At 66.5% G+C, this 56,805-nt stretch carries 45 protein-coding genes and 1 tRNA gene (1 of these 46 only partly in view); 26 read left to right on the top strand and 20 right to left on the bottom strand.

Annotated elements, in window-relative coordinates:
• The 5 genes in view from Q0Q02_RS06470 to Q0Q02_RS06450 are tightly spaced (at most 40 nt apart) and all read right to left on the bottom strand, a layout consistent with a single transcriptional unit that may run on beyond the window.
• Positions 1-514: the 5' portion of an amino acid ABC transporter permease/ATP-binding protein gene (locus Q0Q02_RS06470; RefSeq protein WP_293807884.1), read on the bottom strand. 1,289 nt of this gene lie to the left of the window's left edge; the window shows 514 of its 1,803 coding nt (coding positions 1-514); the start codon lies at positions 512-514; its stop codon lies off the left edge, out of view.
• Between the two features lie 40 nt (positions 515-554).
• Positions 555-1,091, bottom strand: coding sequence for a GNAT family N-acetyltransferase (locus tag Q0Q02_RS06465; RefSeq protein ID WP_293807882.1), 537 nt, complete (start codon positions 1,089-1,091; stop codon positions 555-557).
• Positions 1,092-1,131: 40 nt separating this feature from the next.
• Complete coding sequence (locus Q0Q02_RS06460) at positions 1,132-2,475, bottom strand: LLM class flavin-dependent oxidoreductase (RefSeq protein WP_293807881.1); 1,344 nt, start codon at positions 2,473-2,475, stop codon at positions 1,132-1,134.
• 26 nt (positions 2,476-2,501) lie between these two features.
• Complete coding sequence (locus Q0Q02_RS06455; protein WP_293807879.1) at positions 2,502-3,506, bottom strand: MsnO8 family LLM class oxidoreductase; 1,005 nt, start codon at positions 3,504-3,506, stop codon at positions 2,502-2,504.
• A 23-nt stretch (positions 3,507-3,529) separates the two neighbouring features.
• Positions 3,530-4,126: a flavin reductase family protein gene (locus tag Q0Q02_RS06450; RefSeq protein WP_293807877.1), complete on the bottom strand. Its 597-nt coding sequence runs from the start codon at positions 4,124-4,126 to the stop codon at positions 3,530-3,532.
• A gap of 610 nt (positions 4,127-4,736) precedes the next feature.
• Here Q0Q02_RS06450 and Q0Q02_RS06445 point away from each other — a divergent pair.
• Positions 4,737-5,039, top strand: a complete 303-nt coding sequence (locus Q0Q02_RS06445; protein WP_293807875.1) for a DUF6522 family protein — start codon at positions 4,737-4,739, stop codon at positions 5,037-5,039.
• Between the two features lie 190 nt (positions 5,040-5,229).
• On the top strand, positions 5,230-5,481 hold the full coding sequence (locus tag Q0Q02_RS06440) for a hypothetical protein (RefSeq protein ID WP_293807873.1): 252 nt from the start codon (positions 5,230-5,232) through the stop codon (positions 5,479-5,481).
• A 52-nt stretch (positions 5,482-5,533) separates the two neighbouring features.
• On the opposite strand, the gene Q0Q02_RS06435 is transcribed toward Q0Q02_RS06440, so the two are convergent.
• Positions 5,534-5,851: a hypothetical protein gene (locus Q0Q02_RS06435; RefSeq protein WP_293807871.1), complete on the bottom strand. Its 318-nt coding sequence runs from the start codon at positions 5,849-5,851 to the stop codon at positions 5,534-5,536.
• A 527-nt stretch (positions 5,852-6,378) separates the two neighbouring features.
• On the opposite strand from Q0Q02_RS06435, the gene Q0Q02_RS06430 reads away from it, so the two are divergent.
• Together Q0Q02_RS06430 and Q0Q02_RS06425 are read left to right on the top strand one after the other, a co-directional pair.
• Positions 6,379-7,479 carry a TRAP transporter substrate-binding protein gene (locus tag Q0Q02_RS06430; protein ID WP_293807870.1) on the top strand — a complete coding sequence of 367 codons (1,101 nt, stop codon included), beginning with the start codon at positions 6,379-6,381 and terminating at the stop codon, positions 7,477-7,479.
• Positions 7,476-10,199, top strand: a complete 2,724-nt coding sequence (locus Q0Q02_RS06425; RefSeq protein WP_293807868.1) for an EAL domain-containing protein — start codon at positions 7,476-7,478, stop codon at positions 10,197-10,199. Before Q0Q02_RS06430 ends, Q0Q02_RS06425 begins: the two co-directional genes overlap by 4 nt.
• A gap of 45 nt (positions 10,200-10,244) precedes the next feature.
• Here the strand turns inward: Q0Q02_RS06425 and Q0Q02_RS06420 are convergent, their stop codons facing one another.
• Together Q0Q02_RS06420 and Q0Q02_RS06415 are read right to left on the bottom strand one after the other, a co-directional pair.
• Positions 10,245-10,652, bottom strand: coding sequence for an SgcJ/EcaC family oxidoreductase (locus Q0Q02_RS06420; protein WP_293807866.1), 408 nt, complete (start codon positions 10,650-10,652; stop codon positions 10,245-10,247).
• 14 nt (positions 10,653-10,666) lie between these two features.
• Entirely contained in the window at positions 10,667-11,359 is a 693-nt protein-coding gene (locus tag Q0Q02_RS06415) for a GntR family transcriptional regulator (RefSeq protein ID WP_293807864.1), read from the bottom strand.
• A gap of 224 nt (positions 11,360-11,583) precedes the next feature.
• On the opposite strand from Q0Q02_RS06415, the gene Q0Q02_RS06410 reads away from it, so the two are divergent.
• The 4 genes from Q0Q02_RS06410 to Q0Q02_RS06395 all read left to right on the top strand — a co-directional run bounded on the left by Q0Q02_RS06410 (position 11,584) and on the right by Q0Q02_RS06395 (position 16,975).
• Entirely contained in the window at positions 11,584-13,413 is a 1,830-nt protein-coding gene (locus Q0Q02_RS06410) for a gamma-glutamyltransferase family protein (RefSeq protein WP_293807863.1), read from the top strand.
• Between the two features lie 40 nt (positions 13,414-13,453).
• A complete protein-coding gene (locus Q0Q02_RS06405) occupies positions 13,454-14,974 on the top strand; it encodes an ABC transporter substrate-binding protein (RefSeq protein WP_293807862.1) in 1,521 nt (506 codons plus the stop codon).
• A gap of 174 nt (positions 14,975-15,148) precedes the next feature.
• The gene (locus Q0Q02_RS06400; RefSeq protein ID WP_293807860.1) at positions 15,149-16,090 is read left to right on the top strand and encodes an ABC transporter permease; all 942 of its coding nucleotides are present in this window, start codon (positions 15,149-15,151) and stop codon (positions 16,088-16,090) included.
• A gap of 12 nt (positions 16,091-16,102) precedes the next feature.
• Positions 16,103-16,975 carry an ABC transporter permease gene (locus Q0Q02_RS06395; RefSeq protein WP_293808056.1) on the top strand — a complete coding sequence of 291 codons (873 nt, stop codon included), beginning with the start codon at positions 16,103-16,105 and terminating at the stop codon, positions 16,973-16,975.
• 186 nt (positions 16,976-17,161) lie between these two features.
• Here Q0Q02_RS06395 and Q0Q02_RS06390 read toward each other — a convergent pair.
• Positions 17,162-17,235: transfer RNA gene (locus Q0Q02_RS06390), tRNA-Gly, on the bottom strand.
• Positions 17,236-17,465: 230 nt separating this feature from the next.
• On the opposite strand from Q0Q02_RS06390, the gene Q0Q02_RS06385 reads away from it, so the two are divergent.
• The 3 genes from Q0Q02_RS06385 to Q0Q02_RS06375 all read left to right on the top strand — a co-directional run bounded on the left by Q0Q02_RS06385 (position 17,466) and on the right by Q0Q02_RS06375 (position 21,224).
• Entirely contained in the window at positions 17,466-19,019 is a 1,554-nt protein-coding gene (locus tag Q0Q02_RS06385; protein ID WP_293807858.1) for a class I SAM-dependent methyltransferase, read from the top strand.
• A gap of 66 nt (positions 19,020-19,085) precedes the next feature.
• On the top strand, positions 19,086-20,876 hold the full coding sequence (locus tag Q0Q02_RS06380) for a transglycosylase SLT domain-containing protein (RefSeq protein WP_293807856.1): 1,791 nt from the start codon (positions 19,086-19,088) through the stop codon (positions 20,874-20,876).
• Positions 20,877-20,945: 69 nt separating this feature from the next.
• Positions 20,946-21,224, top strand: a complete 279-nt coding sequence (locus Q0Q02_RS06375; RefSeq protein ID WP_293807854.1) for a hypothetical protein — start codon at positions 20,946-20,948, stop codon at positions 21,222-21,224.
• Positions 21,225-21,500: 276 nt separating this feature from the next.
• On the opposite strand, the gene Q0Q02_RS06370 is transcribed toward Q0Q02_RS06375, so the two are convergent.
• From Q0Q02_RS06370 to tssK, 6 genes are read right to left on the bottom strand one after another with little or no spacing between them, the layout of a single operon-like run.
• Positions 21,501-23,651 carry a serine/threonine-protein kinase gene (locus Q0Q02_RS06370; RefSeq protein ID WP_293807852.1) on the bottom strand — a complete coding sequence of 717 codons (2,151 nt, stop codon included), beginning with the start codon at positions 23,649-23,651 and terminating at the stop codon, positions 21,501-21,503.
• Entirely contained in the window at positions 23,648-24,457 is an 810-nt protein-coding gene (locus Q0Q02_RS06365; RefSeq protein WP_293807850.1) for a protein phosphatase 2C domain-containing protein, read from the bottom strand. Before Q0Q02_RS06365 ends, Q0Q02_RS06370 begins: the two co-directional genes overlap by 4 nt.
• Before the next feature lie 10 nt (positions 24,458-24,467).
• On the bottom strand, positions 24,468-25,175 hold the full coding sequence (gene tagF / locus Q0Q02_RS06360) for a type VI secretion system-associated protein TagF (protein WP_293807848.1): 708 nt from the start codon (positions 25,173-25,175) through the stop codon (positions 24,468-24,470).
• A gap of 3 nt (positions 25,176-25,178) precedes the next feature.
• Entirely contained in the window at positions 25,179-28,808 is a 3,630-nt protein-coding gene (gene tssM / locus Q0Q02_RS06355) for a type VI secretion system membrane subunit TssM (protein ID WP_293807846.1), read from the bottom strand.
• Between the two features lie 11 nt (positions 28,809-28,819).
• Positions 28,820-30,268 (bottom strand): type VI secretion system protein TssL, long form, encoded by a 1,449-nt coding sequence (tssL, locus tag Q0Q02_RS06350; RefSeq protein ID WP_293807844.1) that lies wholly within the window; start codon positions 30,266-30,268, stop codon positions 28,820-28,822.
• Complete coding sequence (gene tssK / locus Q0Q02_RS06345) at positions 30,265-31,602, bottom strand: type VI secretion system baseplate subunit TssK (RefSeq protein ID WP_293807842.1); 1,338 nt, start codon at positions 31,600-31,602, stop codon at positions 30,265-30,267. Before tssK ends, tssL begins: the two co-directional genes overlap by 4 nt.
• A gap of 112 nt (positions 31,603-31,714) precedes the next feature.
• Between tssK and Q0Q02_RS06340 the strand changes: the two genes are divergently transcribed.
• The 3 genes from Q0Q02_RS06340 to Q0Q02_RS06330 all read left to right on the top strand — a co-directional run bounded on the left by Q0Q02_RS06340 (position 31,715) and on the right by Q0Q02_RS06330 (position 33,544).
• Complete coding sequence (locus Q0Q02_RS06340) at positions 31,715-32,281, top strand: PAAR domain-containing protein (RefSeq protein ID WP_293807840.1); 567 nt, start codon at positions 31,715-31,717, stop codon at positions 32,279-32,281.
• A 67-nt stretch (positions 32,282-32,348) separates the two neighbouring features.
• Entirely contained in the window at positions 32,349-33,131 is a 783-nt protein-coding gene (locus Q0Q02_RS06335; protein WP_293807838.1) for a hypothetical protein, read from the top strand.
• A 59-nt stretch (positions 33,132-33,190) separates the two neighbouring features.
• A complete protein-coding gene (locus Q0Q02_RS06330; protein ID WP_293807836.1) occupies positions 33,191-33,544 on the top strand; it encodes a RidA family protein in 354 nt (117 codons plus the stop codon).
• Positions 33,545-33,695: 151 nt separating this feature from the next.
• Here the strand turns inward: Q0Q02_RS06330 and tagH are convergent, their stop codons facing one another.
• From tagH to Q0Q02_RS06315, 3 genes are read right to left on the bottom strand one after another with little or no spacing between them, the layout of a single operon-like run.
• Positions 33,696-35,078 (bottom strand): type VI secretion system-associated FHA domain protein TagH, encoded by a 1,383-nt coding sequence (gene tagH / locus Q0Q02_RS06325; protein ID WP_293807834.1) that lies wholly within the window; start codon positions 35,076-35,078, stop codon positions 33,696-33,698.
• Positions 35,079-35,111: 33 nt separating this feature from the next.
• Positions 35,112-35,660 (bottom strand): hypothetical protein, encoded by a 549-nt coding sequence (locus tag Q0Q02_RS06320; protein ID WP_293807832.1) that lies wholly within the window; start codon positions 35,658-35,660, stop codon positions 35,112-35,114.
• 38 nt (positions 35,661-35,698) lie between these two features.
• A complete protein-coding gene (locus Q0Q02_RS06315; protein ID WP_293807830.1) occupies positions 35,699-37,558 on the bottom strand; it encodes a type VI secretion system tip protein TssI/VgrG in 1,860 nt (619 codons plus the stop codon).
• 118 nt (positions 37,559-37,676) lie between these two features.
• On the opposite strand from Q0Q02_RS06315, the gene Q0Q02_RS06310 reads away from it, so the two are divergent.
• The 9 genes from Q0Q02_RS06310 (at position 37,677) to tssH (ending at position 49,187) form a co-directional block, all read left to right on the top strand.
• Positions 37,677-38,234 carry an OmpA family protein gene (locus Q0Q02_RS06310; RefSeq protein WP_293807828.1) on the top strand — a complete coding sequence of 186 codons (558 nt, stop codon included), beginning with the start codon at positions 37,677-37,679 and terminating at the stop codon, positions 38,232-38,234.
• Positions 38,235-38,406: 172 nt separating this feature from the next.
• The gene (locus tag Q0Q02_RS06305; protein ID WP_293807826.1) at positions 38,407-39,873 is read left to right on the top strand and encodes a type VI secretion system ImpA family N-terminal domain-containing protein; all 1,467 of its coding nucleotides are present in this window, start codon (positions 38,407-38,409) and stop codon (positions 39,871-39,873) included.
• Between the two features lie 122 nt (positions 39,874-39,995).
• The gene (gene tssB / locus Q0Q02_RS06300; RefSeq protein ID WP_293807824.1) at positions 39,996-40,526 is read left to right on the top strand and encodes a type VI secretion system contractile sheath small subunit; all 531 of its coding nucleotides are present in this window, start codon (positions 39,996-39,998) and stop codon (positions 40,524-40,526) included.
• A gap of 142 nt (positions 40,527-40,668) precedes the next feature.
• A complete protein-coding gene (gene tssC, locus Q0Q02_RS06295; RefSeq protein WP_293807822.1) occupies positions 40,669-42,174 on the top strand; it encodes a type VI secretion system contractile sheath large subunit in 1,506 nt (501 codons plus the stop codon).
• A 137-nt stretch (positions 42,175-42,311) separates the two neighbouring features.
• On the top strand, positions 42,312-42,794 hold the full coding sequence (locus Q0Q02_RS06290) for a type VI secretion system tube protein Hcp (RefSeq protein WP_293807820.1): 483 nt from the start codon (positions 42,312-42,314) through the stop codon (positions 42,792-42,794).
• 114 nt (positions 42,795-42,908) lie between these two features.
• Positions 42,909-43,415: a type VI secretion system baseplate subunit TssE gene (locus Q0Q02_RS06285; protein WP_293807819.1), complete on the top strand. Its 507-nt coding sequence runs from the start codon at positions 42,909-42,911 to the stop codon at positions 43,413-43,415.
• A 2-nt stretch (positions 43,416-43,417) separates the two neighbouring features.
• Positions 43,418-45,379 carry a type VI secretion system baseplate subunit TssF gene (gene tssF / locus Q0Q02_RS06280; protein ID WP_293808054.1) on the top strand — a complete coding sequence of 654 codons (1,962 nt, stop codon included), beginning with the start codon at positions 43,418-43,420 and terminating at the stop codon, positions 45,377-45,379.
• Positions 45,376-46,440 carry a type VI secretion system baseplate subunit TssG gene (tssG, locus tag Q0Q02_RS06275; RefSeq protein WP_293807817.1) on the top strand — a complete coding sequence of 355 codons (1,065 nt, stop codon included), beginning with the start codon at positions 45,376-45,378 and terminating at the stop codon, positions 46,438-46,440. The genes tssF and tssG overlap by 4 nt, the downstream gene beginning before the upstream one ends.
• A gap of 11 nt (positions 46,441-46,451) precedes the next feature.
• Positions 46,452-49,187 (top strand): type VI secretion system ATPase TssH, encoded by a 2,736-nt coding sequence (tssH, locus tag Q0Q02_RS06270; RefSeq protein ID WP_293807816.1) that lies wholly within the window; start codon positions 46,452-46,454, stop codon positions 49,185-49,187.
• A gap of 155 nt (positions 49,188-49,342) precedes the next feature.
• Here tssH and glpD read toward each other — a convergent pair whose 3' ends face one another.
• Entirely contained in the window at positions 49,343-50,890 is a 1,548-nt protein-coding gene (glpD, locus tag Q0Q02_RS06265) for a glycerol-3-phosphate dehydrogenase (protein ID WP_293807814.1), read from the bottom strand.
• Positions 50,891-51,218: 328 nt separating this feature from the next.
• Between glpD and Q0Q02_RS06260 the strand changes: the two genes are divergently transcribed.
• Both Q0Q02_RS06260 and pncB read left to right on the top strand, forming a co-directional pair.
• Positions 51,219-53,060 (top strand): TRAP transporter large permease subunit, encoded by a 1,842-nt coding sequence (locus Q0Q02_RS06260; RefSeq protein WP_293807812.1) that lies wholly within the window; start codon positions 51,219-51,221, stop codon positions 53,058-53,060.
• A 69-nt stretch (positions 53,061-53,129) separates the two neighbouring features.
• On the top strand, positions 53,130-54,401 hold the full coding sequence (gene pncB, locus Q0Q02_RS06255; RefSeq protein WP_293807810.1) for a nicotinate phosphoribosyltransferase: 1,272 nt from the start codon (positions 53,130-53,132) through the stop codon (positions 54,399-54,401).
• Positions 54,402-54,419: 18 nt separating this feature from the next.
• Here pncB and Q0Q02_RS06250 read toward each other — a convergent pair whose 3' ends face one another.
• Positions 54,420-55,445, bottom strand: coding sequence for a linear amide C-N hydrolase (locus Q0Q02_RS06250; RefSeq protein ID WP_293808052.1), 1,026 nt, complete (start codon positions 55,443-55,445; stop codon positions 54,420-54,422).
• A gap of 195 nt (positions 55,446-55,640) precedes the next feature.
• Here Q0Q02_RS06250 and tuf point away from each other — a divergent pair.
• Positions 55,641-56,805 (top strand): elongation factor Tu (gene tuf, locus Q0Q02_RS06245; protein WP_293807808.1); only part of this gene is annotated, 1,165 nt, incomplete at its 3' end.

Here is a 56,805-nt window from a genome sequence, read left to right as displayed (position 1 = left end):
CCAGCACGGCCGCAAAGAAGGGCGTGATGAGCTGCGTGGTCGACCAGTTGCCGAAGCCGATATCGGTGAAGGGAATGCCGAGCCAGATCGTGCTGTAGAGATAGCCGAGATTGTTCAGGATCAGCAGCAGCACGATCAGCGGGATCGAGCGGAACAGCCAGACATAGCCCCAGGACAGCGAGGCGAGCAGCGGCGAGCCGGAGACCCGCGCCAGCGCCAGCAAGGTTCCGAACAGGAAGCCGAAGACTGTGCCGAGTAGCGTCAGGAACAGCGTGCGGCCGAGCCCGACCAGCACGGGTTCGGCAAAGAACCACTCGGCGAAGACGTCCCAGCCCCAGCGCGGATTGGAGAGCACCGAGTTCACGATCGCGAAGATCACGACGGCTGCAAAGACCGTGCCGATGGTCCGCCCGGGATAGCGCGCAGGGACGATGCGATAGCGGCTGAAATCGCGGTGCGGCGCTGGATTCTGGGCGTGCGAGGGCAAGCCCGCGAAGTCGCTGGCGAGGGTCATGGTTGGCTCTTCTTGTTATGGGAAAGGGAGAAGCGGCCCGTCAGGCGGCGCTGCGCGCGGCGTGACCGTCAGGCGGCCGGACCGCAGAAGCTGGGATGGCGACCAGCTCCTTCTCGAAGGGCAGCTTCCGGTAGAACGCGGGATCGGCCGAGACGTCGAAGAGCGGGGTGTAGCCGGTCTCCAGATAGAGCCCCTTGGCCTCGGGCTGGCGGAAGCCGGTGGTCAGGTAGATCTTGCCGTAACCCTGCCGGATGGCTTGCGCTTCGACCTCGGCAACGATGCGCCGGGCCAGACCCTGACGGCGGAAATCGCTATGGGTCCAGATCCGCTTCATCTCGGCCGTGCGTTCGTCGTAGCGCTTGAAGGCGCCGCCCGCGATGGGCCGGCCGTCGCGCAGCAGCAGTACGAAATTGCCGTCCGGCGGAGCGAAGAGCTCGGCCGGATAGCGGCTCATCTCGGCGCCGGGCGGCTCGCCGAACTGGCTGCCGTAACGCGTGGCATATTCCCAGGTGAGCTGCTCGACCAGGGGCTGGGCGAGCGGATGGAGCGGGGTGGTGTAGAAGAATTCATCGGCCATGGGATCGAGCCTTTCCGTATCGGGATGGCGGGGCGCGGGCTCAGCTCGCGCGGCGGGCCGGGGCGGTGTCCGGTGTGGTCGCGTAGCGGCTCTCGCGGCGGGGCAGGCCGAGATGGTCGCGCAAGGTCTGGCCGGGCAGGGTGCGGTCGTAGACGCCGCGCTCCTCCAGCACCGGGATCACCAGCTCGACGAAATCGTCGAGACCCTGGCCGATCACCGGGAAGCCGAGCACGAAGCCGTCGGCGGCCTGCGCCTCGACGCGCTCGATCAGCCTGCCGGCGATCTCCTCGGCCGAGCCGACCAGGTCGGTGCGCGGCGTCGCGGCCTCGAGTGCCGCTTCGCGAAGGGTCTGGCGCTTCAGGACGGCGTTGCGCTTGATGCGGTCGGTCGTCGAGCGGAAGCTGTTCTTGCCGATCTCGCCGAGCTCCGGGAAGGGCGCGTCCAGCGGATAGGCGGTGAAGTCGTGATGGTCGAAATAGCGGCCGATATAGGCGAGCGCATCCTCGATCGAGACGAGATTGCGGATCGCCTGATACTTCTCCTCCGCTTCGGCGGCGGTGCGGCCGACAATCGGCCCGGCACCGGGGAAGAGTTTTACGTCGTCTGCGCTGCGGCCATGGGCGACGGCGCTGGTCTTGATCGCGCGGTAGAGCGCCTGCGCCTCCTCCAGCGGGACATGGTTGGCGAAGACCGCGTCGGCATGGCGGCCGGCGAGCCCGATGCCGGATTCCGAGGCGCCGGCCTGGAACAGCACCGGCTGGCCCTGCGGCGAACGCTGGATGTTGAGCGGTCCCTCGACCTGGAAGAAGCGGCCCTTGTGGTTCAGCGTGTGCAGCTTGTCGCGGTCGAAGAAGCGGCTGGCCTCGCGGTCGCGGATAAAGGCATCGTCATCCCAGGAATCCCAGAGGCCCTTGGCGACGTCGAGATATTCCTGCGCGATCTCGTAGCGCAGGGAATGCTCCGGATGCGGGCGGCTGTAGTTGCGGCCGGAGCCCTCCAGCGGCGAGGTCACCGCGTTCCAGCCCGCGCGGCCGCCGCTGATCAGGTCGAGCGAAGCGAATTGCCGGGCGATCGTGTAGGGATCGCTATAGGAGGTCGAGACCGTGCCGACGAGGCCGAGCTTCGTCGTCACCGTTGCCAGAGCCGAGAGGATGGTCAGCGGCTCGAAGCGGTTGAGGAAATGCGGGATCGACTTCTCGTTGATGTAGAGCCCGTCGGCCACGAAGGCGAAGGCGATGCCGTTCTCCTCGGCCTTGCGGGCGTTGCGGATGAAGAAGTCGAGATTGACGCTGGCATCGGCCGGGTTGCTCGGGTGGCGCCAGGCGTTCATGTGGCTGCCGGCGCCCTGGAGCATAAGGCCGAAGGTGAGGCGGGTGCGGGACATGGGATCAGTCCTTTCGACGGAGAGGATCAGGCCGCCAGCGCCGGCCTTTCGCCGGCGAGCAGCGTGAGGGAAGCGAGGCGCCGGCTGGTCAAGGCCGTCGGCGTGTCGATGACGAATTCGGCGATGCCGAAGCGGGCATGCAGGGCGTCAAGCTCGCGCCGGACCTGCTCGGGCGTGCCGGCGAGGATATGCGGCTTGCGGATCTCGGTGCTGTAGGAGGCGGCGCCGGCCTGGCGGGCATATTCGGCGGCCTGTTCCTCGCTGCCGAGATTGAGGTTCTGGCCGTTGTCGAGGGTGAGGCGGACGACGCGATGGTTTTCCGTCAGGTTCAGCGCCTCTTCGGTCGTCTCAGCGGCAAAGGCTGCGACGGCGAGCAGGAGCGGGGCGGTTCCGCCGGCCTTGGCATACGCTTCAAGACTGACCTCGATCGCCTTGGGATCGCCGTTGTGGTGGCCGGCGAAGACGAAGTGCCAGCCGCGCTCGCCGGCCTGCCGGGCGCTGTCCGGGCTCGCGCCGAGCAGGAAGCGCTCCGGCGTCACGGGCGGAACCGGGAGCGCGCGAGCCTTGTCCTGCGGACCGACTGTGGCGACAGGCGGAGCGAGGAAGCCGTCGAGCTCGTCCAGCAGGGCCTCGAACGATGGAGCGCGCGCGGGATCGTGCAGCACGCGCAGGGCCTTGGTCGAGAGCGGCAGGCCGCCTGGTGCCTTGCCGATGCCGAGATCGACGCGGCCGGGCGCGAGCGATGCCAGCAGGTTGAAGGTCTCCGCGACCTTGTAGGGGCTGTAATGCGGCAGCAGGACACCGCCGGAGCCGATGCGGATGCGCTGCGTGCACGCCAGCAGATAGGCGGCGAACACCTCCGGCGCCGGGCTGACGAGGCCGGGGAAGTCATGGTGCTCGGCCAGCCAGAAGCGGTGATAGCCGAGGCGCTCGGCTGCCTGGGCGAGGCTCACCGTGCGCTGGAGCGCCGCGCCGGCGGTTTCGCCCTCGATGAGCGGGGTCTTGTCGAGAAGGCTCAGTGCGTAGGTCATGGGTTCCGCTGCCGTTGGAGATTTCAGGCGGAGCGGAGGCCGAGGGCGGTCGCTGCCTCCTCGGCCATCCAGCCGAGCCGCTCGTAATCGCCGCGCCAGTAGAGGAGGGCGGCGTCGCTGCCGCCGAGCCGGATCTCGCGCACCCGACCGATGACGATGGCGTGCGAGTGGCGCTCGATCAGCTCCTCCAGTTCGCAATCGAGTGCGGCGAGCGCGCCTTGCAGTAGCGGTGCTCCGCTCGGTCCCTCGCGCCACTCCGCCTCGGCATAGCGGGCCGGGCCCTTCTCGCCGCCGCGCCCGGCGAAGCGGTCCGCGACCTGCTTCTGCGAGGCAGTGAGGAAGTTCACGCCGAAGCTGCGATGGCGCGCGAGGACGGGGTAGGTCGAGGAGGAGAGGTTGAGGCCGAACATCACGGCCGGCGGCTCGGCCGAGAGCGAGGAGAGCGAGGTCACGGTCAGGCCGGTGCGATCCTCGCCGCGCCCGGTCGTGATCACGGAAACGCCACCCGCGAGATGACGCAACGCCGTGCGGAAATCGCCGTTCGTCGTCGGGATTGCGTGCGGGGCCGGGCCGGTCGGGGCGCGGGTCGGAAGCGAGGGGGCAAGAGACAGGATCGCCATGGAAACCTCTGGAGCAGGCCGTTCGGATTCGTGAGGGGCGGCAGGCCGCTCGATGGCGATGCCGGCGGTGAACGCGGGATAAGCGCCCTCCACCGCCGGCAGGGCCGGCGTCGTGGCAGCGTTGCAATGAAAAGAATTCAGACGCTCAGGGCGCCCGACATCCTGTCAGGAACATCGGCGCCCAAGCGTCTGGACAGGATTGGATGAAGTCGTGCATGTCGTCACCGACGTGTCTCCGTGTCGCGGAGCCCACGATTTCGTCGTGGTGCTTTTAGCATTGTTGACGCGGTGCAAGCTGCTCCAGCAAATCCCGCGAAAGAGTGATGCGAACACCGCTCGATACTGCTTATTCTTTCCGCCGGACGTCTCCCGGTCAATGAAACAGCCTTTCAAAGTTCGCGGTTACGGTAGGCAGATGCGCCATCGCGCTCCCTTCTTTCGGGAGAAACCCATTCGCGAGGCTCCGCAGCATCTATCCAGCCGATGAAGAGGAGATTCCGCCGAGCTGAGCCGAGGGCGCCTGCGCCGGTTCGGGCAGGCGGTGCACGGCTGCTGTTGACTCCGCGCGTCAAAAGGAGTCGGAACGTACCATCTGTGAAAGGGACGCATCATGAGCGCCGATGCCGTTTCGCCGGAGCCTCCGTTCGTCCGGGATGCCGATGGTTCCTTCACGCTCGATGCCGCGCGGTTGGCCGGTCGCTTCGGCTGGTCGGAGCACGAGTTGCGCGATCTGATGCGCCGCGGGCTGGTGACGAGCCGGGTCGAGCGTGGTGAGGGCGAAGATGCAGGGCGCTGGCGCCTTTCCGTCCGCTGCGGCAATCGCTGCTGGCAGGCCATCGTCCTGGCCGATGGGACGATGGCCGAGGAACAGCTCGAATTCGTGCCCGCGCAGGGCCGCCGCGGCTGCACCTGAAGAAACGGCCCGTTCGGTTCGGGGCCGGAGACGGCCGCGGTCGCCGCGGCCTGCCAGTCGCGCGGGATCGCCGACCGACGGTCCGGTGTACATTTGCCCGCGCGATCTCGATAATGATGACCCAGCGGGGTGAAACGCATCGGCGGTGCCGGTCTTCGCTTTCCTCCTGCGCTTTCTCGACGAGGAAACGATGCGTCTTCTCCACCTTGCCCCGGCCACGATCTTCCTCGCGGCGCTGGGCGGCTGCGTCTCCAGCGAGCCCGCCACGTACGCGGACGCGCCGGTGGTCCAGACCATGCCGATCCAGCCGCAGCAGCGCAGCTATCTCGATGCCGGCCCGGCTCCGGCACGGTTGAGCGGACCGAGCTATCGGCGCGACAGCGGAACGAGCTTCGCCGGGCGCTCCGACAGCTTCGGCAGCGGCGTGCTGCCTTTTTTCTAAGGCGACGGACCGCCGGATACGCGCCGCGGCCGGATTTGACCCGTGCCCGGCGCTATTCGGGTAGCCGAAGCCCGGCGAGGAAGGTGACGACTGTCAGCGTCTTGGCCGGCTGTGCCCGGCATTGCCGTTCGACGGCTTCGAGAATCTCGCCATCGCCGTATTTGGACAATCGCGAGGGGGAACTCTGGCGCATGGCGTCGACCACCCAGCGGCCGATCAGTCCATGCATCTCCGAATCCGCGGCCTCGCGCTTCATCCAGGCTTCGCAGGTGATGTAATCCTGCAGGAACTCGCCCTTGCGCAGGACCTCGCTCGTCGCAGCCGCCGGGCATGCCAGAACCCACAGCGCCGCCACCGTTCCCAGACGCATCTTCCGCCCCCCACTCGTCTCGCTTGCGCCGTTCCTCTGCTTGCTCCCGACCTTCACGTTTCGCTGGCTCTGGCCGATAGGCCCATCTCGCTTCGTCTCGTGCGTTGTCGCCAGACACGCGCGATGAAAGGAGCCCCGATGCCGGGCGGTACATTTTGGAACAGGAGCGGTAGATCATCGAGCATAGCGAGCTTCGCTTGCGCGGCAACCGCGGAATTGTTCGGTGCGCATTGTTGCGAACAGTTCCAAGCTTATTTCGCTTCTGCAATATAGCCTCGGCCGCTTCCGAAGAAATATTCGGAAGGACCTTGAAAAGCCTTGCTCGGACACCGCCCGCCGCGAGCGGCGCCGCTGTCCGGAGACCGGCACCGGGGAGGCCGGGCGTGCACTGGCCGCGTTTCTGCCGGGCGCTTTGAAAACTGGGGAAAGAAGCGCCACGGGGACAAGGTTGAGCTTCCGATTTAACCGCGGTTAACCGCGGCGGTCGAATATCGCCCCGATCGGACAGGGCTCGCACCGAGGGGAAGATGGCAAAGGCCTGCGACAATGCCATCACGAAACGTCCGCGCCGGTACGTGCAGCCTGTGATTGCAGCTGTCGCCGCAATGCTCGCCTCCGCAAGCTGCGATGCTCTTGCCCAGCCCCGTTCCGAAGAGCCGATCAATCTGCAGATCATCGGCGGGCTCGCTGGCGTCACCCAATATACCAAGATCGAGCAGCCCTTCTGGCAATCCGAGATCAGGGAGCTGTCGAAGGGCCGCATCGGCGCGACGATCCGGCCGCTCGATGCGGGAGGCCTGCGCAACCAGGAAATGCTCCAGCTGATGCGGCTCGGTGTGGTGTCGTTCGGAACGGCCCTGCTGAGCGTCGTCGCGGGCGACGAGCCGGAACTGGGCGCCGTCGACCTGCCCGTGTTGAATCCCGATGTCGCGACGCTGCGCCGAACGGTCGCGGCATTTCGCGAGCATCTGCGCAATGTGCTGCGCGAGCGCTACGACATCGAGCTTCTCGGGGTCTATGCCTATCCGGCCCAGGTGCTGTTCTGCGCAAAGCCCTTCAAGGGGCTCGATGATCTCGCCGGCCGGAAGGTGCGCACCTCCTCGGTCGCTCAGTCCGAGCTGATGGCGGCGATGGGCGCCGTGCCGGTGATCCTGCCTTTCGCCGAGATCGTCGCGGCTCTCCGCGACGGGGTCGCCGATTGCGCGATCACGGGCACGCTCAGCGGCTACGAGATCGGGCTGCCGCGCGTGGCGGTTGCCGTCCATGCCTTCGCGCTCAGCTGGGGCGTTTCGATCTTCGGCGCCAACGGAGCCTATTGGGACGCGCTCCCGGCGGATGCGCGCGACATCATCCGGCAGGGGGTCGGGCGGCTCGAGGGCCGGATCTGGTCGCAGGCGGAAGTCGACACGCAGCGCGGACTCGCCTGCAATGCCGGGACCGAGCCCTGCGCCGGCAAGCCCGAGCGGCCGATGACCGTGGTGCCGGCCCGGCCTGCGGACGAAACGCGCCGGCGCCTCCTCGCCGAAGTTGTGCTGCCGCGCTGGTTCGAGCGCTGCGGCCAGGACTGCGTGTCGACCTGGAACACCTATCTCAAGCCGCTTCACGCCATCGAGCCCCGGATACCGTGATCAATCGCCTGAAATTCATGGTCGCAGCAGGGACGGTGGTCATCCTGGCGGTGGCGGCCATCGGTGCCTCCAATCTGGTCCGAAAACGGGAGGATGCTGCCTGGCGGGCTGCCGAGCAGCAGCTGGAGAGTTCAGCTGTGGCCGTCGGGAACGCGCTCGACCGGCAGCTGCTGCAGGTCGACGGCGCGCTGGCGAGCTTTGCGAACCTGTTCGAGGTCGCGCAGATCGGGCCGGGGCAGAGAGACGCCGCCAGCCGCCTGCTCCGCGGCCTCAACTTCCAGACGATGGCGTTTCGGGATCTGTTGCTCGTCGGGCCTGACGGCGGCGTCGTCGCCTCGGCAAAGCCGAGCGGCGCCCGTCATGCATTGCCGCCGGATGTTGCCAAGGTCGGGCAGGCGCCGACGAATCTGATCGGCCCGCTTCGCAACGCGGTCACGGGCGACTGGTCGCTCTATGTCGCGCGCCGGATTCCGGCCTGGAACGGCATCGTTCCGGTTGCCGAGGTGCCCCTGCACACGCTGATGAAGCTCCTGGCCGAGGCCGGTGTCAGTCCGGACACGCAGATCTCGCTGGAACGCGCCAATGGTCAGGTCGTCGCGACGCTGCCGCATGACGAATTGCTGATCGGCAAGTCGCGGGCGTCCGCGCTACCCACGCAGCCGGCGCACGGCAAAGCCTTCCTGATCGGGAACAGGAGCAGCGACAACGCCACGCTGAACGTGGTCAGGAGTTCGCTCTACGGCGATCTCCGCGTCGTGCTCAGCGTGGAAGGGCGGGAGGTGCTCGCCGAGTGGCGTCAGGATCGCGACCGGACGGTGACCGGCGCCATCATCGCCGTGTTGCTCCTCTCGGCCTTCGCCGGGGCTATCCTGCTCGCCATCCACCAGCGCGAGCGGGCGGATGCCGAGCGGGCGCGGGCCTCTGCGGTTCTCGACAACGCGATCGAGGCGATGTCGGACGGCTTCGTGATGTGGGACGAGAACGACCGGCTGGTGACCTGCAATCAGCGCTACCGCGAGCTCTACTCCCTGAGCGCGCCCTTCATGACCCCCGGAACGCATTTCGAGGACATCATCCGCGGCGGTGCGAGGCTCGGCCAATATCCCCAGGCGACCGGCGATATCGAGGACTTCGTCCGGGAGGTGTCCTTCTGGCATCGGCAGGGCACCGGCTCGATCGAGCGGCTGCTGCCGGATGGCCGCTGGCTCCTCATCACGGAAAGGCGGATGAGGGATGGCGGCACGGTCGGTACCCGCACCGACATTACGGTGCTCAAGGCCGCGCTCGCCGAGCTGGCTGTCGCCAACATGCGCGCGAACGAGGCGGCGGAAGAGGCACGGCAACAGCATGCCGCTCTCGTCGAGCAGGAAAGCCGCATCCGCTTCCTGGCCCATCATGACGACCTGACGAGCCTGCAGAACCGTTTCGCCTTCCGCAGTCAGATCGCGAGATCGCTGCGGCGGGCAGGGGAGGAGGCGGGGGCCGTCGCCCTGCTGTTCCTCGATCTCGATCGCTTCAAGGACGTCAACGACACGCTGGGGCACCCTGTGGGCGACCTTTTGCTTCTGTCGGTCGCCGAGCGCCTGGCGACCTGCGTACGGGACAGCGATTGCGTCGCCCGTCTGGGCGGCGACGAGTTCGCGGTCCTGAGCCTCGACCGGGACCAGCCGAAACAGGCGGAGGCGCTGGGTGCGCGCATCATCGAGGTTCTCAGCCGGCCCTATCTCATCCAGGACCGGACGATCTCGATTTCCGCAAGCGTCGGCATCGCCGTGGCCGAGGGACCGGATTTCGACGCGGACCTTCTGCTGAAGCAGGCCGATCTCGCTCTCTATCAGGCCAAGGCGCTGGGGCGCGGCGTCCATTGCGTCTTCACCGCCGAGATGGACGAACAGCTGCGCGCGCGCCTCGCCCTGGAAGCGGATCTGCGCGAGGCCATCGATGAGCGGCAGTTCGAATTGTCCTACCAGCCGATCTTCGATCTGCGATCCAGCAAGCTCTGCGGTTTCGAGGCCCTTCTGCGCTGGCACCATCCGGAGCGCGGGCTGGTCGCGCCGGCGGAGTTCGTGCCGCTGGCGGAAGAAACCCGCCTGATCGTCGATCTCGGCGAATGGGTCATCCGGCAGGCCTGCGCAGACGCCGCCCAATTGCCGGGAGACCTTCGCATCTCCGTCAACCTGTCGCCGGTACAGCTGATCTTCGGCGACGCGGTCGCGACCGTTCGCGATATCCTCGACGAGACAGGGCTCGACCCGGAACGGCTGGAGCTCGAGATCACCGAGACGGCGCTGCTCGCCAACGACAACCGCAATCTCGGGACGCTGAAGAGCCTGAAGGAGCTCGGCGTCCGCATCGTGCTCGACGATTTCGGGACCGGCTATTCCAGCCTGAGCCATCTCAGGCTGTTCCCGCTGGACAAGGTCAAGATCGACCGTTCCTTCGTGCGCGACATGACCGCCCATTCCGACAGCGTCGCCATCGTCACCGCGATCGCGGCGCTCGCAACTGAGCTTGGCATGACGACCACGGCGGAGGGAATCGAGACGCAGGACCAGCTCGACGCGGTTGACCGGGCGGGCTGCACGGAAGCGCAAGGCTATCTGCTGGGCAAGCCGGAGCCGATCCTCCATGCGGTCCACACGACCTTGTTCAGGCGATCCTCCCGAAGTCGAGGCGGGCGGCGGGGCGGCCGCGGCCGCGATTCGTCCGATACGCTGTAGTCCGTTCGGCGGCCCGCTCGCCGAGCGATCAAGCCGGGGGCGCCGTCATGTCTTGTCGGCGACGCGATCGTCTTCTGTCTGGGAGACGTGGTTGAGCGCGATGACCCATCCGTTGTCGCGCTTGCGCATCAGGCGTGTGTTGACGCCGACCTGATTGCCGGCCGCGCGCTCCAGCCTGAAGTCGCTGATCAGCTGGGCCGCGTCCGGCGCCAGCATCTCGATGCGGATATTCGAGAAGGCGAGCTGTCCTTGCGAGCCGGGCGCGCCGCCATAGTCGGCGATGTAATGGTCCAGAGTCGCCTGCCAATCCTTCTGGATGCGTCCCCTCGAGACGAAGACCACATCGGGATTGGCGAACCCCGCCATGTAGCCGTGGAAATCGCCGCGGTTCCAGGCCGCCTGCATGGTGGCGATCACCGCGCGGATGGCGTCGGCCTCAATCGCATCGGACATTTTTGATTAGCCTTTCAGGGTGTGTTCTTGGCAACGGCATCGTCTTCCTGACGTTGCCGCTTGAGCAGGACCTCCTGCGCAGCCGAGACGAGGTGGCGGCGCAACGCGCTTTCCGCTGCCTTGGCGTCCTGGTCCAGGATCGCATCGACGATCTGTTGGTGTTCACGGCAGGACCGCTTGATCCGCCCCTTGTCCTTGAGCTGAAACTTGCGGAACGGCGCCAGCTTCAGGCGCAGGGTCTGGGCGGCGGCGATCAGGTCGCTGTTGTGGCTGCCCTGGAAAAGGAGGTTGTGGAACCGGGTATTGAGGTCGTTGTAACCATCATTGTCCCCCTCTTCGGCGAGCACGTTCATCTGGCGGTGCAGGCTTTCGAGCTCGCCGCGCTCGCTCATCGTCATCCGATGCGAGGCCAGCCGGCCGCATGTCGCCTCGAGCTCGGCCATCGCCTCGAACATCTCGTCGATGCGCTCGGCGGAAATCTGTGTGACGACCACGCCCTTGAAGGGTTCGCGCTCAGCCCACCCCCGCCCGCACAGGATATGCAATGCTTCGCGGACAGGTGTGCGCGAGACGCCGAACTGCAGGGCGATCGAAGCCTCGTCGAGCCTCGATCCGGCCGGAAACGCGCCGTTGATGACAGCCTCTTCCAGCTGTTCAGCGATGAAATCGCTGCGATTTTTCCGCGTGGAAGCAGATATCTCCGACATCGATCGCCTCTCTGCTCGTATGTCAGCCATTCCAGAGACCACCGTCGCGATCGAGCCTGAAGATTACACAATCTTATTGCATTGTGGACAAACAATATACAAAAAGGTGCCGCCGCACACGTCCTGCAGCGCGGCTTTCTGAGGCCTGCCTAAACTCTCTCGCGCGATATCCGGCCTTTTCGGCGCCTTCTCGGGGGGCAAACGGCTGGAGCTGAGGAACTGCCATGACATTCACGACGCGACCGGAACTCAGGGGCACATTCGGGGCGGTTTCCTCGACGCACTGGCTCGCCTCGACCGTCGGCATGTCCATCCTGGAGAAGGGGCACACCGCCTTCGACGCCGCGGTCGCCACCGGCTTCGTCCTGCAGATCGTCGAGCCGCATCTCAACGGCCCTGCCGGCGAGGTGCCGATCATCGTCACGCCGGCTGGCGCCGACGCGCCCATCGTGATCTCCGGCCAGGGTCCGTCCCCGTCGAAGGCGACCGTCGCCTATTTCAAGGGGCTGGGCCTCGACATCATTCCGGGCACCGGCCTGCTGGCCGCCTGCATCCCCGGTGCCTTCGGTGCCTGGCTGACGCTGCTGCGCGATTACGGCACCGCCGAGCTTGAGGACGTGCTGGCGCCGGCGATCTATTATGCCCGCACGGGCCATCCGCTGGTGCCGCGCATCGCCCGGACGATTGGGGAAATGCGGGGGCTGTTCGAGACCCATTGGCCGAGCTCGGCTGAGCTCTACCTGCCGGGCGGGGTCGCGCCCCAGTCGGGCAAGCTGTTCCGCAATCCGCAGATCGCCGCGCTCTACCAGCAGATCCTCGACCACGCGAAATCCGGCAAGAACCGGGAAGCGCGCATCGATGCGGCGCTCGATTTCTGGTATCGCGGGCCGGTCGCCGAGCGGATCGAGCAGTTCTGCGCGACGCAGGAAGTCTGGGACGTCTCGGGCCGCCACCACAAGGGCCTGATCACGGCGCACGACATGGCCGATTATCAGCCGCTGATCGAGAAGCCGGTCTCGGTGACCTATGGCGACTACGAGGTCTTCAAATGCGGACCGTGGTCGCAGGGGCCGGTCCTGCTGCAGATGCTGCAGATCCTCAAGGGCACTGATATCGCCGATCTCGACCCGATGAGCGCCGATTTCGTGCATCTCGTCGTCGAGACGGCCAAGCTTGCGATGGCCGACCGCGATTCCTGGTATGGCGACAGTTCTGACGTGCCGATCAAGGCGCTGCTGTCCTCCGGCTATGCCGATATCCGGCGGGCGCTGATCACGGGGACGGCGTCGATGGAGGTGCTTCCCGGCACGCCAGACGGCCGCAATCCCAATCTGCCGCCGCTGCGCAAGGTCGGCACGATCGCGCAGCCCGGTCTCGGCGGCGGCGAGCCGACCGTCCGCGAAGCCAAGCTACCGAACGACAAGCAGGGTGAGCCGGCGCTGACCCGCGAAGGCGCGCAGCGCGGCGACACGGTGCAGGTGAGCGCCGTCGATCGCTGGGGCAACATGGTCTCCGCGACGCCGTCCGGCGGCTGGTTCCAGTCGAGTCCGGTCATCCCCGGTCTCGGCTTCAGCCTGACCACGCGCGCGCAGATGTTCTGGCTCGAAGAGGGGCTGAACTCGACCCTGGCGCCGTCGAAGCGGCCACGCACGACATTGACGCCTTCGACGGTCTACCGCGACGGCCAGCCCTATATGGCCTTCGGCACGCCCGGCGGTGACCAGCAGGATCAGTGGCAGCTGATCATGCTGCTGCGCCATCTCCACAAGGGCATGAATCTGCAGGAAGCGATCGATGCCCCGTCCTTCCACACGGACCATCTCGCCTCATCCTTCTGGCCGCGCGAGATCAGCCATGGCGCCGTGACGCTCGAATCCCGCTTCCCTGAAGCGGTTCGCGAGGATCTGGCGGCGAGGGGGCACAAGATCACGGTTGGAGACGCCTGGTCCGAAGGGCGCCTGTCAGCGGTCGCGCGCGAGATGGACGGCGACGTGCAGTTGATCAAGGCCGGCGCCAATCCGCGCGGCGTCCAGGGTTATGCGGTCGCCCGCTGAGCGCGCGGCCGGCACAGGACAACAGAAGAGGGGACTATCGATGAAACCGGCTTTTCTTGCGCTCGCCGCCGGCCTGGCGTTTGGCGCCCTGGCCACAACGGCGGTTCCCGCCACGGCCCAGTCCGTCCTGAAGATCGGCCTGCAGGACGATCCGGATACGCTGGACCCGGTTTCCAACTGGAGCTTCGTCGGTCGTCACGTCCTGCAATCGCTCTGCGACAAGATCGTCGATATCGACACGACCGGCAAAATCATCCCGATGCTGGCGCAAAGCTGGGAATGGAGCCTGGACAGCACCGTACTGACCTTGAAGCTGCGCAAGGACGCGGTCTTCCATGACGGGACGGCTGTGGACGCGGCCGCGATCAAGTACAATCTGGAGCGGGCGCTCACCTCCGGCATCTCGCGCCGCAAGGCCGAGATCAGTGCGATCAAGAGCGTCGAGGCCGTCGATGCGACGACCGTCAAGATCAGCCTCAAGGAGCCTTCGGTTCCGTTGCTCGCCGCGCTCAGCGATCGTGCCGGCATGATCATCAGCCCGGCCGCCGGCGCCAAGCTCGGCGACAAGTTCACCGATGCGCCGGTCTGCTCGGGCCCCTACAAGTTCCTGGAGCGCGTCGTCCAGGACCGCATCGTCCTCGAGAAGTTCCCGCAATATTACGATGCGGCGAAATATCATTTCGACCGCCTGATCTATCGCGGCATGCCGGATTCCAATGTCCGCCTGCTGAACCTGCGCTCCCGCCAGCTCGACCTGATCGAGCGTCTCGCGGCGACGGATGTCGAAGCAGTCAAGAAGGACAAGGCGCTCGCCGTCGATCCCGTGGTCGGGCTCGGCTATTACGGCATCACTTTCAGCATCGGTGGCGAAGGCGCCAATCTCGATGCCGGCAAGAAGGCGGCGATCCGCGAAGCCTTCAGCCTCGCGATCGATCGCCAGGCGATCAGCAATGTCGTGTTCGACGGCCAGGCCAGCACCGGCAACCAGCCGTTCCCGCCGTCCAGCCCCTTCTACGACAAGAAGTTCCCGGTTCCGGCCCGTGACCTGGACGCTGCCAAGAAGAAGATGGCCGAGGCCGGCGTGAAGTCGGTCGATCTCGAACTGCTCGTCCCCACCGACGCCGAGCGCCAGCAGGTTGCCCAGCTCATCCAGGCGATGGTCCAGGAGATCGGCATCAAGGTCTCGATCAAGCCGACCGAGCTGATGACGCTGCTCGACATCGCCCGCCAGGGCAAGTTCCAGGCCCATCTCGTCGGCTGGAGCGGCCGCGTCGACCCCGACCTGAACATCACGCCAATGCTCGCCTGCGGCGTCGCGACGAACGATGCCAAGTATTGCAACGAGCAGCTCGACGCGATCCTCGCGAAGGCCCGCTCGCTCGGGGATGTCGAAGCTCGCAAGGCGGAATACGCCAAGGCCAATGCGATCCTGCTGAAGGACCTGCCGATCGTCTATCTCTACCATTCGCAGTGGATCTTCGCGCACAACTCCGCGCTCACCGGCTTCAAGCCGGCGCCTGACGGCATCATCCGCCTGACCAATGTCAGCCGGAAGAACTGACCGCGTACCGGGGCTGTGATGAGCGCCTCTCCCGCGATCCGTTCAGGCTCCGGGCGCGTCCGCGCCCGGAGCCGTCATGACCGGTCCGGGTGTCGCCTCATCCGTGAAACCCGCAACCGAACACTCGAAGCCATGGCCGCGCCGCCGATCCTGAACCTGACGGGCGATTGAACGATGCCGACACTGATCGCCCGCCGCCTCGCGCAGCTCGTCCCGACGGTCCTCCTCCTGTCGGTCATCATCTTCTCGCTGCAGCACCTCCTGCCGGGCGATCCGGCGCTGGTGCTCGCCGGCGAGAATCCGGACGAAGCGACGCTGGCGGCCATCCGGGCCCAATATCACCTCGATCAGCCCCTGATCGTGCAGTATCTCTACTGGCTGAAGGGCGTTGCCACCGGCGATCTCGGCGAGTCCATGCGCCATAACCGCCCCGTGCTCGACCTGATCCTGCTCAAGCTGCCGGTGACGCTGCAACTGGCGGTCATGGGCATCTGCATCGCGCTCGTGGTCGGCATCACCGCAGGCATCATTTCAGCCCTGCGCCAGAACAGCGCTGTCGACTACGCCACCAATGTCGCGTCGCTCGCCGGCATTTCGGTCCCGAACTTCTGGCTCGGCATCCTGCTCATCCTGTTCTTCTCGGTCCATCTCGGCTGGCTTCCGGCCTCCGGCTTCGTCAGCCCCTCGGAAGACCTGAAGATGAACCTCGCCACCACGATCATGCCTGCTTTCGTGCTCGGCATCGGGATTGCCGGCGTGATCATGCGCCACACCCGCGGCGCGATGCTCCAGGCGCTCAGCAGCGATTATGTCCGCACCGCGCGGGCCAAGGGCCTCAACGAATCGACCGTCGTGCTCAAGCACGCGATGCGCAACGCGCTGACGCCGATCATCACGCTGGGCGCGCTGGAGTTCGGCGCGCTCCTGTCCGGCGCGGTCCTGACCGAGCAGATCTTCACGATTCCCGGCTTCGGCAAGCTGATCGTGGATGCCGTCTTCACCCGCGATTATCCGGTGGTGCAGGGCGTCGTGCTCGTGACCTCGCTCTTCTACATCATCCTCAATCTGCTCGCCGATATCGGATACATCCTCGTCAACCCGAGACTGAGAAGCTGACCTGTGTCGACGATTACGGATATCAAATCCTCGGCCAATCCCGTGGCGAGTTTCTTCCAGAGCCGCCTGTGGCGGCGCCTGTCGAAGCGCAAGAGCGCACTGGTCGGGCTCGCCGTCGTGCTCTTCATGGTGTTCGTGGCGGTCTTCGCGCCGCTGCTGGCGCCCTATGATCCGACCGCCCAGAGCTGGACCGCCGTGCGCAAGGCTCCCTCCGCAGCGCATTGGTTCGGCACCGACGAGGCCGGCCGGGACCTGCTGTCACGCATCATCTGGGGCGCCCGGGCCTCGCTGCTGGCGGGCCTCACCTCGGTCGGCATCGCCATGGCGATCGGCGTGCCGCTCGGGCTCGCGGCGGGTTTTCTCGGCGGCCTCGTCGACGGCTTCATCAGCCGCTTCACCGATGCCATGCTGGCTTGCCCGTTCCTCATCCTTGCGATCGCGCTCGCGGCCTTTCTGGGGCCCAGCCTCACGAATGCGATGCTGGCGATCGGCATCACCGCCACACCGTTCTTCATCCGCCTGACGCGCGGCCAGGTGCTGTCGATCAAGGGCGAGGACTATGTCGAGGCGGCGAGGGCCGTCGGCAATCCGAAATGGCGCGTCGCGGTGCGCCATGTCCTGCCGAACATCCTGCCGCAGCTCATGGTCCAGGCGACGTTGACGATCGCGACGGCGATCATCGCGGAAGCGAGCATGTCCTTCCTCGGCCTCGGCCTTCAGCCTCCGGCGCCGTCCTGGGGCTCGATGCTGAACTCGGCCCAGCGCTTCCTCAGCAACGCGCCCTGGATGGCGCTCTGGCCCGGTGTCGCGATCTTCGCGACGGTGCTGTCGTTCAACCTGCTCGGCGACGGCCTGCGCGACGCCCTCGATCCGCGCTCGCGCTGACGCCGATCGACCGAATCCGCTCTCCAGATCGGTTTTCGCCCTGACTGAACCGTCATTGCGTCGCCGCCGCGCTCGCAATGACGGCCTGGCGGTTCAATCAGGTCGAAAATTGCTCTAATTCGCGGGGTGCGCCACCGGCACGGCTCGTACAGGCTCGCCGCCGCGCTTCGAAGATTTCGGGGGATTTGGAGCGGGTACCGGGAATCGAACCCGGGTATTCAGCTTGGAAGGCTGCTGCTCTACCATTGAGCTACACCCGCATCGGGCGCCAAATTCCCCATCGCACCGGCCGGTGTCAAGGGGCGTGGCGTCGCTCCCGGCACCATATGTTGGCTGACGGCCGACATCAGGCTTCGGCGGGGAGATCGAAGCCCGGCAGGAAGCGGCTGTCCGGCTCGCGTGGCGCCAGGCTGTGGCTCCTTCATATGAATGAGGCGCCGAGGCAGTGCTTCGGTTCGAATGAACGGGACGGAGCCGGGCGGGTGCGGCCATGACGAGCAATTCAGCCATCAATCCCTATGACGCGGTGGCCTATCCCGGCCATGCCTTCTCGCAGACTCATCCGTCGCGGCTGGCCACCATCGCCCATTTCCACGGCATGAACCCGGCCTTGCCGACAGCGATGCGCGTGCTCGAGCTCGGTTGCGGGCGCGGCGGCAACCTGATCCCGATGGCGGCGCAATATCCCGGCAGCCGCTTTCTCGGCATCGATCTCAGCGGCGATTCGATCCGGCAGGCGAGCGCCAATGCGGCGGAGCTTGGCCTGGCCAATCTTGCCTTCGAGCAGCGCGACATTCTCCAGGTTGCCGGGGAGATCGGCCGCTTCGACTACATCATTGCCCATGGCGTCTATTCCTGGGTGCCGGATATCGTGCGCGAGCGGATCATCGCGCTGTTCGGGGAGTTGCTGGCGCCGCAAGGCGTGGCCTATGTCAGCTACAACGCACTGCCCGGTTGCCGGCTGCGCGACCTCGCGCGGGACGTCATGCTGTTCGCCGTCCGCGATATCGAGGAGCCGCGCGAGCGGGTGCGGGTCGCCCGCGCCGCCCTGAAGGACGTTGCGGAGGCCAGCGATGCCGACAGTTTCCATGGCGCAGCGCTGCGGCAAAGGCTGAAGCAGATCGAGGAGCTGCCCGACAACGTCCTCTATCACGACGACCTCAATCCCGGCGCGCGCGCCTTCGCGCTGCATGAAGTGCTGTCTTCGGCCGAGCGGCATGGGCTGCAGTTCCTGGCCGAGGCCTCGTTCCCCAACATGTACGGCGCCGCCAAGGGACTGGCCCAGCAGATGCTCGACCGGATCCCGCTGGAGCAGATGGCGTTGCGCGAGCAGATGCTCGACCTGCTGATCGGCCGGGCTTTTCGCGAGACGCTGCTGTGCCGGGCGGATGTTTCACTCAGGCGTGGCGTCCGGCCGGGCTCGCTCAAGCCCTATCATGTCGCGGCGAATGCGCGGCAGGCACCGGCGAAAGGCGATGAGAAGCCCGGCGTGCAGCGCTTCAGCTTCGATGAAGGCATCCAGCTTGCCGTGGACCTGCCGCTCTGCAAGGCGGCGCTGGGGATCCTCAGCACGATCTGGCCGGCGAGCATCGCCTGGGACGAATTGGTCGAGCGCGCCTGCCGCGACGCTGCCGCCGAGCTCGGGCCGGACCGCGCGCGTGAGATCGGCAGGCTCGACGAAGCCCTGATCGCGATCTTCAAGGCTGGCTTGCTCGACATCAGGCTGGAAGCGCCGCCATTGACGACGGCGATCAGCGAGAAGCCGGCCGCCAGCGAGATCGCGCGCTGGCAGGCTTCTACCTCCGCCGAGGTCACGGATCTCCGCCATCGCACCGTGCAGCTCGACGGTGTCGTCGTGCGGAAATTCGTCAGCCTGCTCGATGGCTCGCGCGACCAGCGCATGCTGCTCGACGACATGAACGCCTTCCTCGACGAGACCCGGCGCTCCGGCATCAGCCTGCCCGGCCTACCGGAACGGGCGACGGCGGAGGAGGTGGCGATGCATCTGAAGGATGTCGCGCGCCTCGGGCTGCTGCGGGCGTGACGATTGTGAAGCAATCCGGCGGGGCGTAACCTTACGGCAGGAAACCATGAGGCGCGGGCCAGCGGAATGAGCGAGCGCTTCCGGCAATTCCAGGCGCTGTTTCCGGAGGAGGCTTGCCTCGCCGCGCTGATGCGCCTGCGCCATGGCGGGACCAGCATGAATTGCCCCGCCTGCGGCCGGCCGGCGCAGTTCGAGTCACGCCCGAAGCTGCGCGGCTTCGCCTGCCAGCATTGCCACTACATGATCCACCCGGCCGCCGGGACGCCGCTGGAAGGCCGGCGCACGCCGCTGCAGCTCTGGTTCTACGCGCTGAAGACGGTGTCGGAGCAGTCGGGCAAGGGCGCTGTCGGCATGATCGCGCGCGAGGCGAGCGTGCCGCAACTGACCGCGCAGCGGCTCGTCGATGATCTCACGGCACTCGCCGGGCGCGGCGATCCCGGCTGGTTGGAGATGCTGCGGAGCCTCGTGACGGGGAAGCCGGAAGCGGTCGCGGCGCCGGTGGCCGCCAGCCCGTCGCCTCCGCGCCCTGCACTTGCTCCTGTCGCGCCTCCACCTGTGCGACAGCGGATACCGGAACCGCCGCGATCGGCTCCAGCACGGCCGGTTGCCACCGCCCCCGTCCCATCTCCAGCCTCTTCGGCGGCCGCCGCTCCGCTGGCTTCTCCGCGTGTCTCACCCACGAAGCCTGCAGAGGCCACGGAACCACCCGATGCCCGGCCGAAGAAGGCCTCCTCCGGACGCAGCGCAATCGCTGCCGTGGCTGCAGGCGTCGCCTGCGTGGCGGCGGCGGTGCTCGGACTGGCCTATGCCCGGCTCCAGCAGCGGGACGAGCCCACGTCCGAGCAGAGAAGCGAGGTCGCGGCCGTCGAAGCCCCGGCGCTGAAGGATGCGCCAGCCCGGCCCTCGCTGATCCTGTCCTCGGTCGAGCAGGACCTGGAAGGCGCGCGGCAGGCAGCGCAGTTCGCGCTCGACAACGATCCTTCGCTGGCGGCGATCAAACCGCAGGAGGATGCGCCGACCCAGCAGATTCCGGTCAATCAATTGCAACTGCCGTCCAATATTTTGCTAGTGCCGCCGAAGATGCAGGGCGGGGCGCTGCAAGGATCGGTCTCGCCCAGTGGCGCGCCGCAACCGCCGCCACAGATCTCCAGTGGCGATCCCGATCAGGTTCTGACCTTCGGACCGATCAAGATCCGCCGCCATCTCGTCGACACCATCGTGCGCGCCAGCAAGGTCGTCGGCGCCGACCCGACCCTGCTGATGGCGGTGGCCGACAAGGAATCCTCGTTCTCGACGGCGGTGAAGGCGCAGACCTCCTCGGCGACCGGGCTCTACCAGTTCATCGAGCAGACCTGGCTCGGCGTGATCTACGAGTTCGGGGCGAAGCATGGGCTTGGCGCCGATGCGAAGCTGATCGGCAAGTCCGGCCGGCAATTCGTCGTGAGCGATGGTTCGCAGCGCCAGCGCATCCTCGACATGCGGCGCGAGCCCTATATCTCGGCGCTGCTGGCGGCGGAGATGCTGAAGCGCGATACGCTCAGGCTGGAGCGGGCGCTGGGGCGCCATCTCACCGGCGGCGAGATCTACCTGATCCACTTCCTGGGCCCGGACGCGGCGCAGACCTTCATCGAGACGATGGAGGAGCAGCCGGGCGTGAAGGCGGCCGAGCTCCTGCCCAAGCCCGCCCAGGCCAACCGCCCGATCTTCTATGCCGATGCCGGCGGCGAGACGAAGACGCTCTCGGTCTCCGAGGTCCACAAGAAGTTCAACGACATGATCAAGGTCAGGCTCGATCGCTACAGCGCGGTCCGGCCCGGCGCAGGGGGCGGGATCGCCCGGCCGCAACCGAAGAAGTGAAGCCTGCCGCTGCGAGCGTGTCCGCTCGCAGCCATCCGCTCCCCGGGGAGCAGCGAAAGGAGAAAGCCCATGCCGGCCAACCGTTTCGAACAGGTCGACGAACCGCCGACCGATGCGATCACGCTCAGCCTGTCGGAGCGCGGCGGAGAAGCCTTCGGGCGCGTGCTCTGCCCAGCCGATCTCGCCGGCGGGCATCTGGTCAATGATTTCGTCAGCGACGAACTGGCGGCGAAGGACGCCTTCCGCACCGCGATCCGCCTCGCCAACGAGATCCGGGCGCCGATCGTGGTCGAGGACAAGGCCGGCGTCTGGCAGGATGAGTGGGGTGTGCTGTATCGGGAGGATTGAGGGGCGTCCCTTCTCCCCTTGCGGGAGAAGGTGGCCCGAAGGGCCGGATGAGGGGTCGCGCTACGCTATCCGTCATCGCGAGGAGCGAAGCGACGAAGCGATCCAGGGAACGTAGAGCGCAGCCACCCCTGGGTTGTTTCGCGGAGCCTGTCGTTGAGCTTGCCGAACGCAAGACCCGGGGCTCGCAATGATGACAGAGGTCGCGCGACCCCTCATCCGTCAGCGCTTTGCGCTGCCACCTTCTCCCGCAAGGGGAGAAGGGAAGAGGTCGTGGCCTCACTCGATCCGGAAATACTTGATCCCCAAACCGAGCTTGCCGGTCTGGCGAGCCAGGTCGAGCTTGAGATTGGCGAAGAATTCGCGCGCGGGCGAGGGATTTGGGCCTGAAAGCGCCGGCAGCGCCTCCTTCGTCACGAGCGCGAGCACGGTTTGCGGCCGGGCGGCGCCACCGGTCGATTCGAGCTTCAGGTTGAAGATCACCTTGCCGCCCTCGCGCTTCGAGAAATTCGCGAGGTTGTAGACGAGGCCGTCATCGCCGATCAGCACGACGTCGAGATTCTGGCCGCCGCCGGCCTCGATCGAACCGTTGAGGATCTCGCCGCTCTTCATGTTGAAGGCGCCGATCTGGATGCGCGGGCTGCGGTCGATGCCGATGCCGGGCCGACGCAGGAAATCGACCATCGGGCACTGTGCCTCGGTCATCGGCCGCAGATGGATCTGCGCCTCGAAGCCCTGCGCCGCCTTGAAGGCGCTGTCGAAGGCGACGAAGGGCGCGGACGAACTGCCGAAGCCTTCCAGCGTCGCCTTGCGGTCGCCGATTTCCAGAGGCCAGAGGAAGAAGCAGGAGCCGCCGTCATAGTCGCGGACATAGCGCTCGATGCGCTCGGCCGGCGTGCGCGGCTCGGGCTCCTGCACCATGGCAGGGATCTGCGGCGGCGGAACGCTTTGGCTTGTCGGAGGCGTCGGAATGACGACGGCAACGGGCGGCAATTCCAGCGGCTTCACCTCGACGGCCGCGGGCGGCTTGACGGGTTCGGGGGCGGGCGGACGCGCCGGTGCCTGCTGTTGGGGTGGCTCGGCGTTGACGGCGACCTGCGATCCCGGCGAGCCGGAGGACGGCCGCTGCGGCCGCGATGGCTGCTGTTGCCCCATCTGCGGTTGCTGGGTCGGAGGCTGTGCTGCTGGGGGCAGCGAGGGCGGGCTTTGTGAAGCGGGAGGTTTTTCAGCGACGGAAGGCGGCGGCGCGGACGTGGATGGCCGTGCCGGCGCTTCAACGGCCGCCGGAGGGGCGCTGGTCGATGGAGCTTTTGCCGCCGGCGCTTCGGTCAGGGCTGGCGGGGCGTTCGCAGCCGTCGCGGGGGCGCTGGTCGAGAGTTGTTCCGAAAGCAGAGGCGCTTCGTTGGTTACGACCCCTGCCGCCTTGCCTCCGCCCAGCATCGTCCAGGCATAGAAGCCGCCGCCGGCCAGCAGGGCGAGTGCGGCGATGCCGGCGACGAGCGGCATCGATGAGCGCCCCGATTTTTCCGGAGGCGCCTTGCCGGGCGGCACCTTCGCAGCCGCCTTCTTGCCCGAAGCGGGTGCCTGCCAGGCTGCGACCTCGGCCATGTCGGCGGGGCGGTCTTTCGGATCGGGCGCGAGCATGCGCGCCAGCAGGGGACGAATCCGCGCATCGACGCCCGAGAGATCGGGCAGGCGGCGGCGCTTGTCGATGATGTCGACCTGGGAGCCGCCCATGTCGATGGCACGCCCGGTCAGCGCCTGCGCCAGCACCAGCGCGAAGGAGTACATGTCCGAGCGGCCGGAAACCTCGCCGCCATAGAGGCCGAGCTGTTCCGGCGAGACGTAGTTGTATTTTCCGGCAAAACCGGAGCCGATCACGGTGCCCTCGCCGAGGATGCTGGAGCGGGCGATGCCGAAGTCGATGATCTTGGCGCGGGAGGGATCGCCGCCGGGCAGGATGATGTTGTCGGGCGAGATGTCGCGGTGGATGATGCCGAGCCGGTGCGCGGCATGCAGGCCCGGGCCCACGCGCTGGCGCAGGATGTCGGCTTCTTCCACCGTCAGCGGCCGTTCCTTGAGGCGCTCGGAGAGCGGCTGGCCGTCGACGAATTCCATTGCGAGATAGGGCGACTCCGACACCGGGTCGATGGCGAAGACGTAATAGCGGACGATCGCCTCGTTATAGAGGTTGTGCAGCGCCGCGGCCTCGCGCCGGAACAGGGCGATCACGGCTTCGTCGCGCGCCATGTCGGGGCGGATCATCTTGATCGCCACGGCGTCGCCGGTCTGGATGGCGCGGCCCTTGTAGACCTCGCCCATGCCGCCGACGGCGATCAGGCTCTCGATCTCGTAGATGCCGTTCAGCTTCGTGCCGATGCGGGCATTGGCGCGGGGCGCGAAGACGGTGCGTTCGGAGTCGTCGCTCATGACGGGGTACTCCCTGGCGTCGTAACTCCGCGCATCGACCGGTTCGGCATCCAGCGTGTCCTTTCGCTCGCGCCCTGTCGATAGCGCACGATCACGACGGTGACGTTGTCGCGCGCGCCGCGCTCCAGCGTCAGCGCCAGCAGGGCGTCGCAGGCTGCCTGTGCGCCGCCGGCCTCGACGGCTGACAGGATCTCGGCGTCGGCAACATGCTCGGTCAGCCCGTCCGAGCAGAGCAGGAAGGCGTCGCCATCGGCGATCTCGCCGTTTTCGAGATCGAGTTCCGGCGTCTCGTGCACGCCGATCGCATGGGTGATGATGTGCCGGCGCGGCGAGCGCTTCGCCTCGTCCGGCGTCATCAGCCCGCGATCGACCATGTCCTGGACCTCGGTATGGTCGCGCGTGACCTGCACGATCCGGCCGCTGCGGATCAGGTAGATGCGGCTGTCGCCGGACCAGAGGCAGGCGAAATGGCGCTGGTGGATCAGGAGGCAGACCAGCGTCGCGCCCATGGTGGCGCCGCGCCGGTCGATCTCGGCGCGCAGGTCTTCGTTGGCCTTGAGCACGCCGGCTTCCAGCATGGCGAGCAGGTCCGGTGCGGAGCCGGCGGCGCCGACCGCTTCCAGCGCCGCGACGACGGTCGCGCTGGCGAGCGCGCCGTTCTCATGCCCGCCCATGCCGTCGGCGACGGCCCAGAGGCCGATTTCCGGCCGCAGGATGAAATTGTCCTCGTTGGCCTTCCGGACCTTGCCGGTATGGCTGATGCAGCCGGTCTCGAAACCGGCATTCCGGCGCGGGGCGTCGTTCATGGCATCGCCCTCATGATCCGGCGCGCTCGGGCGCGAGATGGCCGTCGAAGCGGCCGGTGAGCAGGCCGGCGAAGAGATAGGGATCGGGCAAGGCATGGCCGGTCAAGGCTAGCGGCTCGAAATTCGGGCCGCCCACGGTCCAAAGATAGCACGCATGGGCATAGGCGCGGGCATGGTCTTCGACGCGCAAGGCCGCCAGCCGCTCGGGGAAGCCGGATGAGATCGCGGCGCTGACGATGGTGCCGTCGGCGAGCCGGACCATGTCCCGAGGCGGGGCGGCGAGATGGTGGTCGTTGGGGATGGGTAGGGCGGCCAGGCGCTGCGCCACGGCCTCGTAGCTCGCCTGCGGCTCCAGCGCCTCCAACAGGAAATCCTCGATCGCCTCGAACCACTTGTCCTGCGGGTCGAGCTCGGGCGGTGGAATCGCGGCGCCCGGGCTTGCGGCGGCAAAGACGGAGAGCGGGAAATAGCGGCCGACGCCGTCGACGGAGGGCATGAAGGCGCCGGCGACCGTCTGCCCGCCATGCGCTCCGCCCAGCCAGAAGCGCCAGATCGGCGCGTTGAGATAGGCCTCCTGCCAGCGATTGCCGAGTTCGAGCCGGCTCGCGGTCAGGCCGCCCTGCAGCCACTTCTCATAGACCGCGAGGAAGCCGGAGGGAGCGTTCAGCGCGATGAAGTCGCGCTTGGCCGGGAGCTTGCCGAAGAGGCCGCAGCTCAAGACTCAGATCCCGGAGGGGCAGCGGATTTCCCGCAGAGCCGGCAGGATCAGGGGATTCTTGAGCGAGCCGACGCCAAAGGAATAGCCGACCTGCCGGCCACCCGCGCTCAGGGTGAAGCCGACATTGTCGCCCTGCTTCAGCACCGAGCCGGCATCGAGCAGGCGGAAGAAGGACCAGGTGCCGTCCTTCTCGAAGAGCTTGGCCTCGCCCTGCGCGCCGCCGCCCTGCGAGCCCGAGGAGAAGAAGCCGCCGCTGAACATGCCGCCGGAATTGCTGCTGCCGCCGCCGAGCGTCAGCGTCACTGCCGTCTTGCCGACGCCGCCACCCGGCCACATCACCGGGGCCGGCGTGTTGACGCCCTGCTGGCTCGTCACGGTGAAACCGTTGATCTCCAGCTTCGCGGTGGACGCATCGGCCGAGAGCGCGGTCGGCGTCACCACCATCTGGAAGGAGGGCAGGTTGCCGCCGGTCGGGAAGAAGGCCTCCTTGATCTCGCTGGCGCGCTGGAACTCGCGCAGCGTCGTCGGCGAGAGCGCGCGCGCCACGCGGCTGTCGACGCGCCAGCTCCATTGCGGCTTGGAGGTGTCGACGAAGGGCTCCAGCCGTTCCTTGTAGAACTTGTCCATGATCTGGCCGGGCGCGAAGAGCCGGGCGAAATCGGCGAGCGGCACGTCGCGGGCGCTCGCCTTGGTGAAGGGGTAGCGGTTGGTGACGATCTCGTTGCAGACGCCGGTGATCTGCTCGGCCAGAGCCTGCCGCAGCAGCGCGACGGTTGCGCCGGTGGCATCGCCCTCGAAATCGTTGACCGCCTGGACGATCATGCCGTCGAAGGGGGCGGGGTAGCGCGAGGAATTGGCGCGCAAGGTCGCGATCAGCGGTACGAGCGCTGCGTTTGCGGCAGCTGACTGGGCTGGATTGGTCGCGGCGATGGCGAGGTTCTGGTTGATCTCCGAGAAGGTCTGGAGGAGCTGGTCGACGGGCCGGCGGCCGAGATCGCCGTCGACGAGGATGTGATAGGGCTTGAACTGTGCTTCGATATCGGCGCCGAGCGAGACGTCGTTGCCGCCCGCGAGCACGCGGTCGACGCCGGCCGAGGCCATCGGCAGGTTGGTGCCGAGCCGGCCGAGCGCCTGGCTGGCGCGCTCGTCCAGCGTCTGCGCCACGTTCTTGGCGGCGGTCTGCGCGACGGCCTTCTTGGCGTTCGGGCGCTCCTTGGTGAGCTGCGTCTCGTCGCGCAGGGTTTCGAGCACCTGCTTGAACGGCGAAGTCGCGGCCGAGATGGCGCTGAGCGCGACATAGCGCGGCTTGTCGGCGTTGAGGGGGCGCAGCTTCAGCCGCTTCAGCGTCTTCTGCCAGGTCGCGACATAGTCGCGGCTGTAGAGCTTCATCAGATCCTGGAACAGCGTCGCGTACTGGGCGGTGATCGCCTGCTGGTCGACATTCTCGCCCAGTACCCAGCGCTCCTTCTCGATCCGGTCGCCGATATCGCCGAGCCGGCCGATGAAGGCACTCTGGAAGCCGTCATAGGTGTAGAAATAAGGCACGCGAATTTGGTCGAGATCCTCGCCGGTGACACCCTCGAAGACCAGGCGCACATCCGAGCCGCCGCGCTGCGAGACGACCCAGTCCTTGGCGCTGTCGCTGCGAGACTGCGTGCGCAGCAACTCATAGGCGCGCTCGGCGATGCTGAGGCGGCGCAGCGTGCGCTGGCTCTGCTCGATCAGCGACTGGTTGAGCTTGACCATCGGCTCGGTGTCGCCCTCGTCGAGGTCGAGCATGGCGGCGAGGTGCTCCTCCAGCGCTTCGCGGCCCTTGGCATTGGCCGGGCCGGGGAAGAGGTTCTCGGCCCAGTCCAGCCGCATCCAGGACGTCACGAGGTCGCGGTCGAGCTTCGCCTGGCCGCCGATCATCATGTAGACTTTGAGCGCTTCGTAGACGAAGCCGGGATTGTTGGCCTGCTGCTCGAGCTGCTCCTCCAGCCGGAAGATGATGCGCGGGCGCAGCATCCGCTCCAGCGCCTGCTGATAGGTGATCTCGGTCGCGTTCTGCAGGCGTTCGCGCTGGCTGAGCCCGAAGGTCGCGAGCGTCGGCGTCGGCTCGGCCTGTGTGGCGTAGCCGGCCGGCATGTTCCGGAGCTTGTGCAGCAGCGGCAGGATGCGGCTGAAATTGCGGTCGGAGACCGTGGTCTCCTGCAGCACGGGCGCGGCGGCGCTGCGATAGTCCGAGAGCCCGTAATTGGTCGCGGTGATCAGGTCGCTGTTGCGAGAGAAGCTCGTCCACCACAGGCCGAGCGCGGCGAGTGACAGGAGCGCGACCGTAGCGAAGCCGGCGATGCGCAAGGCCGTCGAGCGGCGGGCAGCTCCTAGATCGGTCGAGACCCAGCCAGATTCGCCGATCACGACCTTCTGGACCAGCTCGGTCAGGAAATAGCTCTTGCCCTTGCCGGAAAAGGCGGCTGAGCCGGCATGGTCGGATCCGAAATTGCGCGAGAGCGCGCCGATCAATTGATCGATCGGCGTGCCTTCCTGCGTGCCCGAGGTGAAGTAGAAGCCGCGCAAGGTCGCATTGGCGTGGTAGCGCGTCGGCTCGAAGACGCGGGTCAGGAAATCGACGATGGAGCGCTTCAGCGTCGCCATCTGGCTGGGGAAGCCGAAGATCTGGGCGCGCGCGGTCGGGTTGTGCTCGTCCTGCAAACGGTCGGGCAGGCGCTCGTTCAGCCGCTCGATCAGCGCATCGTATTCCGGCGGCACGTCGCCGATCATGTTGCGGGTCTTGTCGGCGGTCTGGAAGGTGTGGCCCCAGACCATGCGCCGCTGCGGTTCGGTCAACTGGCCGAAGAACTCGTTGAAGCCGGCGATCAGGTCGGCTTTGGTGAAGACGGCATAGACCGGGAAATCGACCTTCAATCGCTCGTGCAGCTCGAGCAGGCGGGCGCGGATCGCGTCGGCATGGGCCGCGATCTCCTCAGGCGAGGAAGTCAGTAGATCCTCGACGCTGATCGCGACGAGAACGCCGTTGATGGGTTGGCGCGGGCGGTTGGTCTTGAGCAGGTCGAGGAAAGCAAACCAGCTCGATTTCTCAGCCTTGGTGTCGGTGTCCTGCGTGGTGTAGCGCCCGGCGGTGTCGATCAGCACCGCGTCCTCGGCGAACCACCAGTCGCAATAGCGCGTGCCGCCGGAGCCGGCGACGGCGGCCGGTGTCGCGCCGCGCGCCAGCGGGAATTTCAGGCCGGAATTGACCAGCGCCGTGGTCTTGCCGGCGCCGGGCGGGCCGATGATGACGTACCAGGGCAGGTCGTAGAGATAGTCGCCGCCCTTGCCGCGGGCGCTCTTCAGCGTCGCGAGAGCGTCCTTCATCGCGCTGGAGAGCGCGGCGCCGTCGCCGGTCGACTCTTCCTTTTCGAGTGCCTCGGTCAGCGCTGCCGTCGCCTTGCGGCGGCGGATGACGATGAGGCCGATCCAGACGAACGCGCCGACCAAGAGAAGCACGGCGACGGCTAAGCGCACCCAGAAAGACTCGAACGGCCGGACCTCGCCGAAGGCGACGAAGGGGCCGCCGAACCAGATCAGCGCGGCGAGCGCGAGCGCGCCGATCAGGATGGCCACGATACGGAGCCAGGTGGCGAGATTCATCGTCCTGCCTCCTAGTTCTGACGCTGGATCAAGATCTCGACGCGCCGGTTCTGGGCGCGTCCATCGGCGGTGTTGTTGGGCGCGATCGGCGTGTCGGCGCCCTTGCCCTCGAAGCTGATCCGGTCCGGCTTGCTGAGCTTGGCCTTCAGGCCATCGCCGACCGCCTTGGCGCGGGCTTGCGACAGCTCAACATTGGACGGGAAGCGGGCGGTGCGGATTGGCACATTGTCGGTATGGCCGACGACCTTGATCGCGCCGCCTTCCTTCTCCAGCACGGCGGCGATGCGCTCGATCAGCGGCTGGAACTCGGCGCGCACGGCGGCCTGGCCAGGCTCGAACAGGGTGATGCCGACGAGGCGGACGATGACGACGTTCGGCGTCACCAGGCAGACGATCGGCGGCTGCACGGCGGCGCAGACCTTCGGCGGCTGCGGGGGAGGCGGGGGAGGCGGCGGCGGGGCCGAAAATACCTTGCGCATGATGCCGATCTCGCCCTTGGGGTGGACCGAGAGTAGGGCGGTCGAGGCCGCCTCGGCATTGCCGGCGAGCAGGGCGCGGAAAACGAAATAAACCCCGAGCAGGGCGACGGCCGCGATCGCGGCCACCGACCAGACCGGGATCTTGAAGCCGGCGAGCGCCTGCGCGATTGCCTGCCCGCGCCAGCGCGGCGACAGCTCGGGATCAGGCTGCTTCACCCTGCGGAGCGTCTCGAACAGGTTGCGCTGGATCATCTGGAGATTGTTGGCGCCGCCGGCGGAGGTGCGGTGAATGCCCTGGAAGCCCAGCGCCAGGCAGGCATGCATCAGTTCCAGCAGGTCGTAATTGACCGACGGGTCTGCCTTGGCCTTGTCGAGCATCTCGAAGAAGCGCACGCCGCCGATGCGCTCGCCGAAGAAGCGCGAGAGCATGCTGTACTGGGTCCAGACATGGCGGTCGTCGCCGGGGATGTTCTGGACGATGTCGTCGGCGGTCGCGGCGATGACGTATTTCGCGGTCTGGGCGGTTTCGGCCGGAACGCCGGCGGCGCGGACCTCATGCTCGAAGGCCTCGATGGAATCGCCGACCTGGCCGAGAAGCTGGGCGAAGGGCGCGTTGGAGAGATTGGCGCGCATCCGCCCGAGCAGGAGCAGGAGCGGGCCGGCGGCGCGCAGCAGCGGGTTCGCGTTCGGCGTCAGCAGTTGGTCGCGGCGTGGCAGGGCCTGGCCGCCACTGGCCGGAGGCGGCGGGGCTTGCGGCCGCTGAGGGACCGGCGCCGGCTGCGACATCCATTCGTCGCCGGTGCCGGGCACGCCGGGCGAGGGTGCTTGCGGCGGCTGATAGGGCTGGGGCGCCTGCGGGGCGCCTGGGGTTGGCGCGGCGGGAGCGGGCGGCAGGGGCGCGCGGCGCCCGCCGGGGTTCGGCCTGATGATCGTCCGCTCGGAGCGGCCGAACGGATCTGAGGGCGAACCCGGATCGCTCATCGCCTGCCCTCCAGAACGGCCCAGAGCTCGAGCTCGAGATCGGGCCAGTCACCGGAAAAATGCATGCCGATCGAACTTGCCGTGCTGAATTCGGGCCAGAGCGGCGAGGTGCGGTCGAGATAGAAGTATACATGATCCGTGAGCGCGCGGATCTGCGGCGGTGGCGTCGGCAGATGGACGAGATTGATGCCCGGCAGATGGGCATGGACGATCTCGTTCATCTTGGTGTTGGGGCCGACCTTGAAGAGCTGCGGGAACTGCGCCTGGATCTCGGTCAATGGCCGGCGGGCCGCGACTTCCAGCACCAGCGTGGCGTTGCGCACGAGGCTGCGGTCGCGGATCGTCGACATGAAGGCGTTCTGCGCGCGCTCGACGATCTCGAGCCGGATCGCCCGGCGGCCGAGATTGGCCGAGAGGTAATCCTGGATGTCGCGCACGACGGGGGCGAAGCAGTTCTCCAGGTCGTCGTGATCATAGGCCGGGTAGTCGCGGGCGCGACGCTCGGCCGTGGTGAAGGTTGCAAGCTCGCCGGCCAGCGCGAGGAAGGTCGTGAACAGCCGCTCGGGATGGATGAAGCGCGAGCGGCGCATGTGCTTCAGCACCGGGATATTGCGGTTGAGGAGCTGGAGCACGAAATAGTCGGCGCTCTGCAGGCCGCCGCCGGCCGTCGGATCGGCGGCGTAGCGGGCAAGCTCCTCCAGCTTGTTGTCGATCCAGCCGATGACGCGGTCGAGCCAGCCCTCGATCACCGGATAGGCCGAGCAGACCAGCACCGGCGGGGCGAACTTCTCGTCGAAGAGCACGGCGCGGTCGCGCACTTCGAGGATGCGGCCGAGCGCGAGGCCGACATAGCCGGCCTTCGAGGTCTTGCGCAGCTCCAGCGTCAGGCGCGGATGGGCGACGTCGATCTCTTCCTCCGTCCGCAGGGAAGCGGTGGAATCGATCAGCATCTCGTTCGCCGGGACATAGCGGCTGGCCGAGCCGTTCAGCGTGTCCTCGACCTCCCGCGTATTGGCGGCGGCGAGCGGCAACGAGAGCCAGACGATCTGGCCGGCAGCATTCTCCGGCACTTCGATGGCCGCAGGGAGTGGGCTGTTGTCAGGCAATGCGAAGGGCGTGCCGTCCGGCATCACGCCCACGGCGCGGCGCAGGCCGATGCGGCTCTGCTGGGCCAGGTCGCGGTCGATCTCCAGCACCGAGAAGCCCCATGGATAGGGCGAGATAGTCCTGACGCGGCTTTCCAGCAGGTTTTCGAGATAGCGATCGCTCTGCTGGAAGTGATGCGGCCTGAGAAACAGTCCTTCCGACCAGACGACCTTGCTGTACCACGACATTCCGGTCTCGCTCACTCGAAGGCAGGCTGGGCGAGCTTATACGGGTCCTACCCAAGCGTCACCAAACGAATGCTAGCGCGCCGGGTGAGAGCCGCCGTCATTGACTTGAAGGATGCGGTGGCGCGATTTTCGCGGCAGTCATCGAGGAACGAATCCGTTCGAGCAGGAGGCGTCGATGCCCAAGGGACCGGCAGCGCGCATCATGGACCCGGTGCTGCATCCGCTGCCGGGCATGCTCCAGCCCGGGCCGGGCAGCGCGAATGTGGTGATCGGCGGGATGTTGGCCTGGCGCGGCGTGCCGGCCGCTGCCGCTGCCGCGATCCAATCCGCGAAGGCCGCGGCCGATGCGACGGTGCAGGCGGCGGAAGCGGCGACCCTGGCCGCAGCCGGGACGCCCGGTGCGCCTGCAGCCCTGGCCGCCGAGATCGCGACGAAGAACGCCGTTTCCGCCAGCATGGGCTCGATGATCACCGGCGCCTCCGGCGGGGCCGATATCCACAACTGCCTCACGCCGGTGCCGCCGCCGGTGCCGCACGGCCTGGGCGTGGTGATCGACGGTTCGCAGACCGTGCTGATCAACAACCTGCCGGCCTGCCGGCTGGGCGACACGATTCTGGAGGCCCTCGGCCCGCCGAACAAGATTATCATGGGCCTGCCGACCGTGATCATCGGTGGCTGATCGCAGATTGATTCAGGAAGGCGACGGAAGTCGTTGATCTGGAATTGTTTTCTCGCTGCGGGGTGCGATGGCTAAGAGCAGGCGGACGGTTCCGGACCGGGCAGAGGCGAAGAGCGAGCGCTTTCGCCACAAGATGGTGCAGCGCCTGTCCTCGGACCATCAGCGGGCGAAGAATCATGGGCTCGCCCGCAACGGGCGCGTCGCAGAGGCGCTCTGCTTCATGGCGCTGATCCGCGACCCGGCCCGGCGCAAGCGCCCGATCCTGCCGGTGCCCAATGTGAGCTGCACGGCAGCCGTGCGTCAGTTCTTCCGGGCCGATGACGGCGAGCAGGCGGCGCATCTGCTGCCGGGGCAGCTCTCGATCGACGACGCCTTTCCCTGGCTGTTCCTGGCGGGGCCGGCGGCGCGGCAACTCGAAAACCTCTTCGCCTATGTCGAGCCATTGCGGGCCGACTACAACAAGGCCGATTCCGCTGCCGAGGCGAACGGGCTGACCGATGCCTTCGCCGATGCCTGCCGCCGGGTGCTGATGGGGAAGGGAGAGGCTCCCGCCGATATTGTCGCTGCCTATGAGCAGGTCTGGACACCCGGTGCGCTCGCCGCCTTCGCCGCGGCCGAGGCGCAGAAGCGCAGCAAGCCGACCCCGCCGCCGATCGAGCGCGGTGTCGGCCTGGAATACGGCATGATCCTGAATTTCGAGGAGCGGATGGCCGCCTTCGAGGACGACTCGATCTGGGCGACCTACGAGCAGCTCAGCATCCTCGGCTATTACAAGGTCGCGATGGACGAGCTGCCGCGCCAGCTCAAATTGCAGGCGATCCGCGAGATCCTGGCGCTGCCTCTGGCTTGACCAGGCAAGGGCTGGCAGGCCAAGCGGGAGCTTTCCCTCCCGCGACAGGATGCAAGCCTATGACCATCGAACGCATCGGACTGGCCGCCCGCTACTGCGACGCCGCCATCTTCAACGGCATCATCTTCCTCGCCGGCCACGTTGCCGAGAAGACCGAGGGCGCCTCGCTGACGGAGCAGACCGAAGAGGTTCTGGCGCTGCTGGAAGACACGCTGGCGCAGGCCGGCAGCCGCAAGGAGCGCATCCTCAGCGTCCAGATCTTCCTGACCGACATCGCCAAGATCGGCGAGATGAACGCGGTCTGGGACAAGTGGGTCGCCAAGGGCCACGCCCCGGCTCGTGCGACCGTCGAGGCCAAGCTGGCCTCGCCCGGCTATGCCATCGAGATCACGGCGGTCGCGGCGAAGGGGTGATCGCTATCGACCCGACCGCGTCATTCCGGGCGGAGCGAAGCGGAGACCCGGAATCCATGCCTGAACCTCTCCGATAAATGTTCCGGCATGGATCCCGGATCAGCGCGGCTTCGCCGCTTGTCCGGGATGACATCGGAGAGGGCCTGTCGGGTCACTTCCCGCCGCGGTCGTAGCACTCGGCGAAATAGATCATGAAGGCGTCGACGAGGCCGTTCTCGTAAGGGGCGGTCTTGGCATCCCAGCGGGCGACATAGGCCTCCCACATCTTGGCCTTGCGCGAGCCGATCAGGCCGCCGAGGCCACCGTCCTGCGCCGTCGCCTCGGCGATGGCCTGCGGATCGAGGTCTTCGACCAGCATCTTCAGCGCGTGCTGCATGGCCGAGTAGGTCTTGATCTGGTGCGCCTTGAGATCGCGAAAGCTTTCGTCGAAGGCGCGCTTGGCGTCGAGATAGCCGCTGCGCGGCTGGCCGAAGATCAGTTGCAGCGCGTCGTCGACCGTCGGCGAGAATTTCAGCGGGTTGTTGTCTTGCGCCTGGATCATCGTCTGGCTGGTGCTGCGAGCGATGCGCTTGGTCTCGGCGCGGGCGGCGAGCAGGCCCTTCAGCTCTTCGGCGATCAGGCGCATCAGGCCGCCGAGCTGCTCGGCGAAGGCGCCCGGGTCCTGCGTCGCCAACGCCTGCGGCGAAACGCCGGCGCCCTTGGCGAAGCGCTGCATGAACTCGCCCATCGAGATCGGCGCAGGCGCGTTGGGTTGCGGCGCGGCCGGCCCAGCCGGGAAAGGCGGCGGCGCGAAGGCCGGCGCTGATGCGGGAAGTGGTGCGGCCGGGGCCTCGGGCGGAACCGCATCCTCGGCCGGCTCGTCCCATGGGCTGGCGCCGGCCGGGCTGCTCGCAGGCGGGCGGCGTGGCGTCGGGATAGGCGCGACCGGCTCCTCCGGTGGGAGGGGCTGCGGCTGGAGCGGCGCCCAGGCGAATTCGTCGGTGCGAGCGGGAGGGGGCGACCAGTCCCGTGCCGGCGGTGGCGGCTCGGCGCTCGGGGGCGGGATATCGGCCGCCCAGTCGATGAAGCCGGCATGGACCGGCCTGGCATGGCTCGGCGGCATCAGGTCGCGGCGCGGGATCGGCGGCGCGGCTTCCTCGCTCGGCGCCCACAATGATTCCGGCTGGGCGGCGTAGGGAGGCGGCGGGGCGGCTGCGCTCGAGGCCTGCCCGGCTTCGTCGTCGATAGCGACGGCTATGATGTAATGGCCGATCTCGAGCCTGTCGCCGTTCTGGAGCCGGTAGGGCGACTGCACGCGATGCTCGCCGCCATTGACGAAGGTGCCGTTGGTCGAGATGTCGCGCAGCCACCAGGCGCCATCACTGAAGCGGATTTCGCAATGACGGCCTGAGACGGCGCGCGAGGGATCGGGCAGCGCCCAGTCGAGATGCTGGTCGCGCCCGATATCAAGTCCGCGCCCGCCGCTGGTGGTCACGCTGAGCGGGCCGCCATCGGGCAGGGAGGTCTGGTTCTCGATCGTCAGTGTCAGCGCCATCGCGGACGTCCCGTTACGGCCTGAGCGGAAGGATCAGCGCTTGCCGGCATCGTCTTCAGCCAAACGAATGCATGCTTCGACGCAGGCGCGCAATGCGCCTTCGCGCTCGCGCGCCGGCAGGCGGTTGATCGCGTTAAGCACCGCGATGCGGGCCATCTTGGCGGTGAGGTCCGACGGCGTCGGGATGGGATGGCTTTCCGACATGCTGCCGCCGGAATAGCCGGCCGCCCAGGCGACGAAGGTGCCGGGCTGCGCGCTGTCGCCGGCCTGGGCCTGCCGCAGCGCCTCGAAGCGGGTGCGGTCACCGGGCTCGCGCACCCAGGCCTCGGCCGCGGCGAGGCCGGGATCCTGCGTGCCGGGCAGTTGCATCGATCGTACCGCCTGGAGCGCCCACCAGACCGTCTCGCGCCGCGGCAAGAGGAAGGCGCAGAAGCTCGCAGCTTCCGTCGGCGCCGGGCCCCGGACCAGGCGGGCCAGGAAGGTCAGCGGCGGCTCCGTGGCCGGCACCATCGTGACGGCCTGACGGGCCGCGGGATAGGTCTCGAACACTTCGCGGGCGGTGCTGAAGCGCAGGCGTGACATGGAGGCTCCGGCCGTTCTGTCGCTGATCGTTATTCGGGTCAGTTGATGTTCACCATCGGGGCGTTGATGACGAGCATGCCGTCGCTCTTCACTTCCGTCTTGGCCTGGCTATGGATCGTGATGGTCGGCGATTTGATCTCGATGCAGCCGGGCGTCATCTTGATCGTGCTCTCGCCGACCTTGAGGTTGATTTCCGTAAGCGCCTCGATGTCGAGCTTGCCGTTCTGGATGTCGAGCTTGTCGTTGCCCTTCTTCAGCGTGGTCTCGCGCGAATAGCCGCCGTCCTGGTAGCGCTCGCCGATCTCGCGGGTCTCGATATTGTTGACCGTGATCTTGTGGTCCTTCTCGGTCCGGATCTCCAGCACCTCGTGGTCCTTGCGATCCTCGAACTTGATCTCGTTATAGGTGTCGGAGAAGCCGGCCCCATCGGTCGATTCCGACTTGAGGCCGGACTGCGTCTTGTTCGCCGGCAGGTCGTAGGGCGGCTTGTGCTGGTCGTTGACGACGGCGCCGACGACGAGCGGCAGGTCCGGGTTGCCCTCGATATACTCGACGATCACCTCCTGGCCGATGCGGGGGATGACCTGGCCGCCCCAGCCCTTGCCGGACCACATCTGCGCGACGCGGGTGCGGCAGGAGGTCGAGCCGTCCTCGCGGTCCCAGTGGAAGCGCAGCCAGATGCGGCCGTATTCGTCGACATCGATATCGCCTTCCTCGCCCTTGTTCTTCTCGCCGACGACCTTGGCGGTGTGCGGGCCGTAGACGGTGGGCCTGGGCGTCACGACCGGAGCGCGGAAGCGCTTGTCGCTTTTCTGGAGCTCGTAGGAGCCGTGATAGAGCGCCTCGTCCTTGCGTCCCGACGAACGATAGCTCTGGATGCCGAAGGCATGGGTTGCGCGGACGACGATGTACTCGCCGTTCTCGGCACCCGTCGGATGCTCTGAGAGCTTCATCAGCGCGCCCGGATAGAGGCTGGCGGCATCGCCACCGGCATAGCGGCGGTCGTCCTGCGCCTGCTCGGCTTGCGCCATCACGCGGGCGAAATGCTCGCCCTGGTCGCGCTTGGTGTAGGCGGCCGGATAATCGTAGGCCTCGTAGGATTTCGCCTTCGGGAAGCCTTCCTCGGCGCGGGCGGTAAGATCGGATTCCGATTTCTCGAAATCATAGTCCTTGAGCTCGAACTTGCCGGTCCGCAGGCGACGGATCGTCGACCAGTGCGTTAGGTGCTCGACCGCGCTGCGCGGCAGGCGATTGCCTTGCTGCACGAAGGCATAAGCCGAGGCATCGCCCTGGAAGCTCGGCTCGGCCGCCGCCATGACCTGGTCATGGGCGGAGCGGGAATCGCAGAGCACCAGCTTATGGTCGCCGTCGCTGTGCTTGAAATAGTAGTAGAGACCGTATTGCTCCATCAATCGCAGGACGAAATCGAGATCGGTTTCGCGATACTGGACGCAATAATCGATGGGTTGGAGTGCTTCGCTGAGGCGATATTCGGCGCTCGCCGAGCCCTCCTTCTCGAAGATCTTCTTGATGATCTCGACCGCTGTCTTGTTCTTGAAGATCCGGCAATCCGCACGTTGCGAGAGTAGCCAGAGCCAGGGCCTGAGCGTGAAGCGATAGATATGGAGATCATCCTGCTTGCCGAGCCATTGGGCGTCGACCAGCGTCCCGTTCAGGACGCGCTCGCTCTTGTTCTTGAGCGTGAACCTGATCGAGCATTTCTCGCTCATGATGCTTTGCAGGTCAGCGTTTTCAGTTTTGCTGACTGCTTCGATGCTATATGTAAATAGTTCGCTCAAAGCTTCGTTGGCTTCGAATTTAATGAGAGTAAATTCATCTTTCCCTGATGGGGTTGAGAAAGATGCAATTCTCTGATCTTGCCCAAGGGACGAAGGCATCAACTGAACCTTTCGATTCGCGTTGCTTTTTTTAACTTGACGTAGGTGATTTCCGGAGTCATTCTTCCATCCCTAGGTCGTTTACTGCCAGACGACGAAATTCAGCGGGAGTGTTCCCATGCGCAAGCAGCCCGGCTTCACTGCCTTTGTCGCTCTGACCGGCGTCTTGGTTCTCTCCATGGCAAACGCGGCGGGGGCGCAGACCTACAAGGCCGACGATATCATCAAGCATTTCGAGCCGGGGGTCGCGCCCAAGCCCGGGGCCACGCGCGGCTTGTGCGTCGGCACCGAGGCCGAATGCGCCAGGGCAGGGCAGGTGGTTGCGCCGGCCAAGCCGGTCAGCGCCTTCGATCTCGTGGTGAAATTCAAATACAATTCCGACGAGCTGGAGCCCGAGGCCAAGCTCAATCTCGACGAGTTCGCCAAGGCGCTGAAGGCCCCGCAACTCGCGAAGCGGACCTTCATGGTCGAGGGGCATACCGATGCCGCTGGCAGCGCTTCCTACAATCTCAACCTGTCGCAGCGCCGGGCGCAGGCCGTGGTCCGTTATCTCGGCGGGCACGGGGTCAACGCCGCCAATCTGGTCGCCAAGGGCTACGGCCAGAGCAAGCCGATCGCGGCTGATCCGCTCTCCGGCGACAACCGCCGGGTCGAGACGCGCCTGCGCACCGAGTGAGGCATAGCAAGAAACGGCCGCGGCGATCCTGGCCGTGACCGGGCCGCCGCTTCTGCCAAAACATTTTTGAGCGAAGTGGATACCGGTTCGCGTGAAGAAAATGCGATAAAATACAGATTTGGAGCATTTCGGCGCTTCGGGGAAGCGCGGAAATGCTCGGGCGGGGAGAGCGATGGCGGGCCTGAATTTCGCCGATCTGACGAAGCCGATTTCGACTGAGGCGCCCTGCGGGCCGGATCTCGAAGACGATCTCGATTTCATGAATGCCACGGCGCGGCTCGAGGTCGCGCTGCCGGCCGCGTATTTCCGCCGCGACGATGACGGGCGGCAGATCGCCTTCGACCGGACGAGCATCGAGTTTCCCGCCGCCTTCGCCGATCTCCGCAAGTTGCTGGAGCGCTCGCGCGACCTCAGGCTCTTCGTGCTCGCGGCGAAGCTCACGATCCTCAATCGCGACGTGCCGGGTTTTGCCGCCAGTCTCTCAGCCATGGCCGATCTCCTCGGCTCGTACTGGGAAGAGATGCATCCGCGGGCGATGGATGGCGATTTCGTGATGCGCGAGGTCGCCCTGCAGGGGCTCGACGAGCTCGCCACGGTCGTGCTGCCGCTGCAGCACGCGCCGCTTTTCGTCAGCCGACGGATCGGGCCGTTCATGTTCCGCAGCCAGCTCGTGGCGACCGGCGAGACGAAGCTGGTCGAAGGCGAGCAGCATCCCGATGCCGGGACGATCCAGGCCGCGTTGGGAGAGGTCGAGGCTGAGGATCTCGTCGCGGTTCTCGGCCAGATCAATGCGGCGCGCGACGCGCTCACACGCCTGCGCACGATCTGGCTGGAGAAGGTCGGTGTCGATCATCCCCTCGGCTTTCCGCGTCTCGCGACGCTGCTGGACCAGATCGCCGCCTTCCTCGACGCTGCGGTCGCGCGGCGTGTCCCGGGCCATCAGGCGGCGGGACCGGAGCCCTTGGCGACCGGTCCGCAGGGGTCGGCAGCAAACACCGCAAGCTTCAGCCCGGGCAGCCTTTCGAGCATCCTCCATGTGAAGGATACGTTGGATGCATGCCTCGGCTACTTTCGCAAAACCGAGCCTTCGAGCCCGGCCGTCTTGCTGATCGGGCAGGCGCAGCAGCTGATCGGAAAGTCGTTGATCGAGGTCATCCAGATCATGTTTCCCGAGCATGTCGACAAGGCGGTGATCGAGATCGGCGACCAGCGCCGGTTCCGGCTGCCGCTCGAGCGACTGCCGGCGCCCGATGGCTACGACGCGGAGAGCGGATACGAAGCCGAAAGCGACGCGGACGAGAGCTACGGCGACAGCTCGGACGAGGCTGAGGGCGGCTACGATAGCGATGCGGAGGCGGCCGAGGATACGGCTGGCAGCGATGGCGAGGCGGCCGTCGAGGAAGCGGTCGAGGCCGTTCCTGCGCCTGCGGCTCTCGTGCCGTCCGCGATCGTCATCGGCAGTCGCGCAGATGCGGTGACCGCGATGAAGGCGGTCGCCGCGTTCTATCGCCAGGTCGAGCCGTCGCACCCGACGCCGCTCCTGATGGACAAGGCCTGTGCTCTGGCGCAGCATGATTTCATGTCGCTTCTCGGCAACATCCTGCCAGATGTCGTGCCGTTGCCGGAGGCCGACAGCTAGGGAAGTTTTTCGTCATTGCCTTGAACCTCCCGTCACGGTCGCGAGACTATATCGATGACGGGTGAAACCGGATAGGATGTCACGTTACGTCGGCGTGGCACGAATGCAGAGGGGCACGTCACATGGCCGGAGATTCTGGACAGAAGTTCATCCGCCGCAACAGGCCGCCCCGGGTCCACATCACCTATGAGGATCCGTACAACGCCGAGCAGAAGATCGAGCTGCCCTTCGTGATGGGCGTCATGGCCGATCTCTCGGGCAATGCCTCGGCGGTCGAGAAGTCCGATATCTCGCAACGCAAGTTCCTCGACTTCGACATGGACAATTTCGATCAGCGCATGGCCGCGATCGAGCCGGCCGTATCCTTCAACGTGCCCAACAAGCTGGGCGAGGACAGTAACGAGAAGCTCTCGGTGGCGCTGAAGTTCTCGAAGTTCGAGGATCTCAATCCGGCGGCCATCGCCCGCCAGATTCCGGCGACGGCGAAGCTGCTGGAGGCGCGCGAGCAACTCGCCAACCTGCTGCGCTACATGGACGGCAAGATGGCCGCGAGCGACCAGATCAAGGCGCTGCTGGCCGATCCCCAGCTCATGGCGGCGCTGAAGGACAGGCTCGGCAAGGGCGAACCTTCCGAAGACAAGACGGCGAACTGAGGCGGGGCGCGGGCCCGCCCCGGAGTGCGCTGCGAGAAGCCGGGAACCGGCTTTCGCGGGATTGATGCTCCGGACGATCTGAAGCGATCCGGTCCGCATGGACGGGGCAGGGCCTGCAGGCGGTTAAGCGAGCGAGGCGGCAATGGCAGCGGAAGCACAAACCCAACAGCCCGGCGGGGCAGCAGTCGAGACGCGCGAGATCGACGATTTCTCGGCGATCCTGAAGCAGAGTTTCAAGCCCAAGACGGAACGCGCGGCGACCGAGGTCGAGAACGCGGTTGCGACCCTGGTCAATCAGGCGCTGGCGGACCAGACCCTGATCAAGGGCGACGTCATCGACACGATCGAGGAGATGATCGCGAGGCTCGACGCCAAGCTGACCGAGCAGATGAACGAGGTGCTTCACGCACCGGAATTCCAGAAGATCGAAAGCGCCTGGCGCGGTCTCAACTACCTCGTCTTCAACTCGGAGACGGATGCGCAGTTGAAGATCAAGGTGATGAACGTCTCGAAGAGCGAGCTCTATCGCAATCTCAAGACATTCCCCGGCGCGCGCTGGGACCAGAGCCCGCTGTTCAAGCAGATCTACGAGCAGGAATTCGGCCAACTCGGCGGCCAGCCCTTCGGCTGCCTGATCGGCGATTACCATTTCAGCCATGTTCCGACCGATGTGCAATTGCTGCGCGATCTGTCGAAGGTGGCGGCGGCGGCGCATGCACCCTTCTTCGCTGGGGCCGACCCGACCCTGATGGGCATGGATGCCTGGACGGAGCTGTCGAACCCGCGCGATCTCGGCAAGGTCTTCGACACGCCGGACTACGCGGCCTGGAAGGGCCTGCGCGATGCCGCCGACTCCCGCTATGTCGGCCTGTGTCTGCCGCGCGTGCTGTCGCGGGTGCCCTATGGCGCCAAGTCCGAACCGGTCGAGGAATTCGCCTTCGAGGAGGATACCGACGGGCACAAGGGCGAGAAATACGCCTGGATGAACGCGGCCTACGCGATGGCGGTCAACATCAACCGCGCCTTCAAGGAATATGGCTGGTGCACGCGCATCCGCGGCGTCCAGTCGGGCGGCGAGGTCTTGAACCTGCCGACCCATACCTTCCCGACGGATGATGGCGGCATCGACCTGAAATGCCCGACCGAGATCGCGATCAGCGACCGGCGCGAGGCGGAGCTGGCGAAATCCGGCCTGATCCCGCTGATCCATCGCAAGAACACCGACAAGGCCGCCTTCATCGGCGCCCAGTCGCTCTACAAGCCCAAGGCCTTCTCGGGGCCGGACGGCGTGGCGGCCACCGCGTCCGACAACCTGTCCGCGCGGCTGCCTTACATGTTCGCGGTCTCGCGCTTCGCGCATTACCTGAAGTGCATGGTTCGCGACAAGATCGGCTCCTACAAGGAAAAGGAGCCTCTGCGCCGCTGGCTGCAGGAGTGGATCACCGACTATGTCGACGGCGATCCGGTCAATTCCAGCGAAGAGACGAAGGCGCGGCGCCCGCTCTCCGATGCGCGGATCGACGTCTTCGAGGACGAGGAGAACCCTGGCTACTACTCGGCCAAGTTCTATCTGCGGCCGCACTTCCAGCTCGAGGGCATGGATATCGGCCTGAGCCTGGTCTCGCGACTGCCAGCTCCCAAGCAGTGACCGTCACCTGATCCCCGGGTGACGGCGACAACGAGAATCTTCGGCGCGCCGGCCGTGTGAGGGCGGCGCGACGGGAGAAGTGCGTCCACAGCGGGTCCGCATCCGCGAACCCATGGCATCCTACTCTGGAGGTAACAATGGCTAGCGACTTCCTGCTCGAGATCGACGGCATCAAGGGCGAAAGCAAGGACAAGACCCACAAGGATACGATCGAGGTCGATTCCTTCTCCTGGGGCATCATCAATGCCGGCTCGCATGCGTCCAACGCCGGCGGCGGCGCCGGCAAGGCGAGCTTCCAGGACATTCATTTCACGGCTTCGGTCGGCAAGGCTTCGACGAACCTGGCGCTGTCCTGCGCCAGCGGCAAGCACATCAAGAAGGCGGTGCTCTTCGTCCGCAAGCAGGGCGAGACGCAGCAGGATTACTACACGCTGACGCTGGAGGACCTGTTGGTGTCAAGCTACCAGTCCGGCGATGCCGCCGGTGGAACGACCATCCCGACCGACCAGTTCTCGCTGAACTACGCCAAGATCAAATACGAGTATAAGCCGCAGAAGGCGGACGGCTCGCTCGATGCGCCCAGCACCATGACCTGGGACATCAAGACACACTCCAAATGAGCTAAGGGTTACCGGTCCCGGCATCTGTCGGGGCCGGTTGCTTGTCTTGCCTTGCCGATGGTGCGTTAGGCCATGGTCGACCCGATCTCGAAGAAGCGGCTGAGGCCGCCTTTGATGTTCGCATTCCGGGAGGCGCATCTGGAAAAGGATGCGAAGACCGCGCTCGACCTGAGGGACGAGGGCGGCGAACGCGTGCTCGCGCCGCGCCGGGCTGCTCCACGGGCGGCGATCACCGAGCAGAAGCTGCGCCGCGAGATCGCCATCGATCTCGACGCGCTGGTCAACACCATCAATCTCGCTTCCTGCGTCGACCTCTCGGGGCTGGAGCATGTGCGCCGCTCGGTGCTCAACCATGGCTTTCCCGACATGACCCGGCTGTCGATCGACGAGCACCGGGTCGATGCGATCCGCGAGGACCTCGCCAATGTCCTGGTCGGTTACGAGCCGCGTTTGATCCGGAAGTCGGTCGCCGTCGAGCGCGACGAAAGCCTCGATCCGGCCGAGCTCAAGATCCGCTTCCTCGTCCGCGCCGATCTCAATTGCGAACCACTCAATATTCCCGTCCAATTCATCGCCGATCTCGAGCTCGATACCGGCAAGATCGCCATCAAGGGCCGATGACGATGAACCAGGAGTTTCTCGATCTCTACAACCAGGAACTCCGGCTCTTCATGGAGCACAGCAAGGAGTTCGCCGAGGAATATCCCGGTATCGCCGAGCGGCTCGGCGGGCTGGCCGGGGAGCGTATGGATCCGATGGTCGGCGGCCTGCTGGAGGGCGCGGCCTTCCTTGCCGCCCGCGTCCAGCTCAAGCTCCGGCACGAATTCCCGGAGTTCACCAACAACCTGATCGAGCAATTGCTGCCGAACTATCTGGCGCCGACGCCCTCGGCGCTGTTGGCCGGCGTGGTGCCGACCTATGCGGACCCGGCCCTGCGCGAGGGCGTGCGGATCGCGCGCGGCTCCTATATCGACGCGACCTATCTGGAGCGCGAGCGCCGGGTCGCTTGCCGCTATCGCCTCGGCGGCGACGTGACGCTCTGGCCCTTCGAGATTACCGCTGCCGAATATATCCCGGCGCCCGGACCGTTGCAGGCGCTCGGCCTGCGTACGGGTCCGCGGGCGCTTTCGGGCTTGCGCCTGTCGCTGACCCACCGGATGATGGCCGATCGCGAGCAGGAGCCCTCGGCCGCGCAGGCGCTGAAGAACCCGGCGAGCTGGTTCGCCGGCTGCCGGACCCGCGAATTGCCCTTCCATCTGCTCGGCGGCGAGGCCGATGCGGTCGCGCTCTACGAGCAGCTGTTCTCGAACTGTGTCGGCATCCATTTCCGTCATCTCGACGAATTCGGCGATCCCGTGGTGACGCCGGGCGATGGCTGCCGGCTCGAACAGATCGGCTTCGACGAGGACGAGGCGCTGCTGCCGGCCGATACCCGCATCTTCCGCGGCTTCGACCTGCTGCGCGAACTGTTCTGGTTCCCGCGCAAATTCCTCGGCTTCCGGCTGGAAGGGCTCGGCGGCATCATGCCGAAGCTCAAGGCCAAGTCGGTCGACATCATCTTCGCCTTCGACGAGGTCAACACGCGTTTGCCCGGCTCCGTGCGCAAGGAGATGTTCGCGCTCTATGCGGCGCCGGCGGTCAACCTGTTCGAGAAGACGACGGACCGCATTCCGGTCAAGACGAACCAGCACGAGTTCCATGTCGTGCCGGATCGCAGCCGCGCGCTCGACTACGAGCCGCACAGCATCCTCTCGGTGCACGCGCATTATGTCGGCGGGCGCGAGAAACAACCGGTCCACCCGCTCTATTCCTCGCCGGAGGGCGCTTCGCCGACTCAAGGGTTGCACTATACGCAGCGCCGCTTGCCGCGACGGCGCTCCTCCGCCGAACGCCGCCAGGGCAAGGCTTCCGACTATACCGGCACGGAGATGTTCATCTCGCTGGTCGAGCCGGCTGGCGTTTCCGATACCGCATCGGTGGCGGAGCTCAGCGTGCGGGCGCTCTGCTCCAACCGGCATCTGACCGAGCATCTGCCGACCGGGCAGGGCGGCGCCGATTTCCGCCTGATCGACAATGTCTCGCTCGATATCGCCTGCCTTGCCGGGCCGACGCCGCCGCGTGAGCCGGTCGTCTCGCAGCTGAAGCTGCGCTCGGAGACCGCCAGCACCGGCGTCGTGACCTGGCGCCTGGTCAACCTGATCAGCCTCAACCATCTCGGCCTCGTCCAGCGCGGCGCCGGCGAGAACGGCGAGGCGCTGCGCGAACTGCTCTCGCTCTTCGCCGATCTCGCCGACAGCGCGACCGAGCGGCGCATTCGCGGCATCAAGAGCGTCGACAGCCGTGCCGTGGTGCGCCGCTTTCCGCAACGCGCAGGGACCGGCGCGGCGCGCGGGCTCGAAATCACGGTTCTGCTCGACGAGAAGGCGTTCGAGGGCTCGGGCGTCTTCCTGCTCGGGGCGGTGCTCGACCGCTTCTTCGCCGAATACGCCGCGATGAACCATTTCACCCAGACGGTGATCCGTACCGTCGAGCGCGGCGAGGTGATGCGCTTTCCGCCGCGCGCCGGTGCGAGGCGCATCCTGTGAGCGAGGACACCGCCACCCCGCTGGAGAAGGCGCCGAACTACCAGGCGCAGCTCGAGGCCGAGCCCTGGCGCTTCGATTTCTACGCGGTGATGCGCCGGCTGGAGCGTAGCTTTCCGGATCGCCCAAGGGTCGGCGATGTCGTCTCGCGGCGCGACGAATATGTCGCGCTGGGCGAGCAGCCCTATCTCGACTTCCCGGCATCGAGCCTGGCCGAAGCCGATCGCGACGGGCAGGGGCGTTTGCGGCTCTTCGTCAAGTTCCTCGGCCTGCTCGGGCCGCAGGGGCCGTTGCCGCTGGCGACGACCGAGGAGAGCTATCACTGGACGCTGGCACGCGACGACGCGTTCCCGCGCTTCCTCGACATCTTCAACCACCGCTTCCTGCAATTGTTCTACCGCGCCTGGGCGGATTCGCGGCCGGTCGCGCAGCATGACCGGCCCGATCTCGACCGCTTCGCCGCCTATATCGGCAGCATGATCGGGGTGGGCTCGAAGCCTTTTCTCAAGCGCGACAGCGTGCCGGATGCCGAGAAGCTCGCCCATGCCGGGCTGATCGGCGCGCAGGCGAAATCCGCCTCGCGGCTGCAGCGGTTTCTCGCCGGGCTGTTCAAGACCGATATCGAGATCGAGCAGTTCACCGGGATGTGGCTGGCCTTCGATCCGGGCGACCGAACACGGCTCGGCGGTTCGCATTGCACGCTCGGCGGCGACGCGCTGCTCGGCGGCAGCGTCTACAGCGTCGAGGACAAGTTCCGCGTGAAGATCGTCGCCCGCGATCTGGAACAGTTCGAGCGCTTCCTGCCGAATGGCGACCGCTGCGAGCCGCTGGCGGATGCCGTGTTCTTCCATCTCGGCGAGCAGTTCGAATGGGATGTCGAACTGGCGCTGCCGGTCGGCGCGGTGAAGCCGGTCCGGCTCGGCCAGTCCGGCCATCTCGGCTGGACGAGCTGGATGGCGCCGAACTGGACTATCGAGGAGGGCGCCTTGCGCCGTGACGCCCGCTTCCATCCCGCCGAAAGTCTGCGCCTGAAACGAAGCCGCGCTGCCGCCACCGGACATTGAAGGGGACGACCATGGCCGATATCAGCCTCGAAGCCGTCACAGGCAAGCTCAATCGGGTCGGCTACGACACCTTCCTGCAGGCGCTGCGGCAAGCGAAGGGGGCGGGGAACCGCAATGTCGAGCTGGCGCATTGGCTGCTCCAGATCCTGCAGGGCACGTCGAACGACCTGACGCTGACCGCCGATCATTACAAGCTCGACCGCGCCAAGCTCCTGATGGAGCTTGGCGGCGTAGTCGAAGGTTTCCGTCGCAACGAGACGGAGATGCCGGGCATCGCCAACCACATCGTCGATATCCTCGACCGTGGCTGGCACTATGCGACCCTGTTCTTCGGGGAGACGCAGATCAGGACCGGCCACCTGCTGGTGGCCGCGCTGAAATCGACCGAATTGCGCCGCGTGCTCTCCGGGCTCTCCAAGGAATTCTCCAAGATTCCAGTCGAGGAACTGGCCGCAGGCTACGGCAAGATCTGGGAAAGCTCGGAAGAGGAAAACCTCCACCCGATGGACGGTTCGGGCCTGCGCGCGGCGGGAACGCCGGGCGCAGAAGCTGCCGAGGGGGCGAAGGGCACGACCGCGCTCGACCGCTTCTCGCAGGACCTGACCGTCAAGGCCCGTTCCGGCACGATGGACCCGATCCTCGGCCGCGACGACGAGATCCGGCAGGTCATCGACGTGCTGATGCGGCGGCGCCAGAACAACCCGATCCTCACCGGCGAGGCCGGCGTCGGCAAGACCGCGATCGCCGAGGGTTTCGCCCAGCGCGTCGCTTCCGGCGACGTGCCGCCGCCGCTCAGGGGCGTGCGCGTCTGCGCGCTCGATATCGGCCTGATGCAGGCTGGCGCTTCGATGAAGGGCGAGTTCGAACAGCGTCTGCGCTCGGTGATCGACGAGGTGCAGTCCTCGCCGACGCCGGTGATCCTGTTCATCGACGAGGCGCATACGCTGATCGGCGCCGGCGGGCAGGCCGGCACGGGCGATGCCGCGAACCTGTTGAAGCCTGCGCTGGCGCGCGGCACGCTCAGGACCATCGCGGCGACGACGTGGTCGGAATACCGCCAGTATTTCGAGAAGGATCCGGCGCTGACCCGGCGCTTCCAGCCGGTACAGGTCGACGAGCCCGATATCGCGCGCTGCTGTACCATGCTGCGCGGGCTGATCGGCCCGATGGAGAAGCACCACAAGGTCCGCATTTCGGACGCAGCCATCGTCGCGGCAGTCTCACTCTCCTCGCGCTACATCCCGGCCCGCCAGCTTCCCGACAAGGCGGTGAGCCTGCTCGACACGGCCTGCGCCCGCGTCGCCATCAGCCAGAACGCGACACCGGCCGCGATCGAGGATGCGCGCGTCGCCATTTCCTCGCTGGAGCAGGAGAAGGCGGCGCTGACGGCGGATGCCGATCTCGGTACCGATGCCAGCAAGCGGCTCAGTGAGATCGAGGCGGAGATCGCTGACCGGCAGGAAAAACTCTCAGGCCTCGAAGGTGCCTGGGCGGGTGAGCTTGCCATCGTCGAGGAGATCAAGGCGCTGCGGGCCAAGCTCGGCGAGAAGGCGCCGGGCGGGGAGGCGAAAAAGGAAGCCGGCAAGCAGGAGGCGAACGAGAATGTCGCGCCTGCGCCGACTGAGGCGGAGGCTCCCGCTCCGGAGACTGCCGCCGATCCCGAAGAATCCCGCACCGCGCTCAATGCCAAGTTCGCGGCGCTGAGCGAGATCGATCCGGCCAACCGGATGATCTACGCCCATGTCGACGAGCAGTCGGTCGCCTCGGTCGTCTCGGACTGGACCGGCATCCCGGTCGGCCGGATGGTCAAGGACGAGATCGAGACGGTGCTCAACCTCGCCGAGACGCTGAACAAGCGCGTCGTCGGGCAGGGCCATGGCATCGGCATGATCGCCAAGCGCATCGAGACCAACCGCGCCAGGCTCGACAATCCCAACAAGCCGATCGGCGTCTTCATGCTCTGCGGCCCGTCAGGCGTCGGCAAGACCGAGACGGCGCTGGCGCTGGCGGAATCGCTTTATGGCGGCGAGCAGAACGTCATCACCATCAACATGAGCGAATTCCAGGAGGCGCATACCGTCTCGACGCTGAAGGGCGCACCTCCCGGCTATGTCGGCTATGGCGAGGGTGGGCGGCTGACCGAAGCGGTCCGGCGCAAGCCCTATTCGGTGGTGCTGCTCGACGAGATCGAGAAGGCGCATCCCGACGTGCACGAGCTGTTCTTCCAGGTCTTCGACAAGGGCCAGATGGAGGACGGCACCGGAAGGCGCATCGACTTCAAGAACACGCTGATCATCCTGACCTCGAATGTCGGCACCGACGAGATCATGAGTATGTCGGCGAACGGTGCCGCCAAGCCTGATCCTGAGGCGATGGCGGTGAGCCTCAGGCCCGCGCTGCTCAAGGTCTTCCCGCCGGCGCTGATCGGGCGGCTTGTGACCATTCCCTATTATCCGCTGTCCTCGGACATGCTGGCCGGGATCGTGCGACTCCAGCTCGGGCGGATCGGCAAGCGGTTGGCGGAGAACCACAAGGCCGCCTTCATCTATGACGACGCGGTGGTCGAGCACATCGTCGGCCAATGCAACGACCCGGATTCGGGCGGGCGCATGATCGACAACATCATCACCAACTCGATGCTGCCGGCGCTCTCGCGCGCCATCCTCAACCTGCAACTGGAGAAGAAGCCGCTGACCGAGGCGAAGGTTTCGGTCGAAGGAGGGCAGTTCGCCTATCAGGTGGCGTGAGGCCTCCAACCCGAGGTGTCCGTCATCCCGGACAAGCTGCGCAGCAGCGCCGATCCGGGATCCATCGTAAAGCTCCCGAGCCCTCGGATGGATCCCGGGTCAAGCCCGGGATGACGGCGAGGTTCGGAGGGCCGACGGCAAGCTTCGAAATTCGCTCAGGCCGCTAGCGCTACTTGCCGCATGAAATCGTCGAGCACATCGCTCTCGGCCTTCGACAATCGCAGGCCCAGCTTGCCGCGGCGCCAGAGCACGTCCTGCGCCCGGCGCGCCCATTCCGCCTTCATCAGGTAGCGGATTTCGCGCTCGTAGAGATCCGCGCCGAAATGCCGGCCGAGATCGGCGAGACTCTTCGCACCGCCGAGGATGTCGCGGGCGCGGGTGCCATAGGCGCGGGCGAGTCGCGTCGCGGTGCGGCGTTCCAGCCAAGGATAGGTGCTCGCGATCTCGTCGACCAACTTGTCGAAGCCGCCGACCGGGAAATCGCCGCCGGGCAGGGCGCCCGTCACCGTCCATTCGGCCCGAGCCGCCCAAGGCACCAGTGGCGCGAGCTTCGCGATCGCGGCCTCGGCGAGGCGGCGATAGGTCGTGATCTTGCCGCCGAAGATGGAGAGCAACGGCGCATCGCCTTCGGGAGCGTCAAGCGTCAGGACGTAATCGCGCGTTGCCTCCTGCGCCTTCGAGGCGCCGTCGTCATAGAGCGGGCGGACGCCGGAATAGGTCCAGACCACCGATTCCGGCGTGACAGGCTGGCGGAAATACTCGCTTGCGGCGGCGCAGAGATAGGCGATCTCGTCCGGCGTCGCGACGACCTCGGCCGGGTCGCCGTGATAGTCGCGGTCGGTCGTGCCGATCAGCGTGAAATCCTGCTCGTAGGGAATGGCGAAGATGATGCGCCCGTCCGCGTTCTGGAAGATGTAGCAGCGGTCGTGATCGTAGAGCCTGGGCACGACGATATGGCTGCCCTGGACCATGCGGACGCCGGCCTTGGCATTGGTGTGGATGACGCCGTTCAGGACCTCGCCGACCCAGGGACCGGCCGCGTTGACGAGCGTGCGTGCCCAGATCGTCTGCCGGCCTTCGGGGCCGTCTGTCTCAAGCTGCCAGAGGCCGTTCTCGCGCCGCGCGGCGGTGACGCGGGTGCGGGTGTGGATTGCGGCGCCGCGCACCGCGGCGTCCATCGCATTCAGCACGACGAGGCGAGCATCCTCGACCCAGCAATCGGAATATTCGAAGGCTCTGGCCTTGTCGTCCTTGAGCGGCTTGCCGACCGCGTCATGGGCGAGGTCGAGCGTGCGCGTCGCAGGCAGGAGCTTGCGGCCGCCGATATGGTCGTAGAGGAACAGGCCGAGGCGGAGCAGCCAGGCCGGGCGCAGGCCCTTGTGATGCGGCAGCACGAAGCGCAGGGGGCGGATGATATGCGGCGCAATGGCCCAGAGCCGCTCGCGCTCCATCAGCGCCTCGCGCACCAGCCGGAACTTGTAATGCTCGAGATAGCGCAGGCCGCCATGGATCAGCTTGGTCGAGCGCGAGGAGGTGGCGCTGGCGAGGTCGTCTTTCTCGAGCAGCACGACGGAAGCGCCGCGCCCCGCCGCATCGCGGGCGATGCCGCAGCCATTGATGCCGCCGCCGATGACGGCGAGGTCGTAGGGCGTGGCGGGGGCCGTGCCGAAGCCGGCTAAGAGTGAGGTCGTTTCGGAAGCCATATCGTTCAAATCCCGATCGAACAGGCGAGATAGCTTGAGAGGGGGCTTTCCTGCAATGGCGAAGCCCGGCGCCCGACTTTGCGCGAACGGCAAGGTAGGAAGTTGCCGCATCCGCTTGACGAAGGCGCCACGGGCTCGCCACTGAGAGATCGCCAGCCCTCATCCTGAGGAGCCGCGATAGCGGCGTCTCGAAGGATGCTTCAGGATGCTTCAGGAGGCTCCAGAGACCTCTGGAGCATCCTTCGAGACGCAAGCCTTCAGCTTGCTCCTCAGGATGAGGGCTGAGCGTCGGCTTGCGGTTCGGCTGGGCAGGATGGCGAAGGAACGGATGCAGCAGCGGGAGGAGGGGGCGGGGATTGTCGCCCGCGCCGAGGCGAGGTTGCGCACGGTGCTGGAATACGCCGGGGCCGCGATCCAGGCGGCGCTGTTCGTCATCGTCATGGCGGCCGTCCTGCAACGCTATCTGTTCGGCGGCGGCTTCGTCTGGTCGGACGAGCTGGCGATCTGGCTGCATCTCGCGCTGATCGCGGTCGGCGCGCCGCTCGCCGTCACCGGCACGCTGGCGATGCGGCTCGATGTTCTGGTCCGCCTGCTGCCGGCCATACCTCGGCGGATTGCGGCCGTGCTCGCGGATGCCATCGCCTTCCAAGGTGCGCTGGTGCTGGCTGCCGGCGGGGCGAATGTCGCTTTGCTCGTCGGCGGGCATTCCACCGTGCTCGGCTTGCCGGAAGCCCTGCGCTTCGCCGTCTTCGCCTGCGGTGGCGGGCTGACGATTCTGATGCTGTTCCTGCGGGGTGGGATCGAGCGCGGCTGGGCCGGCACGTTCGCAGCGCTCATGCTCGGCGGCGGCTTCTACGGGCTGGCGCAGCTCTCCTTCGGTCTGTTTCCGACGCCGAGCCTCGTCGCGGCGCTCGTTGCGGGGGCGGGGCTTCTGCTCGGCGCGCCCTTGCCTTTCGCCCTGCTGGCGGGCGCCTCGCTGACCGGGCCGTTCGGCGGGCTGATGCCGGAACCGGCGATCGTGCAGACGATGGTCGGAGGCGTCGGCAAGTTCCTGCTGCTGGCGATTCCCTTCTTCCTGCTGGCCGGCGAGCTCCTGACCGAGGGCGGGCTCGCCGAGCGCCTGATCCGCTTCGCCGCGACGCTGGTCGGCCATTGGCGGGCGGGATTGGCGCAGACGGCGCTGGTCGCGAGCGTGCTGTTCTCCGGGGCGTCGGGCTCCTCGGTGGCCAATGCCGCCTTCGGGGCCAAGGTCATGGCGCCGACCTTGGTGGCGCGGGGTTATCCGCCGGCCAATGCGGCGGCGATCGTCGCGGGCGTCTCGATGCTCGACAACATCATCCCGCCCTCGATCGCCTTTCTGATCCTGGCGAGCGCGACGAATCTTTCGGTGGGTTCGCTGCTGGTTGGCGGCTTCGTCGCAGGCGGCGTGCTGGCGCTGGCGCTCGCTATCGGCATCCATCTCAGCGCGCGCGGCGTCGTCGATGCGGCGCCGAAGGCGGGCATGGCCGAGCGGGGCAGGGCGCTGATCGGCGCCATTCCGGCGATCGGGCTCGGCATCGTCGTGGTCGTCGGCATCCGCTTCGGTGTGGTGACGGTGACGGAAGCCTCGGCGCTCGCGGTCGCCTATGCCGTCATCGCCTGCCTGGCGCTGCGCAGCCTGAACGGGCGCGGCGTGCTGGCGGCCCTGCGCAAATCGGCGGCGGAGGCGGCGGCGATCGGGTTGCTGATCGGCGCCTCGGCGCCCTTCGCCTTCCTGCTCGCAGTCGACCGGGTCTCCGAGCAGATGGCCGGGCTCGTCACCGCGTTTGGCGCCGGGCCCTATGCGGTGATGCTGTTGGCCAATCTCGTGCTGCTGGTCGCCGGGCTCTTCCTCGATATCGGCGCGGCGATCCTGCTGCTGGCGCCGCTGCTCCTGCCGGTGGCGGTCGCGGCGGGGCTCGATCCGATCCAGTTCGGCGTGGTGCTGGTCGTCAACCTGATGATCCATGGGCTGACGCCGCCGCTCGGCATCCTCGTCTATGTCGTCAGCGGCATCATGCGGGTGCCGGCCGGAGCGGTTTTCCGGGCAGTGCTGCCGCTGCTCGGCGTGCTGCTGGCGGCCCTCATGGTGCTGTCGCTGGGCATGGCTGCGTGGCCCGCGCTTGCGCCGGGGCTCAAGGCGCTGTTCTGATGCGCGTTCCTTCGCCCGGCGCCCGCGCCGTTCCATCGCCTATGCCGTGAGCCGGCCCCGGACTCCGATATGATCTTCACCGACATCGCGACGCGGACCTACAACCACGGTTGGCGGCTCGACCCGATCATCCGCAGCCTGCTCGACACCGATTTCTACAAGCTGCTGATGCTGCAGATGATCCGGGCCTTCCACCCGGACGTGCAGGTGACCTTCTCGCTGATCAACCGCTCGAAACATATCCGGCTCGCCGATATCGTCGACGAGGGGGAACTGAGGGCGCAGCTCGACCATGCCCGCTCGCTGCGCTTCACCAAGAACGAATTGATCTGGCTCGCCGGCAACAGCTTCTATGGCAAGACGCAGATGTTCTCGCCGGAATTCATGGCCTGGCTCGCCGATTTCCAGTTGCCCGACTACGACCTGCGCAAGGTCGACGGACAGTACGAACTGCATTTCGAGGGCCCTTGGACCCACAGCACGATGTGGGAGGTGCCGGCGCTGGCGATCGTCAACGAGCTCCGGGCGCGCCGCGTCATGCTCGGCCAGAAGCGCTTCTCGCTCGACGTGCTCTATGCCCGCGCCAAGGCCAAGATGTGGGACAAGGTCGAGCGCTTGCAGAAGCTGCCCAACCTCAAGCTCTCCGATTTCGGCACGCGCCGGCGCCATGGCCATCTCTGGCAGCGCTGGTGCGTCGAGGCGCTGAAGGAGGGGCTGGGCTCGGCCTTCACCGGCACCTCCAACGTATTGCTGGCGATGGATGCGGATCTGGAGGCGATCGGCACCAATGCTCACGAACTCCCGATGGTGCTGGCGGCGCTTGCCGATTCGGACGAGGACTTGCTGCGCGCGCCCTATCGCGTGCTTGACGAGTGGCGCCAGGTCTATGGCGGCAACCTGCTGATCGCGCTGCCCGACGCCTTCGGGTCGCAGAGCTTCCTGCGCCATGCGCCGGACTGGGTCGCCGACTGGACCGGTTTCCGTCCCGACAGCGCGCCGCCGATCCCGGCCGGCGAGACGATCATGGCCTGGTGGCGCGAGCGCGGGCGCGACCCGCGCGACAAGATGCTGGTCTTCTCGGATGGGCTCGATGTCGATGCGATCGAGCGCGTCTACCACCATTTCGACGGCAAGGTCCGCATGGCCTTCGGCTGGGGCACTGACCTGACCAACGATCTCGTCGGCTGTTCGCCGGACGGCTCGCGCGCGCTCGATCCGATCTCGCTGGTCTGCAAGGTCACCAAGGCGAACGGGCGGCCGGCGGTGAAGCTCTCCGACAATCCCGAGAAGGTCTCGGGCGATCCGGAGATGGTGAAGCGCTATCGGCGGGTGTTTCAGTAAGCCGCCGCGCCGTCGACTTTATGGCTTGAGCCCGAGGAAGGCGAAGGGCTTCGCCGCTACGAACCTGTCCGTGGCGTCGCCGGCATAGACGTGGTCCTGGTCGGGGCCGAGGTCGAGTTTTCGCGTACCGACCCCTGTTGCGAAGTCGATCTTCTTCAGGTCCACCCAGAAGGTATTCGGGGTCAGCGCCGATTCGAAGAAATAGAGCTTGCGGGCGTGGTCGACGACGGTGCGCCAGCGGGTCGAAGAGATGTTCGGCTCCTCCGGCGTGTTCAGTCCGAACGGCACCGAGACATTGCGGATCACGCTGAAGACGCTGGCGACGGCCCGGTTCGGATCGTCGAATTTCGGGATGGCGTTCGCATAGAAGGAGGCGCGGGCGAAGCGGTCGGCAGCCCGGTTGGTTCCGGGCAGCATCACGGTGCCCCCGATCTGCTTCCAGTATGCGTCGAGAGCGAGCTGCTTGTCGAAGACCGGAGAGTTGGTCATCACCTGATACTGGCGGCCATGATGGATGACCTGCTTGCCGCCGACATATTCGATGATCGCGCTGTCGCCGGTAGCATCCGATAGCGAGAGATGGAGCGTTGCCAGCCGCGTCTCGCCGGGAACGGCGTCGGTTACGATCGTGAACGGCTCCTGGCGGAGCGCTTCCACCGCCTCGGCCACCGTGCCGAAATTGTCGAGTGCGTATTGCGCCCAGGCGGCGATAGTCAGGCCAGGTTTCGAACCTGCGTCGAATTTCGGATATTCCGATTCCACGAGCCAGAGCACATTGGCCGAAAGCCCGGCCTCGTTGACGCCGTCCGTGGTTGAGATGTCATAGCCCGAGGCGATGACGCTGCCGTATTTCGCGATCCAGCGGATCGAGTTCGCCCCGGCTTCTCCGGTGCGTTCCACGCCGCGCGGCATGATCCAGAGATTGGTCGCGACATCGCTTTTCCAATCCATCGAGCGTGCCGTGATGACGCGGCCTTCGGCTCCAAAATAGACGAAACGCGTGCAGGCTTGTGCCGCCTCGCCGGCGAGGAGCGCTCCCGCCATGGCGAGCGCCGCCAGGTAATGCCGTGTGGGACGGGTGTTTCGGGACATCGTTCTTCTTCCGATCCTCAGCGTTCTCGAAGCTAGGGAGACCACGCCTTAACGGCCTTCCATGACCAATCTTGCATCGCCGCGCAAAAACCCCTAATGCGACCGCGTTTCTGGGCCCGAAGGGCCGCCTTCGAGGACAAGGGTGTCATGGCCAAAGAGAAATTCGCTCGCAACAAGCCGCACTGCAACATTGGAACGATTGGTCACGTTGACCATGGCAAGACGTCTTTGACGGCTGCGATCACGAAGGTCCTGGCTGAGACGGGCGGCGCTTCGTTCACGGCGTATGACCAGATCGACAAGGCTCCGGAAGAGAAGGCGCGCGGCATCACGATCTCGACGGCCCATGTCGAGTACGAGACGGCGAACCGTCACTATGCCCACGTCGACTGCCCTGGCCACGCCGACTACGTGAAGAACATGATCACGGGCGCGGCGCAGATGGACGGCGCGATCCTGGTGGTGTCGGCTGCCGACGGCCCGATGCCGCAGACCCGCGAGCACATCCTGCTGGCGCGCCAGGTCGGCGTTCCCGCGCTGGTGGTGTTCATGAACAAGGTCGACCTGGTCGACGACGCCGAGCTGCTCGAGCTGGTCGAGATGGAGATCCGCGAGCTTCTCTCGAAGTACGACTTCCCCGGCGACGACATCCCGATCACCAAGGGCTCGGCCAAGGTCGCGCTGGACAATGGCGACAAGGCGATCGGCCATGACGCGGTCGTTGCTCTGATGCAGACGGTCGACGACTACATCCCGCAGCCGGAGCGTCCGATCGACCAGCCGTTCCTGATGCCGGTCGAGGACGTGTTCTCGATCTCGGGCCGCGGCACGGTGGTGACCGGCCGCGTCGAGCGCGGCATCGTCAAGGTCGGCGAGGAAATCGAGATCGTCGGCCTGAAGGACACCGTCAAGACGACCGTCACGGGCGTCGAGATGTTCCGCAAGCTGCTCGACCAGGGCCAGGCTGGCGACAACATCGGCGCGCTGCTGCGCGGCACGAAGCGTGAGGACGTCGAGCGCGGCCAGGTGCTGTGCAAGCCGGGCTCGGTGAAGCCGCACACGAAGTTCACGGCCGAGGCCTACATCCTGACGAAGGAAGAGGGTGGCCGTCACACGCCGTTCTTCACCAACTACCGCCCGCAGTTCTACTTCCGCACGACGGACGTGACCGGCGTGGTCTCGCTGCCCGAGGGCACGGAGATGGTGATGCCGGGCGACAACATCTCGATGGAGGTGACGCTGATCGCCCCGATCGCGATGGAAGAGAAGCTGCGCTTCGCCATCCGCGAAGGCGGCCGCACCGTCGGCGCCG

Source organism: uncultured Allobosea sp. (assembly GCF_945956895.1).
Lineage (GTDB): Bacteria > Pseudomonadota > Alphaproteobacteria > Rhizobiales > Beijerinckiaceae > Allobosea.
Note: the sequence above shows the minus strand (reverse complement) of the source record. Positions and strands in the feature narration are given on the sequence as shown.

What these genes read in the sequence shown, in the direction of transcription:
- Q0Q02_RS06465 (WP_293807882.1), bottom strand. Translation starts at nt 1,091, where the DNA reads ATGGCCGATGAATTCTTCTACACCACCCCGCTCCATCCGCTCGCCCAG.
- Q0Q02_RS06460 (WP_293807881.1), bottom strand. Translation starts at nt 2,475, where the DNA reads ATGTCCCGCACCCGCCTCACCTTCGGCCTTATGCTCCAGGGCGCCGGC.
- Q0Q02_RS06455 (WP_293807879.1), bottom strand. Translation starts at nt 3,506, where the DNA reads ATGACCTACGCACTGAGCCTTCTCGACAAGACCCCGCTCATCGAGGGC.
- Q0Q02_RS06450 (WP_293807877.1), bottom strand. Translation starts at nt 4,126, where the DNA reads ATGGCGATCCTGTCTCTTGCCCCCTCGCTTCCGACCCGCGCCCCGACC.
- Q0Q02_RS06445 (WP_293807875.1), top strand. Translation starts at nt 4,737, where the DNA reads ATGAGCGCCGATGCCGTTTCGCCGGAGCCTCCGTTCGTCCGGGATGCC.
- Q0Q02_RS06440 (WP_293807873.1), top strand. Translation starts at nt 5,230, where the DNA reads ATGCGTCTTCTCCACCTTGCCCCGGCCACGATCTTCCTCGCGGCGCTG.
- Q0Q02_RS06435 (WP_293807871.1), bottom strand. Translation starts at nt 5,851, where the DNA reads ATGCGTCTGGGAACGGTGGCGGCGCTGTGGGTTCTGGCATGCCCGGCG.
- Q0Q02_RS06430 (WP_293807870.1), top strand. Translation starts at nt 6,379, where the DNA reads ATGGCAAAGGCCTGCGACAATGCCATCACGAAACGTCCGCGCCGGTAC.
- Q0Q02_RS06420 (WP_293807866.1), bottom strand. Translation starts at nt 10,652, where the DNA reads ATGTCCGATGCGATTGAGGCCGACGCCATCCGCGCGGTGATCGCCACC.
- Q0Q02_RS06415 (WP_293807864.1), bottom strand. Translation starts at nt 11,359, where the DNA reads ATGTCGGAGATATCTGCTTCCACGCGGAAAAATCGCAGCGATTTCATC.
- Q0Q02_RS06410 (WP_293807863.1), top strand. Translation starts at nt 11,584, where the DNA reads ATGACATTCACGACGCGACCGGAACTCAGGGGCACATTCGGGGCGGTT.
- Q0Q02_RS06405 (WP_293807862.1), top strand. Translation starts at nt 13,454, where the DNA reads ATGAAACCGGCTTTTCTTGCGCTCGCCGCCGGCCTGGCGTTTGGCGCC.
- Q0Q02_RS06400 (WP_293807860.1), top strand. Translation starts at nt 15,149, where the DNA reads ATGCCGACACTGATCGCCCGCCGCCTCGCGCAGCTCGTCCCGACGGTC.
- Q0Q02_RS06385 (WP_293807858.1), top strand. Translation starts at nt 17,466, where the DNA reads ATGACGAGCAATTCAGCCATCAATCCCTATGACGCGGTGGCCTATCCC.
- Q0Q02_RS06380 (WP_293807856.1), top strand. Translation starts at nt 19,086, where the DNA reads ATGAGCGAGCGCTTCCGGCAATTCCAGGCGCTGTTTCCGGAGGAGGCT.
- Q0Q02_RS06375 (WP_293807854.1), top strand. Translation starts at nt 20,946, where the DNA reads ATGCCGGCCAACCGTTTCGAACAGGTCGACGAACCGCCGACCGATGCG.
- Q0Q02_RS06370 (WP_293807852.1), bottom strand. Translation starts at nt 23,651, where the DNA reads ATGAGCGACGACTCCGAACGCACCGTCTTCGCGCCCCGCGCCAATGCC.
- Q0Q02_RS06365 (WP_293807850.1), bottom strand. Translation starts at nt 24,457, where the DNA reads ATGAACGACGCCCCGCGCCGGAATGCCGGTTTCGAGACCGGCTGCATC.
- tssM (WP_293807846.1), bottom strand. Translation starts at nt 28,808, where the DNA reads ATGAATCTCGCCACCTGGCTCCGTATCGTGGCCATCCTGATCGGCGCG.
- tssL (WP_293807844.1), bottom strand. Translation starts at nt 30,268, where the DNA reads ATGAGCGATCCGGGTTCGCCCTCAGATCCGTTCGGCCGCTCCGAGCGG.
- tssK (WP_293807842.1), bottom strand. Translation starts at nt 31,602, where the DNA reads ATGTCGTGGTACAGCAAGGTCGTCTGGTCGGAAGGACTGTTTCTCAGG.
- Q0Q02_RS06340 (WP_293807840.1), top strand. Translation starts at nt 31,715, where the DNA reads ATGCGGTGGCGCGATTTTCGCGGCAGTCATCGAGGAACGAATCCGTTC.
- Q0Q02_RS06335 (WP_293807838.1), top strand. Translation starts at nt 32,349, where the DNA reads ATGGCTAAGAGCAGGCGGACGGTTCCGGACCGGGCAGAGGCGAAGAGC.
- Q0Q02_RS06330 (WP_293807836.1), top strand. Translation starts at nt 33,191, where the DNA reads ATGACCATCGAACGCATCGGACTGGCCGCCCGCTACTGCGACGCCGCC.
- tagH (WP_293807834.1), bottom strand. Translation starts at nt 35,078, where the DNA reads ATGGCGCTGACACTGACGATCGAGAACCAGACCTCCCTGCCCGATGGC.
- Q0Q02_RS06320 (WP_293807832.1), bottom strand. Translation starts at nt 35,660, where the DNA reads ATGTCACGCCTGCGCTTCAGCACCGCCCGCGAAGTGTTCGAGACCTAT.
- Q0Q02_RS06315 (WP_293807830.1), bottom strand. Translation starts at nt 37,558, where the DNA reads ATGCCTTCGTCCCTTGGGCAAGATCAGAGAATTGCATCTTTCTCAACC.
- Q0Q02_RS06310 (WP_293807828.1), top strand. Translation starts at nt 37,677, where the DNA reads ATGCGCAAGCAGCCCGGCTTCACTGCCTTTGTCGCTCTGACCGGCGTC.
- Q0Q02_RS06305 (WP_293807826.1), top strand. Translation starts at nt 38,407, where the DNA reads ATGGCGGGCCTGAATTTCGCCGATCTGACGAAGCCGATTTCGACTGAG.
- tssB (WP_293807824.1), top strand. Translation starts at nt 39,996, where the DNA reads ATGGCCGGAGATTCTGGACAGAAGTTCATCCGCCGCAACAGGCCGCCC.
- tssC (WP_293807822.1), top strand. Translation starts at nt 40,669, where the DNA reads ATGGCAGCGGAAGCACAAACCCAACAGCCCGGCGGGGCAGCAGTCGAG.
- Q0Q02_RS06290 (WP_293807820.1), top strand. Translation starts at nt 42,312, where the DNA reads ATGGCTAGCGACTTCCTGCTCGAGATCGACGGCATCAAGGGCGAAAGC.
- Q0Q02_RS06285 (WP_293807819.1), top strand. Translation starts at nt 42,909, where the DNA reads ATGTTCGCATTCCGGGAGGCGCATCTGGAAAAGGATGCGAAGACCGCG.
- tssF (WP_293808054.1), top strand. Translation starts at nt 43,418, where the DNA reads ATGAACCAGGAGTTTCTCGATCTCTACAACCAGGAACTCCGGCTCTTC.
- tssH (WP_293807816.1), top strand. Translation starts at nt 46,452, where the DNA reads ATGGCCGATATCAGCCTCGAAGCCGTCACAGGCAAGCTCAATCGGGTC.
- glpD (WP_293807814.1), bottom strand. Translation starts at nt 50,890, where the DNA reads ATGGCTTCCGAAACGACCTCACTCTTAGCCGGCTTCGGCACGGCCCCC.
- Q0Q02_RS06260 (WP_293807812.1), top strand. Translation starts at nt 51,219, where the DNA reads ATGCAGCAGCGGGAGGAGGGGGCGGGGATTGTCGCCCGCGCCGAGGCG.
- pncB (WP_293807810.1), top strand. Translation starts at nt 53,130, where the DNA reads ATGATCTTCACCGACATCGCGACGCGGACCTACAACCACGGTTGGCGG.
- Q0Q02_RS06250 (WP_293808052.1), bottom strand. Translation starts at nt 55,445, where the DNA reads ATGGCGGGAGCGCTCCTCGCCGGCGAGGCGGCACAAGCCTGCACGCGT.